42 protein-coding genes and 1 tRNA gene are annotated in these 43,197 nt (G+C 43.6%); 28 read left to right on the top strand and 15 right to left on the bottom strand.

Going from position 1 to position 43,197, the window contains the following annotated elements; genetic code table 11:
- The 3 genes from HRT75_RS05740 to rodA form a co-directional block, all read left to right on the top strand.
- The coding region (locus HRT75_RS05740; protein ID WP_291183702.1) for a rod shape-determining protein MreD at positions 1-455 on the top strand (455 nt) is incomplete at its 5' end.
- Complete coding sequence (mrdA, locus tag HRT75_RS05735; RefSeq protein ID WP_291183699.1) at positions 452-2,320, top strand: penicillin-binding protein 2; 1,869 nt, start codon at positions 452-454, stop codon at positions 2,318-2,320. The genes HRT75_RS05740 and mrdA, both read left to right, overlap by 4 nt.
- Positions 2,320-3,576 (top strand): rod shape-determining protein RodA, encoded by a 1,257-nt coding sequence (rodA, locus tag HRT75_RS05730; protein ID WP_291183696.1) that lies wholly within the window; start codon positions 2,320-2,322, stop codon positions 3,574-3,576. Before mrdA ends, rodA begins: the two co-directional genes overlap by 1 nt.
- Here the strand turns inward: rodA and HRT75_RS05725 are convergent.
- Genes HRT75_RS05725 through HRT75_RS05715 form a run of 3 tightly spaced genes read right to left on the bottom strand, consistent with a single transcriptional unit; the run spans position 3,573 to position 7,626 of the window.
- Positions 3,573-4,376, bottom strand: coding sequence for a DNA/RNA non-specific endonuclease (locus HRT75_RS05725; RefSeq protein ID WP_291183693.1), 804 nt, complete (start codon positions 4,374-4,376; stop codon positions 3,573-3,575). The two genes, rodA and HRT75_RS05725, sit on opposite strands and share 4 nt — an antisense overlap.
- Before the next feature lie 2 nt (positions 4,377-4,378).
- Positions 4,379-5,485: an ABC transporter permease gene (locus HRT75_RS05720; RefSeq protein WP_291183689.1), complete on the bottom strand. Its 1,107-nt coding sequence runs from the start codon at positions 5,483-5,485 to the stop codon at positions 4,379-4,381.
- Positions 5,486-5,493: 8 nt separating this feature from the next.
- A complete protein-coding gene (locus tag HRT75_RS05715) occupies positions 5,494-7,626 on the bottom strand; it encodes a carboxy terminal-processing peptidase (RefSeq protein ID WP_291183686.1) in 2,133 nt (710 codons plus the stop codon).
- 171 nt (positions 7,627-7,797) lie between these two features.
- On the opposite strand from HRT75_RS05715, the gene HRT75_RS05710 reads away from it, so the two are divergent.
- The 4 genes from HRT75_RS05710 to HRT75_RS05695 are packed head-to-tail and all read left to right on the top strand — an operon-like array spanning position 7,798 to position 11,815.
- Positions 7,798-8,088, top strand: a complete 291-nt coding sequence (locus HRT75_RS05710) for a hypothetical protein (protein WP_291183683.1) — start codon at positions 7,798-7,800, stop codon at positions 8,086-8,088.
- A gap of 3 nt (positions 8,089-8,091) precedes the next feature.
- A complete protein-coding gene (gene lpxB, locus HRT75_RS05705) occupies positions 8,092-9,204 on the top strand; it encodes a lipid-A-disaccharide synthase (protein ID WP_291183680.1) in 1,113 nt (370 codons plus the stop codon).
- A gap of 39 nt (positions 9,205-9,243) precedes the next feature.
- A complete protein-coding gene (locus tag HRT75_RS05700) occupies positions 9,244-9,753 on the top strand; it encodes a C40 family peptidase (RefSeq protein ID WP_291183677.1) in 510 nt (169 codons plus the stop codon).
- 49 nt (positions 9,754-9,802) lie between these two features.
- Positions 9,803-11,815, top strand: coding sequence for a ComEC/Rec2 family competence protein (locus tag HRT75_RS05695; RefSeq protein WP_291183674.1), 2,013 nt, complete (start codon positions 9,803-9,805; stop codon positions 11,813-11,815).
- A gap of 22 nt (positions 11,816-11,837) precedes the next feature.
- On the opposite strand, the gene HRT75_RS05690 is transcribed toward HRT75_RS05695, so the two are convergent.
- The 3 genes from HRT75_RS05690 to HRT75_RS05680 form a co-directional block, all read right to left on the bottom strand.
- Positions 11,838-12,377: a thioredoxin fold domain-containing protein gene (locus HRT75_RS05690; protein ID WP_291183672.1), complete on the bottom strand. Its 540-nt coding sequence runs from the start codon at positions 12,375-12,377 to the stop codon at positions 11,838-11,840.
- A 111-nt stretch (positions 12,378-12,488) separates the two neighbouring features.
- Entirely contained in the window at positions 12,489-14,081 is a 1,593-nt protein-coding gene (locus HRT75_RS05685) for a peptide MFS transporter (RefSeq protein ID WP_291183669.1), read from the bottom strand.
- A gap of 27 nt (positions 14,082-14,108) precedes the next feature.
- Positions 14,109-16,280 carry a S9 family peptidase gene (locus tag HRT75_RS05680; RefSeq protein WP_291183667.1) on the bottom strand — a complete coding sequence of 724 codons (2,172 nt, stop codon included), beginning with the start codon at positions 16,278-16,280 and terminating at the stop codon, positions 14,109-14,111.
- Between the two features lie 153 nt (positions 16,281-16,433).
- Here HRT75_RS05680 and HRT75_RS05675 point away from each other — a divergent pair, with 153 nt between their 5' ends.
- Positions 16,434-17,744: a hydroxymethylglutaryl-CoA reductase, degradative gene (locus tag HRT75_RS05675; protein ID WP_291183665.1), complete on the top strand. Its 1,311-nt coding sequence runs from the start codon at positions 16,434-16,436 to the stop codon at positions 17,742-17,744.
- Positions 17,745-17,746: 2 nt separating this feature from the next.
- The gene (locus tag HRT75_RS05670) at positions 17,747-18,670 is read left to right on the top strand and encodes a GYDIA family GHMP kinase (RefSeq protein WP_291183662.1); all 924 of its coding nucleotides are present in this window, start codon (positions 17,747-17,749) and stop codon (positions 18,668-18,670) included.
- 34 nt (positions 18,671-18,704) lie between these two features.
- Here HRT75_RS05670 and HRT75_RS05665 read toward each other — a convergent pair whose 3' ends face one another.
- The 7 genes from HRT75_RS05665 to HRT75_RS05635 all read right to left on the bottom strand — a co-directional run bounded on the left by HRT75_RS05665 (position 18,705) and on the right by HRT75_RS05635 (position 26,261).
- Positions 18,705-20,786 carry a peptidylprolyl isomerase gene (locus HRT75_RS05665; RefSeq protein ID WP_291183659.1) on the bottom strand — a complete coding sequence of 694 codons (2,082 nt, stop codon included), beginning with the start codon at positions 20,784-20,786 and terminating at the stop codon, positions 18,705-18,707.
- Between the two features lie 92 nt (positions 20,787-20,878).
- Positions 20,879-22,132, bottom strand: coding sequence for a hemolysin family protein (locus HRT75_RS05660; RefSeq protein WP_291183656.1), 1,254 nt, complete (start codon positions 22,130-22,132; stop codon positions 20,879-20,881).
- Positions 22,132-22,332 carry a hypothetical protein gene (locus tag HRT75_RS05655; RefSeq protein ID WP_291183653.1) on the bottom strand — a complete coding sequence of 67 codons (201 nt, stop codon included), beginning with the start codon at positions 22,330-22,332 and terminating at the stop codon, positions 22,132-22,134. Before HRT75_RS05655 ends, HRT75_RS05660 begins: the two co-directional genes overlap by 1 nt.
- The gene (gene lptC / locus HRT75_RS05650) at positions 22,322-22,870 is read right to left on the bottom strand and encodes an LPS export ABC transporter periplasmic protein LptC (RefSeq protein ID WP_291183650.1); all 549 of its coding nucleotides are present in this window, start codon (positions 22,868-22,870) and stop codon (positions 22,322-22,324) included. The genes HRT75_RS05655 and lptC overlap by 11 nt, the downstream gene beginning before the upstream one ends.
- 32 nt (positions 22,871-22,902) lie before the next feature.
- Positions 22,903-24,273 (bottom strand): hypothetical protein, encoded by a 1,371-nt coding sequence (locus HRT75_RS05645; protein WP_291183648.1) that lies wholly within the window; start codon positions 24,271-24,273, stop codon positions 22,903-22,905.
- Positions 24,274-24,292: 19 nt separating this feature from the next.
- Entirely contained in the window at positions 24,293-25,534 is a 1,242-nt protein-coding gene (locus HRT75_RS05640) for a hypothetical protein (RefSeq protein ID WP_291183645.1), read from the bottom strand.
- The gene (locus tag HRT75_RS05635; protein ID WP_291183643.1) at positions 25,527-26,261 is read right to left on the bottom strand and encodes a type III pantothenate kinase; all 735 of its coding nucleotides are present in this window, start codon (positions 26,259-26,261) and stop codon (positions 25,527-25,529) included. The genes HRT75_RS05640 and HRT75_RS05635 overlap by 8 nt, the downstream gene beginning before the upstream one ends.
- Positions 26,262-26,411: 150 nt before the next feature.
- Here HRT75_RS05635 and HRT75_RS05630 point away from each other — a divergent pair.
- Positions 26,412-26,484: transfer RNA gene (locus tag HRT75_RS05630), tRNA-Phe, on the top strand.
- A gap of 894 nt (positions 26,485-27,378) precedes the next feature.
- Here HRT75_RS05630 and HRT75_RS05625 read toward each other — a convergent pair.
- Complete coding sequence (locus HRT75_RS05625) at positions 27,379-28,056, bottom strand: hypothetical protein (RefSeq protein ID WP_291183641.1); 678 nt, start codon at positions 28,054-28,056, stop codon at positions 27,379-27,381.
- A gap of 135 nt (positions 28,057-28,191) precedes the next feature.
- On the opposite strand from HRT75_RS05625, the gene HRT75_RS05620 reads away from it, so the two are divergent.
- The 18 genes from HRT75_RS05620 (at position 28,192) to HRT75_RS05535 (ending at position 42,045) form a co-directional block, all read left to right on the top strand.
- Positions 28,192-28,830, top strand: coding sequence for a Crp/Fnr family transcriptional regulator (locus HRT75_RS05620; RefSeq protein ID WP_291183638.1), 639 nt, complete (start codon positions 28,192-28,194; stop codon positions 28,828-28,830).
- Positions 28,831-28,885: 55 nt separating this feature from the next.
- A complete protein-coding gene (locus HRT75_RS05615) occupies positions 28,886-29,686 on the top strand; it encodes a sulfite exporter TauE/SafE family protein (protein ID WP_291183635.1) in 801 nt (266 codons plus the stop codon).
- A 127-nt stretch (positions 29,687-29,813) separates the two neighbouring features.
- Positions 29,814-31,229: an MBL fold metallo-hydrolase gene (locus HRT75_RS05610; protein ID WP_291183632.1), complete on the top strand. Its 1,416-nt coding sequence runs from the start codon at positions 29,814-29,816 to the stop codon at positions 31,227-31,229.
- A 175-nt stretch (positions 31,230-31,404) separates the two neighbouring features.
- Complete coding sequence (locus HRT75_RS05605; RefSeq protein WP_291183629.1) at positions 31,405-31,902, top strand: YeeE/YedE thiosulfate transporter family protein; 498 nt, start codon at positions 31,405-31,407, stop codon at positions 31,900-31,902.
- Between the two features lies 1 nt (position 31,903).
- Positions 31,904-32,317 (top strand): DUF6691 family protein, encoded by a 414-nt coding sequence (locus tag HRT75_RS05600; RefSeq protein ID WP_291183627.1) that lies wholly within the window; start codon positions 31,904-31,906, stop codon positions 32,315-32,317.
- A gap of 42 nt (positions 32,318-32,359) precedes the next feature.
- The gene (locus HRT75_RS05595) at positions 32,360-33,109 is read left to right on the top strand and encodes a DUF481 domain-containing protein (protein WP_291183624.1); all 750 of its coding nucleotides are present in this window, start codon (positions 32,360-32,362) and stop codon (positions 33,107-33,109) included.
- A 140-nt stretch (positions 33,110-33,249) separates the two neighbouring features.
- On the top strand, positions 33,250-33,585 hold the full coding sequence (locus HRT75_RS05590) for an arsenosugar biosynthesis-associated peroxidase-like protein (RefSeq protein ID WP_291183621.1): 336 nt from the start codon (positions 33,250-33,252) through the stop codon (positions 33,583-33,585).
- 11 nt (positions 33,586-33,596) lie between these two features.
- A complete protein-coding gene (arsS, locus tag HRT75_RS05585; protein WP_291183619.1) occupies positions 33,597-34,652 on the top strand; it encodes an arsenosugar biosynthesis radical SAM (seleno)protein ArsS in 1,056 nt (351 codons plus the stop codon).
- Positions 34,652-35,152 (top strand): rhodanese-like domain-containing protein, encoded by a 501-nt coding sequence (locus HRT75_RS05580; RefSeq protein ID WP_291183617.1) that lies wholly within the window; start codon positions 34,652-34,654, stop codon positions 35,150-35,152. Before arsS ends, HRT75_RS05580 begins: the two co-directional genes overlap by 1 nt.
- A complete protein-coding gene (locus HRT75_RS05575; protein WP_291183614.1) occupies positions 35,145-35,759 on the top strand; it encodes a TIGR04282 family arsenosugar biosynthesis glycosyltransferase in 615 nt (204 codons plus the stop codon). The genes HRT75_RS05580 and HRT75_RS05575 overlap by 8 nt, the downstream gene beginning before the upstream one ends.
- Positions 35,756-36,568 carry a purine-nucleoside phosphorylase gene (locus HRT75_RS05570; protein ID WP_291183612.1) on the top strand — a complete coding sequence of 271 codons (813 nt, stop codon included), beginning with the start codon at positions 35,756-35,758 and terminating at the stop codon, positions 36,566-36,568. Before HRT75_RS05575 ends, HRT75_RS05570 begins: the two co-directional genes overlap by 4 nt.
- A gap of 223 nt (positions 36,569-36,791) precedes the next feature.
- Entirely contained in the window at positions 36,792-37,760 is a 969-nt protein-coding gene (gene arsM, locus HRT75_RS05565; RefSeq protein WP_291183609.1) for an arsenosugar biosynthesis arsenite methyltransferase ArsM, read from the top strand.
- 10 nt (positions 37,761-37,770) lie between these two features.
- Positions 37,771-38,580, top strand: a complete 810-nt coding sequence (locus HRT75_RS05560; RefSeq protein WP_291183606.1) for a DUF547 domain-containing protein — start codon at positions 37,771-37,773, stop codon at positions 38,578-38,580.
- Complete coding sequence (locus HRT75_RS05555) at positions 38,570-39,298, top strand: TIGR04283 family arsenosugar biosynthesis glycosyltransferase (RefSeq protein WP_291183603.1); 729 nt, start codon at positions 38,570-38,572, stop codon at positions 39,296-39,298. Before HRT75_RS05560 ends, HRT75_RS05555 begins: the two co-directional genes overlap by 11 nt.
- Positions 39,299-39,322: 24 nt before the next feature.
- Positions 39,323-40,429, top strand: a complete 1,107-nt coding sequence (locus HRT75_RS05550; protein ID WP_291183600.1) for an AraC family transcriptional regulator — start codon at positions 39,323-39,325, stop codon at positions 40,427-40,429.
- A gap of 154 nt (positions 40,430-40,583) precedes the next feature.
- Positions 40,584-40,976: a hypothetical protein gene (locus HRT75_RS05545; RefSeq protein ID WP_291183597.1), complete on the top strand. Its 393-nt coding sequence runs from the start codon at positions 40,584-40,586 to the stop codon at positions 40,974-40,976.
- Positions 40,976-41,464 carry a hypothetical protein gene (locus HRT75_RS05540; RefSeq protein WP_291183594.1) on the top strand — a complete coding sequence of 163 codons (489 nt, stop codon included), beginning with the start codon at positions 40,976-40,978 and terminating at the stop codon, positions 41,462-41,464. The genes HRT75_RS05545 and HRT75_RS05540 overlap by 1 nt, the downstream gene beginning before the upstream one ends.
- Positions 41,465-41,475: 11 nt before the next feature.
- Entirely contained in the window at positions 41,476-42,045 is a 570-nt protein-coding gene (locus HRT75_RS05535) for a YceI family protein (RefSeq protein WP_291183591.1), read from the top strand.
- On the opposite strand, the gene HRT75_RS05530 is transcribed toward HRT75_RS05535, so the two are convergent.
- A partial coding sequence (locus HRT75_RS05530) for an outer membrane protein assembly factor (protein WP_291183588.1) occupies positions 42,042-43,197 on the bottom strand: 1,156 nt, incomplete at its 5' end. The two genes, HRT75_RS05535 and HRT75_RS05530, sit on opposite strands and share 4 nt — an antisense overlap.

Here is a 43,197-nt window from a genome sequence, read left to right as displayed (position 1 = left end):
TGCAGGTGTTGGTTTTGAACAATGTGGCCTTATTTGGCTATATCGTTCCATTCCTCTATGTGATCTATATTTTGAGGTTCCCGGTTACTGGAAATCGATCCGTTTTGCTCATTAGTAGTTTTCTTTTAGGATTATTTGTGGACATCTTTAGCAATACCGGAGGGGTTCATGCCGTTGCTAGTGTAACGATGGCTTATAGCCGCCCACTGTTCTTAAAGACCTCTTTTGGAATAAGCTATGAATACAATGTGGTAAAGATCATTGAAATGCCTTTGGGCGGGATCATCACTTATGTTTTGGGCGCTGTTTTTGTGCATCATTTTATACTGTTTAGCTTGGAAGTCTTTAGCCTGAGTCAATGGGCACTGGTTTTAAAATCGACCTTGTTTTCGGCACTGTTTAGTAGTTTGTTGATCTTAATAAGTTTCATCCTTTTTGGCTCCAAAAAACGATGAGAAAACTTTTGCTTTTAGGACTTACTCTGTGTAGCGGATTGGTATTCGCCGCCCGCCTCTTCTATTTGCAGATCTATGATTCCAGCTTTCAAAAGCTCTCGGAGAACAACGCCATTAAAATGGTTTATGACTTCCCCGAGCGCGGTTTCATCTTTGATAGAAACGGGGAACTCCTAGTTGCTAATCAACCGGCTTATGACATCATGGTCATTCCACGAAACGTAAAAGACTTGGATACCCTTTCCTTTATTGAGGATTTGGGAATCAGCCGGGAAGAGTTTGACAAAAAGCTCAGCAAGGCCTGGACCTATTCACCACGAATTCCATCGCCTTTTATGCCACAACTCACCAAGGAAGAGTTTGCCGCCTTGCAAGAGAAAATGTATCAATACAAAGGCTTCTTTATTCAGAAACGCTCTTTGCGAGACTATCAGGTAGCCCATTCTGCTAATGTTTTAGGATTCATTGGAGAGGTTAATGACGGCATCATGAAGCGCAACCCGTATTACCGCTTGGGAGATTATATCGGTATGACGGGTATAGAAAAGCAATATGAAGAAGTCCTTCGCGGAGTTAAAGGTGTTAAGTACATTCAAAAGGATCGCTTCAACAAAGATATTGGTCCGTATAAAGAAGGAATCTTTGACACCATTCCGGTTTCTGGACGCGATATCGTGTTGACCTTAGATTCTGAACTTCAAGCGTATGGTCAATTGTTGATGCAAAACAAACGCGGCGGCATTGTTGCCATTGAGCCCAAGACCGGAGAAATCTTATCCTTGATCACAGCGCCTTCATATGACCCAGATTACCTAGTAGGCCGAAAACGCTCTAAAAATTACACTGCCCTTTACAACGATTCCATCGCCAAACCTTTATTTGACCGAGTTTTAGAAGGACAATACGCGCCAGGTTCTCCATTTAAAGCCTTGACTTCTTTGATTGCTTTAGAGGAAGGTGTAATCACTGCAGAGGAACGTATACATTGCAGCGGAGCTTATTATTACGGAGGGCGCAAACCACTTAGTTGCCACGCCCACCGAGGGCCCTTAGACGTTGTAGGCGGCATTGCACACAGTTGTAATACCTATTTCTGTACGGCTTACCGGCGAACCATTGAAAAGTATGATACCCCTCAAGAAGGAATAGATGCGTGGCACAATCACTTGGAAAGTTTTGGGCTTGGAAATTATATGGGCTATGACTTGCCCAGTGGCCGCAAGGGCTATATCCCAGACTCTGATTTTTACAACCGCAGTTATAACTATCCGAAGTACCGCTGGTACGCTACAGCCACTATCTCCAATGCTATTGGGCAAGGAGAGGTCACTATGACGCCCATGCAGATGGCTCATACCGCATCTGTGATTGCTAACAAAGGCTGGTTCTACCGTCCGCATATCATTAAACAGATCAAAGGCGTAGATACCTTACCACAGAAATACACGGAAAAACACTACAGCTCCATCTCTCCAGAGCACTTTGATCCTGTTATTGAAGGCATGTTTGACGTATACAATGAAGGTACTGCGGAGTATATTCAGATTCCTGGTATTGAGATCTGCGGAAAGACCGGTACAGCGGAAAACTTTACCCGAATTGATGGAGAAGTTGTTCAATTAACGGACCACTCCATTTTTGTGGCCTTTGCTCCAAAGGACGACCCAAAGATTGCTATTGCAGTGTTTGTAGAGAATGGTTATTGGGGATCTCGTTGGGCAGGACGAATCGCCGGACTGATGATTGAAAAATATTTACGCGGTGAGATCTCGCGCCAAGACATGGAGGATTTTGTGATTAACGGTAGTTTGGAAGACGAATACGCCAAGCCGTTCTTGGGAGAGCCCTTTTTAATCAATCAATAATGCAACGCAACAGCACGCTTCAAAATATCGACTGGATCACCGTGATCCTCTACTTGCTTTTGGTTGCTGCAGGCTGGATGAATATTTACTCAGCCTCACTTTCAGATACCGCAGTTTCCTTTACGAACCTCGACAACATTTACGCCAAGCAACTGTTCTTTATTGGTCTGAGCTTGGTGCTCATTGTGTTTATCTTGGCTGTAGATGCTAAGTTCTATGAACGCTTCTCCAGCGTCATCTACTTGATCGCTTTAGCCAGTTTACTTGGGCTATTTATCTTTGGAAAAGACATCAATGGGGCGCGGAGCTGGTATTCTTTTGGCTCTTTTGGATTACAACCTTCGGAATTCGCTAAAGCAGCTGCAGCACTTGCCTTGAGCAAATACCTCAGCGATATTCAAACCAATGTAAAGCTGTTCAATCATCAACTAAAGGCCTTTTTGATCATCCTTTTGCCCGCCTTGTTGATCGTACCACAGCCCGACCCTGGAAGTGCCTTGATCTTTACGGCTTTGATCTTTCCGCTCTACAGAGAAGGTCTACATTTCATTTACCTACTCTTGGGCTTTATTGCTGCCTTTTTGTTCATTTCCACCTTGCTGATTGGCGCCTATTGGGTAGCTGCAGCAGTTGCTGTAATTGCCCTTTTGCTTTGGTTCAAGAACAGGAAGAAGAAACGCAACCTGGGTAAGTATGTGATCATTACCGGAGCCTGCGTGGCCTTTGCATTTTCTGTGAGTTATATCTTCAACAACGTGTTTGAACAGCGCCACCGGGACCGTTTCAATATAGTGTTGGGGAAAGAAGTAGATACCCGAGGCATTGGATACAACACCAACCAAAGTGAGATCGCTATTGGTAGCGGCGGATTTTTGGGTAAAGGCTGGACCAAAGGAACTCAGACCAAAGGAAACTTTGTTCCGGAACAGCACACTGATTATATTTTCAGTACAGTAGGTGAAGAATGGGGCTTTTTGGGAAGCATCTTTGTGGTGATTCTTTTTTTATGGCTAATCATTCGACTGCTGATCTTAGCCGAAAGACAAAAGCAACAGTTTGCCCGCGTATACGGATATAGCGTCGCAGCCATTCTCTTCTTTCACTTCTTTGTAAACATTGGAATGGTTACGGGCTTGTTTCCAACAGTAGGAATACCACTGCCTTTCTTTTCTTATGGTGGATCAGCCCTCTGGGGCTTTACGATCTTGCTGTTCATCTTTGTTAAGCTAGATTCCAGCAACTTTATCAATCGCTAATCTATATTGTAGTACAGTCGATCTATTCTGGATTGTAGTTCTTCCTGCTGAGCTGCGGGAAGATTTGCAAAAAAGTCGATCCCTGTAGCCTGCTCGATCTCATCCACAGAAACGATATAATCAGAATAGCGGCTAATGTCCTCTCGATGCGGAATCAAAAAGGCAATAACGCGATACTCCCCGCGATAGGTATCCACAACAATTTTATAAAAAGCATTGGGAACACTCACCTGCTCTGAACCAATTGCATCCATTGGATTTTTTAATACGCCACCAGTAATGACAAAGACATCGTCATTTTCCTTGGCCCAGCGACGCACGCGCTGTTCTAAATAATTCCAAACACCGCTATTAAAGTCGTGCAATTGGGGGCTGATGTTACTGGTAAAGAAAGTGTCCTTAAAAGCATTGTAACTAAATTCCATATCGGCTGCAGCTACTAAATGTCCACGGTCGTAACCCGAATTCTTATAGTTGCGCCAATCTGCAGACTTGGATTTCACCTTCGGATCTTGTTCAAAATACGGGCGGTCAAAATCATTATTGACCACCTGCTCCTCTCGTAAAGTATAGGCTACCCAATTGGCCTGTTCATGAGTTTCATTATAGGATAAGGTGTAATAATCATGAGTCACCAAAGCATCTCCAGCGGGCAAGAGCGTTGTTCCAAAAGCGTCAGAGCTGTTATCGACATTCACTTCTGTTGCTCCCATTGGATTGTTATCTATATAACCCTCCAAATAATACAAGGCAATGGTTACTACAACGATCAGTATGGGGTAGATATACTTCCGATTCATTCTTACATCTTCACATCAAGCGCATCTCTAAGCGCATTACCAATAAGCATAAAGGCCATTACTAAGGTCATAATGGCTAATCCAGGAACTATGGCCAAATAGGGTTTGCCCAAAACGATATAGTTGTAATGATCTTTGATCATGCCTCCCCAGCTGGGCATGGGCGGTTGCGCACCTATGCCTAAAAAGCTCAAGCCGCTTTCAATGAGAATGGCCGCCGCAAAGTTTGCTGCAGAAATAACGATCACGGGAGCCAAAATATTCGGGATGATGTGCTTGGTGATCACACGCCAATTGCCGTACCCTAAAGCTTTGGCTGCGGTAACGTATTGCATGTTCTTTACGCTCATTACTTGCCCGCGCACTACACGAGCCACTTCTACCCACATGGTGAGTCCAACAGCGATGAACACTTGCCAAAAGCCTTTACCTAAAGCCAAGGTTATGGCAATGACCAAAAGCAAGGTAGGAATGGACCAGGTCACATTGATGATCCACATGATGGCCGTATCTACTCGGCCCCCAAAATAACCCGCAATGGCTCCTAGAGACATCCCGATCAATAAAGAGATCAACACAGACACAAAGCCGATAGCCAGAGAAATCCGAATGCCCACAAGCATTCTGCTCAACAGATCTCGCCCGTATTTATCCGTGCCTAAACTGAACTTCTGATTGCGAACATAGTAAGTGACAATTTCTTCCGGTGTGTTCGCTTTGGGAAACTTCTTTAAATGATATTCCTTTTGCAATCCTTCCAGGCCGTCTTGGGCGTATTCGGTGATCTCTATGCCGGAATCCGTTAGGGAATAACTGGAAATTGGAATTTCTGAATCACTGGTCTTGCGACCTGTAAAAAAGGCACTGATGGCAGATTGCTCTTGGACAAAATCAGACGGAAGTGTTAAGAGATCCACGGTAAAGCCAGGAGACTGTGAGTGGATAGACACGTGCATTTGATTGGCATTCTGGGAGTTATCTGGCGCCAAGGCGTAGGCAAAAATAGCCACCAGCACAGCAAGCACCAATATGGCTATACTAAAAACGCCCCAAAAATTCTTTTTGAATTTTCGGAGCGCTTGTGCTGTTAAGGAATCAGATTTCCCCATAAATGTCTTTAGTCTTTGATCTTGGCAAAGCTACCTTGTCTAATGTTGTTTAACTTCAGGTCTTCCAGTACGCTAACAGCCTCTTCTACATAAATGTCGCTTCTGAGGTTTTTATGCCAGCGCTGTCTGTTCTGCCCTAAGGTAGTATCTTTCTCAATCAATGCCAACTCTGCTGGCAAAGAGGTGTAATCCAATCCAGACTCATAATCCTCTAATACGTCAAAGCGCTTTGCGTACTCTTCACGGTCTTTTATAGCTTGCGTATAGGCATTCAAGTTTAGAGAAACCACGTTCTCATCTTGACGTTGCTTGATCCATTTGGCATTCTCATCAATTAGCTTGAGCTCCGCGCTTTTCGCCATACGCTCATTACTGCGCTTAATGGTAGCCTCATAGTCGATATACCCGTCATAAGGTGTATAATCAGCAGGTGTGATCTTGTCATAAGGAAGCGGATTGTCGTATTCCTTCTCCCCGATATCCAAATAAGCATAGCGCCCAGGCATAACCACATCACTCTTTACTCCCTCTAATTGAGTAGAACCTCCGTTAACGCGGTAGTATTTCTGTGTGGTCAATTTTAAGGCGCCCATATCGCCCATATCGTTATTGCGTAACCATTGGTTTAGATCCAATAGATTCTGAACCGTTCCTTTACCATAGGTCTGCTTACTACCAATGATCACGGCACGTTTGTAATCTTGCATGGCAGCTGCCAAGATCTCTGAAGCTGATGCGGAAGCATCGTTCACCAAGATCACTAAAGGTCCATCCCACACTACCTCGCTATCGCGATCTGAAAGGACTTCTTTACGCTTTCCATTAGAAGCTACTTGTACCACTGGCCCATCTTTAATGAACAATCCAGCAATATCCACAGCAGTTCTCAAAGAACCTCCACCGTTATTTCTCAAGTCTAAAACAAGACCTTCCATACCTTGTTGTTTCAAGGCGATGATTTGCTTTTTAACATCGGCAGCAGCATTGCGCTCTTCATAATCTTCCATGGTGAAGTAGAAGGCTGGCAGATTGATCAAACCAAACTTGCGATCCTCTTTTTGGATCAAGGCCGACTTGGCATAGGTCTCTCCAATCTCAACAACATCACGAGTGATGGTTTCTTCTTCAATAGTACCGTCAACACGTTTGATGGTCAAAGTCACCTTAGTTCCCTTTGGGCCTTTGATGAGTTTCACTGCGTCATCTACACGCATTCCAACAATACTCACCGGATCGTCCTCATCTTCTTGTTTTACTTTCATGATGATGTCACCCGCTTTGATGTGCTCCCCTCTCCAGGCAGGACCTCCGTTGATGATCTCGACCACTTTAATGTAGTCGTTTTGCTTTTGAAGACGTGCCCCGATTCCTTCTAATCGTCCTGACATTTGTAGATCAAAACGATCGCGATCTGGCGGAGCAAAATAGTTAGTGTGCGGGTCAAACTGCATCACCACAGAATTCAAGAAAACAGCAAAGTAATCCTTGCGTTCCAAGTCATTTACAAAGCTGTAGTTGTCGTTAAAGCTATTCAAAGTAGTCTCACGCGCGTCAGCCTCAAGCTGTGCTTTAGACTTTGGCGTATAGTCTTCTTCATTCTCAACTTTGAAAAGGTTGTCTTCAATATTGTCGTAGTAGGTAGAAAGTGTGGTGTACTTCAACTGCTTTCTCCAACGATCCTTCAAAGCCTTCTTGCTATCCGCATAAGGCATATTGTCGTAATCTACGTTGATCTCTTCGTCCTTTCCAAAATCAAAAGGTTCCTTCAAGATCTCAGGATAGTAGGTTTGTGCTTCTTGAATTCGTTGATCCAAACGGCTGTAAACCAAATTGAAGAAATCCAACTCTTTGGCTAAGAGTTGATCGTCAATAGAAGTTTTGTACTGCTCAAACTCTTCAATATCAGAAGCTAGGAAATATCTTTTGATCGGATCCACATTGTCGATAAAGTCTTCATAAACCGCAATGGAGAAATCGTCATCCAAGGATTTAGCGTCGTAGTGACCTCTTTCCAACACATAAGTGATCAGGTCAACGAGGAGTTTATCTTTATCAGGATCTTCAAAACTTTTAGTAGTAAAACTGCAAGATGCAGCGGCCACAAAGACGGCCAACATCAACAGTTTAAAATTCTTTTTCATTAATCGCATTACATCATCTTTTATAAGCTCTCTAAATTATAGAAAAAACCGTGCCATTCCGCAGTGTTGGTACTAATTTTTTGTTAAACCAAAATGGGCATAAATCGCGCTTAAAATGCTTACTTTAGCAGGGATAAACTAAGTTCGGATTTAATTCGATACGCCTGATTTATGAAACAACGAATCCTCAAAGGGCTGCTCGCCGGATTGGCGACAAACATCATTGGAATCAGCCTTTGTATTTTCATTATTGCACAGGTAAAAGGTCGTGGTTTTGCCTCCACTTTTAAGGTATTTTGGAATTCTGATGCCTTTTGGATGATCCTCGCTCTGGGAGCGCTTCCCAACCTGCTGCTGTTTTTCGGACTTTTAAAACGCAACAAAGAATACGAGGCTCGCGGGGTAGTTATGGCGACTTTTGTTGCTGCAATCACCACCTATATTCTCTATTTTATAGCCTAACCGATGAAGTATTATATCATTGCTGGAGAAGCTTCTGGAGACCTGCACGGCTCCAACCTGATCAAAGCCTTGCGCAAGGAAGATCCTCAGGCGGAGATCCGTTGTTGGGGTGGCGATCTGATGGCCGCAGAGGGAGCTACAGTGGTGAAACACATTAAGGAATTGGCCTTTATGGGTTTTATCGAGGTTGTTGCCAATTTGGGAACCATTTTAAAGAACATCAAGTTTTGCAAGGCGGACATTACGGAATTTGCGCCCGATGTTTTGATCTTTATTGATTACCCAGGATTCAATTTTCGCATTGCCGAATGGGCCAAGAAAGAAGGTTACCCAACCCATTATTACATCTCTCCGCAGCTTTGGGCTTGGAAAGAGGGACGCATCAAAAAGGTCAAAAGAGATGTGGATTTCATGTATGTGATCCTTCCGTTTGAAAAGGATTTTTATGAGCAAAAACATCACTTCCCTGTTGAATTTGTGGGCCATCCGCTTTTGGATGCTATAGCAGACAGACCCACGGTAGACCCTGAAAAATTTAGAGAAGAGCACGGTTTGGACAGCCGTCCAATAATTGCCTTGCTGCCTGGAAGTCGCAAGCAGGAAATTACCACCATGCTTGACGTTATGTTGGATCTTGTGCCCAAATACCCAGACCATCAATTCGTAATTGCCGGAGCTCCAAGTCAGGATGCTAGCTTTTACGAGCAGATCGTCAAAGGTAGAAAGGCGGCTTTTATCCAAAACAAGACCTACGACCTTTTGAGTGTAGCAGAGGCAGCATTGGTGACCTCAGGAACGGCAACTTTAGAAACGGCTCTTTTTAAAATCCCACAAGTGGTTTGCTATAAAGGGAGTTGGATCTCCTATCAGATCGCCAAACGACTGATCAAACTAGATTATATCTCACTGGTCAATCTCATTTTAGATAAACCCGCCGTAACCGAACTCATCCAAGGAGAATTCAATACCAAAAAATTGGCGCAAGAACTCGACAAAATTTTGGATGAAGACCACAGAAAAGAACTGTTCTTAGACTACTACAACTTGGAGCAAAAGCTCGGCGGAACGGGTGCTAGCGCCAAAACAGCGGGCTTAATTTATAAATCCATTGAATAATTTTACGTAAGTTTAAGCAGCCCAAAATCTTAACCTTACATGAAAAAATACTACTTGCTACCCTTGTTGTTGCTCATGATCGCTTGCGGATCGAAGCAAAACACAAGAACTTCTCGCACTACAAAAACCACTACGCGCACTACTAGCAGTGCGACAAATTCTAACGCAAAAGCGGAGCAGATCATCAGTTATGCCAAGAGTTTTGAAGGGGTGAAATACCGTTATGGAGGTACCTCAAGATCTGGAATGGACTGTTCTGGACTGATATTTACCGCATTTAAGCAAGCAGGTTTTCAGCTGCCCCGTGTATCCCGTGATATGGCCACACGTGGAAAGGCAATTTCACTTTCACAGATCAACCCAGGTGATTTGTTGTTCTTTCAAACTAATAAGAGTAGAAACGTGATTAATCATGTGGGGCTCATAGTGTCCAATAGCGGCGGAGAGATATCCTTTATTCATGCCACCACTTCCCGTGGTGTGATTGTTTCTAAATTGACAGAGAATTATTGGCGCAGTGCCTTTGTAGGCGCCAGACGCGTGCTTTAATTCATTAACTTAATACAGCTCGTAGCACTTCCCAAAATGGCGAATTGCTATGGAATTTTTAAGCTTTCCTCTAGTCCGACTCGGAATTTTATTTCTGTGCGGAATCCTGCTGGGTGATTGGATCCAACTGCCCTTAGAATCGATTGCATTTGTTACTGGTTTACTGTTTGTACTCCTATGGGTTTCAAGATCAATCAGCTCCACACCTAATCTAAAAAAATGGAGCTTCACCATACTGGCTTATAGCTTGACTTTTTTCTGCGGAGTCCTTTTGATCTCCCACGCAAACAAACGATTTGAAAACACTCAGGAACACCACACCAAAACTTATAGGCCTGGAAGCCTAGTTGAGCTGCAAATAGAACAGCTGCTTTCTGAATCCCCTTATTACCTCAAGTATAAGGCGCAACTCAATTATCCTGGTTCCCATAAAGATCTCCCCATTCTCATCCGTGTTAAAAAAGACGAGAGCTGTTTTTACTTTTTTGAAGGTTCTGTATGGCAAACCACCGCTTTGGTTAAACTCATTGAAGGGCCCAAAAACCCAGCAGACTTCAATTATGCCAACTACCTAAAATACCAGCATATAGCATTTGACATAAAAGCTACAGCAGATCAATTCCTTCAGCTTAGCGAATTCAAACCTGCTCTAAGTCATTATCCCAAACTCTGGCAGCGTTATTGGGTTGCTCTACTAGAAACTAAACTAACTCAATCTGCCAATTTTGAACTGTTAGCAGCGCTGCTTTTAGGCTACAAATCACAACTCCGTCCAGAGACAAAAGCACAGTTTGCTCATGCAGGAATTGCACATCTGTTAGCAGTTTCTGGTTTGCATCTTGGAATTGTTGTCCTCTTTGCAAGTTGGGTTCTAGCATTCTTAAAAAGATTGCCTCAAGGAAAGATCATCTACGCGCTTTTCCTATTACTATGCCTTTGGGGTTTTGCTTTTATGAGTGGCGCCAGTATTTCTGTGCTACGAGCAGCAACTATGTTCACTTGTTTGATCGTGGGCAAGATCTTGGGCCGTTATCACGGAATAAACAGCTTATTCACCTCGCTTTGGATCTTGCTTTTGATCGATCCCTTCTATGCCCTTCAAGTTGGATTTCAGCTGAGCTATGCAGCCGTATTCTTTATCCTATGGCTCTTGCCCAAATGGAATCTGTATTGTCCAACAAAACACTCAATTGGCTTTCGTATTTGGCAATGGATAGGCCTTTCTCTCATTGCGCAATTGGGGACTGCGCCACTCAGCTTGTACTATTTCCACGAATTCCCAACTTACTTTTTAGTGACCAATCTAGTGGTTGTGCCTGCGATTGGCATTGTACTTATTGGTGGACTTTTAAGTCTCGGAATATTGGCCGTTTGGCCCGATTTTACCTTTCCCCTCATAGCATTGGAATGGACAATAAACGCTCTGAGATCCTTCACGGCCTGGATCGCAGACTTACCGGCATCGACCATAGATACACCTCTTTTTGGGAACTACTCTTTGATTGGCCTTTTACTTTCTACACTCGTTTTGGGCCACCTCTTTGTTCGGCGAAGCAAACGCGCTTTACCAGCATTAGTTTTTATTGTGGTTGCAATTGCTGGAATCTGGCAATTGGAACTCCCGCAGGAAAGAACTGATTTGATCCTGAGTGAACAATTCGGGCAGACTACACTCTGGCAAATCAACGGAAGATCATTAGCGGTATTCAGTACTTCGTCTCAAAAGGAAACCTACAGCCTGCAAGCCTTTAGACGAAAGAACAGAATTGAAGAAATCACTGAACAACAATTGCCATCTATTTTTTATTACCGCGGATGCAGCGTTTTAGTGGTTGATGGAAGCTATCCTGTAGATGCCTCCATAGAATCGATAGATATATTACTGCTGAGTCAAAACGCAAGAATACACTTGGATCGCTGGATTAGACACTATCAGCCTCAAATGATCCTAGCCGATGGTAGTTCTTATGCTAGTTACAAAGCGCGTTGGGCAGCATCAGCCAAAAAAGAAAGGCTCCCGTTTTACGATACATCGCAACAAGGAGCCTTTGTATTTGAGTAATGGAAAATTTTGCTAATAAATACTACTCAAATGTGCCTTTAAAATTTTTCTGATAGTCCGCCCAGGCTTCTGCCGTGGTGAGCTCTTTATAATCGTCATTAGCGATCATTTTCAAAAAGATCTCTATCTGAGCAGGTGATCTAAAGCCTGGCAAGGCTTGTATCAAGGTTCCATCCTCTTCAAAGAAAACAATGCTCGGATATCCTTGTAAACGCAAAGCATCGGCAAAAAAGTGTGTGGCATTGCGCCCACGACGTCCTTCTTTATAATTCGGATTGGTATACACAAAGCCTTGATAGTCCACAGGCTCTTTACCTTCAGCATTGAATTTTACAGGATAGTAATTCTCATTGATGAACTGAGCCACTTGAGCATTGCCAAAGGTGTCACGATCCATCAATTTACAAGGTCCACACCAGTTGGTATAGACATCCATAATGATCTTTTTGGGTTCTTCTTTTTGTGCTGCAAGGGCTTCATTCATGGTCATCCATTGAATTTTGTCCTGAGCAAATGTTGCTGTAGCAAGCAATAAAAGCAATAGGCTAAGGTAATTTTTCATCACACAGTCATTTCTCTTTCAGTCGTAAAACTTGGGGTTCTTTACAAACATAACAAAAAGCGTTCCGTTTTAATGGAACGCTTTTTTTATTTATGTATTGTTTAACAGAACCTAGCGAATGCCGTGCATCATTCTGATCAAGGTCTTGTTTAGGATCAGCATTACGATACCTGCTCCAACAGGGATCAGGGTAAAGATCAAGAAGAAGGTACTCATTCCGTACTCTTCTACAATCGGATCGATATAACTACCGGTCCAACCTGCAGTTAGGTTTGCGATAAAGTTGGCCACAAACCAAACTCCAAACATCAATCCAACCAACTTTAGAGGAGCTAGCTTACTCACATAGGACAGTCCTACTGGAGAAATACACAATTCTCCGAGGGTGTGGAACAAATATGCTAGTACTAAGAAGATCATGCTCACAGAGGCAGTCTTAGCTCCTAATGGGATTCCCATAGATCCGAAGGCCAAAATGCCGAATCCTAAACCGAGAAGCATTAAGCCAATGGCGAATTTCACTGGGCCCGACGGATTGTATTTACTAGTCCAAATCTTAGAGAACAACGGAGCAAAAGCAATAATGAAGAAGGAATTCAGTATTCCGAACCAAGAAGCTTTAACTTCAGCGATATCTGCGCTGAACTCGTTCTTTAGCATCCAGATCACAATTCCCCATATGATGACAAAACTGGAGCCCAATAGAATATTAGAAAGGGCATATTTGGCAAAAGTCTGTTTGAATAATAAATACAGTACATAGGTAATGATCATCAACGGCACTACCGTCAATACAGCATTTACTACCTTAAAGGTCATAGCGCCACTTCCCTCCAACAAACGGTCGGTATAATCTGCTGCGAAGATGGTCATAGAACCACCGGCCTGTTCAAAGGCCCACCAGAAGAATACGGTAAAGAAGGCGAAAACTCCAATAACTTTCAATCGATCTGAAACTACTTTAGACTTGGTAGCCTCATCCATGACGTCTTCTACATCGTCTTTGATGTCTTCTACAGCATCTTCAACTACATCGTCAAGATCATCTGTTTGATTTGGCTTTAGGCCAATATTTCCGAAGATCTTTTGCGCAAAGTAGAACTGAAGCATTCCGAAGAACATAAAGATACCAGCCAAACCAAATCCATAGTGCCAGCCTACGGTCTCTCCAATATATCCGCATAAACCAATACCGAGGAAAGCTCCCGCGTTGATTCCCATATAGAAAATGGTGTATCCCGCGTCTTTCTCCTTGCCTTGGGTTTTGTACAATTGTCCAACGATAGACGAGATATTCGGCTTAAAGAGTCCGTTACCAATAATCAAAAGACCCAATCCAGCGTAAAAGAACAAGTCTGCTGTTACCTCTAAGGCCATGGAGGCATGCCCCAAGGTCATTAAAAAGGCTCCCAGCACTACCGCGTTGCGATAGCCCATGATCTTATCCGCAATGAAACCACCTATGATGGGGGTAATGTATACCAAACCAGTATACCATCCATAAAGCAGCAAGGCTTCCGAGCGTTCCCAACCCCAGCCGCCTTCGCCTATGATTGCCGCTGTTAAGAACAGAACAAGCAAAGCGCGCATGCCGTAATAAGAGAATCGTTCCCACATCTCTGTAAAGAACAAAACAAACAGTCCAGAAGGATGTCCTAGAACCGTTCTTTGGTTGGTTTCCGAGCCTCCGTATTTAAATTCCATAAATCTCGTTTTAGTTAGTTTTTCGTTTTATAGGTTGTCCAAAATAAAGTTGGTCATTTTGGTATATAGATGCAAACGGGTATTCCCGCCGTATATGCCGTGATTTTTGTCAGGGTACATGGCCCATTCAAATTGCTTGTTGGCCTGCACCAATGCCTCCACCAAACGGGTAGAGTTTTGCACATGTACGTTATCATCCGCAGTACCGTGAACCAAAAGGAAATCACCTTTTAGTTTGTCCACATGAGAAATTGGCGAGTTGTTATCATAACCTCCCGGATTCTCTTGAGGCGTGCTCATATAACGCTCTGTGTAAATGGTGTCGTAAAAACGCCAGCTTCCCACAGGAGCTACAGCAATGGCCATGCTAAAGGTATCAGCCCCTTGGAACAAGCAGTTGGCAGACATGAATCCGCCATAACTCCAACCCCAGATTCCAATACGATCTCCGTCAATATAGGGCAACTGCGCCAATTGCTGGGCAGCTCCTATTTGATCCTGAACCTCGTATTTACCGAGCTCCAATTGCGTAACTTTTTTAAAGCCACGTCCTTTCAAGCCCGTTCCGCGTCCGTCAACACAAACCACAATAATGCCCTGTTGCGCTAGCATATTGTGCCAATAATCATTGGATCCACCCCAGCGGTCTGCAACATTTTGAGACCCTGGACCTGAGTATTGATACATGAATAGTGGATATTTTTTCTCCGGATCAAAATCAGAAGGTTTGATCATATACATATTGAGTTCATTCCCATTGACCTCAATGGTAGAGAACTCTTTTGGAGACATATCGTAAGCGAGGAGTTTGGTTCTGAGTTCCGTATTGTTCAAGATCTCGCGAACCTTTTCACCGTCTAAAGCGTTGTGCAAGGTGTACACCGGAGGTACCATAGCGCTAGAGAAGGTATTGATAAAGTAACTAAAATCCGCAGAGAATGAAGCCGAGTTCGTCCCAGGACGCGTAGTCAATTGAACCTTGTTCTTTCCGCTTGGAAGAATTGAATACACATCACGATACATACTTCCGCGCTCAGAACTTTGATAGTAGATACGGCCCGTTTTAGTATCAAAACCGTAATAACGCGTTACTTCCCAATCACCATCGGTGACCTGATTGAGCAACTTTCCGTTCTTGTCGTAGTGGTAGATATGATTCCAACCGTCTTTCTCGCTGGTCCAAATAAAACTGTTGTTGGCCAAAAAGGTTAGATTGTCTGTGATGTCTACATAGGCAGCGTCTGTGTCTTGAAGCACCATTTTACTGCTGTTGTCTTTAGCATTGACCATGACAAGATCTACAGTGTTTTGTTTTCTGTTGGTCAATTGCACAGATAACACCTCTGGATCTTTAGTCCATTTAATACGAGGGATATAATACGAGTTGTAAGCAGAAAGGTCAATTTTAGAGGTGCTACCACTGCTGAGCTCATACATATGCAAACTCACCTTGGCGTTGGCCTCTCCTGCTTTTGGGTACTTAAATACTTGTTGGGTCTGATACAGATCTTTTCCGTAAACGTCCATAGAGAATTCAGGGACGTCAGTCTCGTCAAAACGAATGAAGGCAATGTGAGTTCCGGCAGCGTTCCAATCAAAGGCTCTTACAAATCCGAATTCCTCCTCATATACCCAATCGGTGATCCCGTTTATAATTTTGTTCTTTTTACCGTCCTTAGTGACTTCGGTTGTTTCACCACTAACCAAATCTTTTACGTAAATATTGTTGTTGAATCCATAAGCTACTTTAGATCCATCCGGGCTAAACGTTGGCTCCTGAATAGGCATGTCTGCAACCAATTCTAGAGATTCTGAATCCAGATCGTAGACATAATAAGTTCCCAAGGTCGATCTGCGGTAGATGGACTGAAGTTGCGTAGCGATGAGCATTTTAGTTTCATCCTCACTCAATTCATAACTGATGATATAATCCACACCCTTTAGAGACTGCGTGTTGACCAGCGTGCGTACCTTTTGAGAAGTGGCGTAATCATAGACATCAACAGTAGAAGCTCTGGCCTTGCGATCGTAATTGAGCACCACGTACTCTTTCCCATTATTGAGGGATTGCAGGCGATCCATGTACTCGGTTCTGAACGAGCCTTTCCAAATGTCTTCTAAGGTTATTTGTTTTTTTTGTGCAATTCCGAGGGAGGCGCAAAGTAGAAAAACGCCCAAGATCCATTTTGAACCCTGCATAGTCTAAGGAGTTAAAAAATTGTAAGGCCAAGTTTACTAAAAATTCATCAAAAAAGGGGCTGTTTTGGTGTTAAATACGCAGAAAACCCGCTAATTTTCTAAGAGTCCTCCATTTTCAAAATAGTATATTTGCAATGGAATTATTACGCACTTATGAGTACTCCAATTTCTGGCTTTTCCAAGCTGAGCAAAAGCCAAAAAATCAGCTGGTTGGCTGAAAACTATTTTAACGATCCTCAAGCAGGAGTGGCGGTTTTAGAGCAGTATTGGAATGCCGATACTAAGCTTCAGCAGCTCCACGACGAGTTCATCGAAAATACCCTGACCAACTATTACCTGCCTTTAGGCATTGCGCCTAACTTCTCCATCAACGAGAAACTCTATGCCATCCCAATGGCCATTGAAGAAAGCTCGGTGGTTGCAGCAGCGAGTAATGCGGCCAAGTTTTGGCTGGATAAAGGCGGATTTAAAGCAAGCATCATCTCCACCGTAAAAAATGGTCAAGTTCATTTAAACTACTACGGAGACCCGCAGCGCTTACAGCAGTTTTTTGACCGAGTCAAACCGATACTGCTTTCAGACTGTGATGAGATCACTACCAATATGCGCAAACGTGGTGGAGGTATTGTAAACTTGGAACTCCGTAACAAAACTGCGGAGCTCAAGGGTTATTATCAATTGCATGCCACTTTTGAGACCCTAGATGCAATGGGCGCCAACTTCATCAATAGCTGCTTAGAACAGTTTGCAGCCTCACTGCTTCGAGAAGCGACTGAATCTGACCTAATCCTTGAAGATGATGGTCTGGAAGTAGTTATGAGCATACTGTCTAACTACGTACCCGAGTGCTTAGTAAAAGCCGAAGTCAGCTGCCCAGTAGACCAATTGGCACAAGCCGGAATGAGTGGCCATGAATTTGCGACCAAATTTGTTCGTGCCGTTCAGATCGCACAAACAGAAGTGCGCAGAGCAGTAACTCACAATAAAGGAATAATGAACGGTATTGATGCCGTTGTATTAGCCACCGGAAACGACTTTAGAGCTGTTGAAGCTGGGATTCATGCTTACGCGAGTAAAAATGGTCATTACGGAAGTTTGACTCATGCCAAAATTGAAGGAGATCACTTTCACTTTTGGATTGAAATTCCTTTGGCGATTGGAACCGTAGGCGGCCTTACTAAGTTGCATCCTTTGGTGCGCTTGTGCTTTGAAATACTCGGTAATCCTGGAGCTAGAGAACTCATGCAGATCATGGCAGTCGCTGGATTAGCTCAGAACTTTGCAGCTTTGCGATCCCTCACCACTACAGGAATTCAAAAAGGGCATATGAAAATGCACTTGATGAATATCCTCAATCAACTCAATGCCACTCCACAAGAGAAAGAAGCAGCCGTGGAACACTTTAAGGCGAATACCGTCAGTCATGCAGCTGCATTGGCCTTTTTAGAAAGTCTAAGAGCTTAAACATGCAAGCGTCTTTTCACAGTAACGGCAAATTACTTTTAACCGGGGAATATATGGTGCTGGATGGCGCTATGGCTCTAGCAGTTCCGAGTCGTTATGGACAGACACTAAATATAAAAACACACCATGACAAACCTCTTAAATGGCAAAGCTTTGCTGAGAACGGAAGTCTTTGGTTTGCTGCAGAATTTGACTTGGATTGCTTGGACCAAGCCTTGGAAGATGCTATCCAAGAGCAGCTGAGAAAACTACTGAGCAGTTGTGTGGATCTAAATCCTGATTTTAAGAAAGCTCTAGTTGGTAAAGAGGTATCTACGCAATTAGAATTTCCGAGAGATTGGGGCTTGGGCAGTTCTTCTACTCTGATCAATAATCTGGCTCAATGGGCAGAAGTTGATCCTTTTGAACTCTTGGATCGCGGTTTTGGTGGCAGCGGTTATGATATTGCCTGCGCGTTTAGCGACGGCCCTATCTACTACAGAAAAAACGCTGACAACAGCAGGACAATTCAGCCTGTTGAACTGGATTGGCCGTTTGCGGATCAGCTCTTTTTTGTTCATCTCAATCAAAAGATGGACAGCAAGTTGGGCATCCAACGCTACAGAAGCCAAAATAAGCCTGATTCCTCCGTTTTTAAGATGCTTGACGAGCTGAGTCAATCATTGGTAAAAACAAGCACTAAGAGCGAATTTGACAGCCTTATGGATGAGCATGAATCCATTATTGCCCAAGTGATCGATCAGCCGCGGATACAGACTGCGCTCTTCCCAGATTATCAGGACGGGGTCATTAAAAGTTTAGGCGCTTGGGGTGGAGATTTTGTTTTGGTCAGCGGCTCTGAGAACAGTCCGGAGTACTTCAAATCCAAAGGATTTAAAACCGTAATCCCCTTTTGGGATATGCTCATAAAAAAACCCCGAAGCTAAAGCCTCAGGGTCTTCCATCTTAAAAGTATTCGACTTAATAAAGAGTCGCGCGGTTATCTTCAATGTCAGCGGCTTTCTTAAGCGCGTTGTACGCGTTCAAAGCAGCTTGAGTACCTTGTGTCTGACGAGCACGAGCTACAAATGCACTGTAATCTTCTAAGTCTGGAGCAACGTTCTTGGCTGTTAAACGCACCACGAATACTCCTGTTTTTCCGTCAATAGGTCCTGAAACTTCTCCTGGCTTCAATCCAAAAGCAGCACCTACAACTTTAGGCTCTGTTCCTCCACCAGCAATGGTTGGAGATTTTCTGTTGATCGCCTGAGCAGACTGGACCGTCTGAGACTGGCTCTGTGCGATCTCCTCTAGGGTAGATCCACTCAACTGCTCGCGAATAAGCTTCGCTTTTTTCTGAGCGCGAAGGATAGGGGTTACAATTGCAGATCCTTCTGCATTACTCATCAAGGCTTCCTCTAGGTTTCTGCGAACCAACTGTACAACAGCGAATCCATCACCAACGTCAAAACGCTTGATGTCTCCTACTGCAGTCTCTTCATTAAAGGCCCAGTTCACCAAAGTACGCTGAGGACCAAGACCTGTAATATTCTCATCCAACTGTCCCACAGCATTCACTGGACGAACTCCATAAACGCTTTCTTGAGCAACAGCTGCAAAGTCACCCTTGCGCGCAGCCAATTCAAAATTAGTTGCGTCAGAGAATAGGTTGTTAATAGTTTCTTGTGAAGCACGTAGTGGCTTAGCAATAGTTGCAAGCTTTACTACTTCTTGTGGGTTTTTCTGATCCAACACCTCAATGATGTGGAATCCAAAGTCAGACTTAACAACACCTAGTGCCCCTACTTCTTCTTCAAAAGTAAAATCACGGAAAGCAGGAACCATACGGTTGTATGGATACCAGTCGTACAATCCACCGCGCTCGATAGATCCTTGGTCTGAACTGTATGCTGTCACGAACTCCTCAAAACGAGAAAGGTCGCTTTTCAAAATGGTCATTAAGCTGTCTGCAGTGGTTTTAGCCTGAGCCTCATCACGTACAATATTGTCTGTAGGGTTACTTCCGATTGGAATCAAGATGTGACGAGCCTTTACAGAATCTGGAAGTGTACGTCTTTCTACAATACGAGTTGCCATTACATTTCCACGCTCCTTGTAAGGTCCGTAAACAGACCCAGCTTCTCTTGCGAAGATAGAATCAACAATAGTAGATGGAACCTGGTTCTTAAATAAGAAGCGGTCTTGGTAAGGCACTTCAGAGTTTGCATTTACCAAAGCTTCAACATCTTCGGTAATGGCCAAACCGTTGATGGTATCGTTAACCAATTGGTTTACTTCTTCTGTCGTAGCCAATTCATCAGCAGCCGATGCATTTCCTGCAAATAATACATATTGAATGTCTACACGAGGATCTACAGTAAAGCGATCTTGATGATCACGCATGTACGCTTCGATCTCCGCATCAGTGATCACAGCTTGATCGTCTGGAATGCTGCTGTAAGGCACCTGTACGAATTGAATGTCTACTTTGTCATTTTCGAGGTGATATTCCCACTTACCATCAATGGTAGAAGGAGAAGCAGATCCTTGAATCATGTTCAAATAAGCTTGCTCCATGGCTTGAGAAACAATTTGATTCTCTTGAGCCAACCAGTTTGCGTAAGTCACGTCATTTTCTTGCTGGAATCTGATGTATTCTTCCAATTTGGCATAATCAAAAACTCCAGCTTCGTTGAAGAATTCTTGCTGATTTTGGAAAGCATTGGTAAGGGCATTTCTAGTGAAGTTAGATTCTGCAGAGAATCCTAGGTCTTCTAATTTCCCTTCAATGATCGCTTTGCGAACTTGTTGTTCCCAAACAATGTTGCGAACCTGTGACTGACTAGCGGCTCCACCGTATTGTCTAGATTGAGCTTCAACCAAGTTATTGAATGCCACACGGTCAATGTCTGTGCCGTTCACAGTGGCTACACTATTGCTAACTGTTCCGCCTTTAAGGCCACCGTTATCAATGATACCAGAGATCACAAATGCAAACAAGGCCATAGCGATTATGATGATCAAAAAGATACCTCGTTTACGAATACTATTTAAAATTGCCATTTTACTCGAAAATTTATAGGGTGCGAAAGTACTGTTTTTGATGGATTAATAAAAGCCTGAATACCTAAAATTCATGGCTTTTTAACCAAAAATCAGTCTTCCTCAAGGAGTTTTATTTCGACCAATTCAATTTTGGTGTTAGACACCTCCAAGATGTCTACTTGAAATTGCTCGATGCGCAGGCTGTCTCCTTGCTGCGGAATCCCTTCTGTGTAGTAAACGATCATTCCGCCAAGGGTTTCATAATCGTCGTGTTCTGGCAGGCCGATCTTATGCGTTTCGTTGATATAATCGACCTCTAAACGTGCCGAAAACTTGTAGTGATCTTCTGCCAAGATTTCCTCGTGAAGATCGTCGCTATCGTGCTCGTCTTGGATCTCACCAAAGAGCTCTTCTACAATGTCCTCCACAGTCATCATTCCAGAAGTACCTCCGTATTCATCTAAAACCACAGCGATACTCTTGCGTTTCTTAGTCAAGATGTTCAAAACGTCTTTGACCAACATAGTCTCCGGGACAAAGACAACAGGCATCAACACTTTTTTGATGTTCTGCGGCTTTTTAAAGAGATCAAAAGAGTGCACATAACCCACAATATTGTCAATATTTTCTTTGTAGATAAGGAGCTTAGAATAGCCCGTATTGACAAAGGTTTCTGTGAGATCTTCTGTGGAAGTCGAGATGTCTACCGCTTCAATTTCTGTACGGGGTACCATGACTTCTCTGGATTTTACTTCGGAGAATTCCAGGGCATTTTGAAAGATCTGTATCTCTGTGTCGATGTCGTCATCTTCATTGACGATCTCCATCTGCTCGGAAATATAATTGCCCAGTTCCGTTTTGGAAAAACTCATCTGTACCGCATCGCCCTCTGTTCTAAAAACGTACTTCAGCACTAAATCTGAGATCCAGATCACAAATTCAGAGATCACTGAGAAGAGCAAATAGAAAATATAGGAAGGCAGCGCGAAGAGTTTCACAAAGGTATTTGCATACACTTGGAAGAACACTTTGGGCAAAAACTCCGCAGTGATCAAAATGACAATGGTTGAGATCAGCGTGTGTAAAAGCAGTTTCCCCGGCCCTTCAATTGGCACCAGTTCTACCAACAGATCACCCATATAAAATCCGTAGACCACCAAGGCAATATTATTGCCCACCAGCATGGTCGCGATGAATTTAGAAGGTCTTTTGGTGATGCGTTTGAGCAGTCCGGCCATAAAGTCGTTCTGCTTCTTTTCTATCTCAATGTGAATTTTGTTCGATGAAATATAGGCGATCTCCATTCCTGAGAAGAATGCAGATAGCAAGATCGAAACAAGAATAATGAGCAGTGTTATCTCCATTATTGGTTGCGCTTGTGGTCTTCCATCTTACGCCTGAACTTGCGTCTGAAGAAGAACATAAACACCGCGACAACAGCAAACATTCCGAACATATACGCGCGGCCTCTATCTACCTCCCAGTTGATAATTACCAGGTAAATTGAAAAGGCAGCCATAGCCAAATACACGTATTCAAAAAGTTGAAAGATTTTAGATCCCATCGTCTTCTGGAGGATTTTCGTTTTCTATGAGTTGTACGCCAGTGTTCTTACGTGACAGAAAGGTCGTGAAATCTTTATTAGAATCAAAACTGCTTCCATCATTGTAGGAACCGTCGTTGAATTTAATGCGGTAAGGCTGATCGGAAAAGATCCAGTTGTCATTCTGGTCCCAATAAACCTGATCTGCCAATAGTTGTGTGCTGTCTGAGGTGAGTAGCACTACATTGCCCCGCATATCCACCAAACCGGTCTGGTCATAACGGATGGCATAGTCTGCGGTAATGGTACTCTTTTTATCGTCTTCATAAAAGTAGACGGTCACTCCATCTGGAAATTCTGAGTAGGAGAATTTTCGGTTGCTGTAGTCCAGCAATTTAGGCGCCAACAAATTGGCCACCACTTTTCCAGAATCGGTATGGATGGCATTGGCGTTCTCACCAATACCTACAGGATCTTCACTGGCCAGATTGATGTTTCTGACCTTATCGAAGTCTTCCTGACATGAAAAAAGCGCGATCACAGCTAACACTGCGATCACGCCTCTTAAATTTTTATTTGTCAATGACATCCTTATAGACTAGGAACTTTCACTGATCCTCCCATCCAACATCCAAAAGAGATGGTCTCTCCCGCACGTCCGCTGGTGAAAATATCTTGCTTGCTCGGTGCACGTCCTTGATAAGAAGATGCAGTAGCATTTGCTGTTCCGGCTAATGATCCGTCTACACGACCAGCCTTACGAGCCATATCAGCAGCTTTCCAGTATACAGCACGCTTAGAGAATACGTCAGTACCACAGTTGTTAGCACTATCTGCGTACATCTTTGCGATACGCAGGTAACAGATTCCCATAGAAGGCTTCACCTCAAGGGCTTTGTTATAGTAAGATCTAGCTTTTCCAAAGCTTCCTTTCTTACGGAAGTTCTCAGCGATCTGGTAGTATACTTTAGCCTGATCGCTTGGGTTGGTTTCCAACTCAGCAGACTGGTTGTAGTAGTCTAATGCCTGAGCACTGTTTCCATCCTTCTCTGCCAATTTACCTAAGTAGAATGCAGACTTAGCAGAAGGCTCCAAGTTGTGCAGTTGTTGTACCAATCGGAAGAAGATATCTCCATCGTTACAATCTTTAGCACTCAAACGACCCGCAGCAACGCGTACCCATTTGATGTCTCCTTTGCGCTCTTCAAATTGCTTTTCATATAATGGAACTAGGTTCTCACAATCTGCACGCTGACCCAACAAAGTGTTGATAGATCCTTTGATCTTTCCGTAGCTCTCTGAGTTCTTGCTAGCAGCTTTAAGTTTCTTAGCTTCTTTAGAAGTAATGGTACCGGCTTCTTCCTTCTCTCCTAAAGTAGAGATGATCTTCGCCATATCACTTTCCTTTCCTTCAATCTTAGAGATCAATAGATCGTAAAGCTCAAAGTAGTCTTCCAAAGGCATTTCATTCTTATCAACTAGCTCCGTAGCTAGGTTGAAGTAAATGTACAATTGCTTCGGACTGGTGAAGTTCTTAGAGTCAGTCTTCTCTGCCATATCAAAGGCCTTGAACTGCTCCATAGTAGTTCCCATTTTATTGTCGTACTTCAATTGAGCGATATCTCCCATTACGTCACCTTTCTTGGTTTTAGATGGAAAATGCGTCATACGCTCTTCATACAACTTCATAAGGTCAGCAACGTCCGCCGCCTTATTAACTCCTTTTTTAATTCTATCTTTCAATAGCTTCTCACCCAATTGGTAAAGGGCCAAACTCCATTTTGGACAGTCCTTACGCAATTGCATAAAAGGCTCGTAAGCGGCATCGTAGTTCCCTACTTTTGCGCTTTCATAAAATACAGATCCAGTAGTGGCGCAATCCTCTGCACTTAGCTGTGCATTTACGCTCAAGCTACTCATAGTAAGTAACGCTACCAACGCTACTGTTAGTCTAGTTTTCATCGCTCTTTTATTTCTCTGGTTAATCATATTTTCTCTTAATGAACCACTTATCGTTCAAAGATAAGCTAATAAACACATTTACGAAATTTTCCTGAACCAATTGGAAGTCGGTAGTACCGCGTCTTCCAAGCTCTACTCCGAGGTTAATATTCGAAATGCGTCGTCCAACTGGGAATCCTAATCCAAAAGACATGCCAAACTCATTAATACCTTCTCCAGCCACTACAATACCTGTGTCCTCAAAACGAACACCAGCGCGGTAGGTCACTCGGCTCCAATAGCTTGTCAATGAATTGTATTTAGGAACGTAAAAACCTCCCAGACGAATCTTAGTTGCATCTTGGTAGGTGATGTTTGGTAGGTCAAAGCTTCTGTTATTGAGTACTCCAGTCCCTTGACTGATGTATTCACCACCTACAAACCATTTGTTCTTTTCTCCAACACCTGCACCAAAACTTATAAGGCTTGGGAATTGAATTTCTGAATCTTGAACGCTCACCTCAGTGATCTCTGCACCTCCAATTCCTCCAGACTCAGTTACGAGTACTGTTGCGATCTCTCTAAAGTTAGAAACGGTTAGGTCACTGCTTGGCGTGTAGGTCAAACTGGCTTGTAATTCCAGCTTCTCATTAATTGCCTTTATGTAATGTGCACCGAGCACAAAGTTTAAACCAGAGATATCGGAACGGTTCACCTCTTGGGTTCCAAACTGAATACTGGTATCGTTGAACAGACCTTGGTTTCTAATGTTTCCAAAATTATACTGAGCCTCTACACCCACGTTCAAACCTTCAAAGACATTGTAACCGATACCGAGGTAAACCTTAGTCAATCCACCGGTTCCGGTAAATCTATTGAGTTGGGTGTCTGTCGTATTTTCTAGATCGTATCCCACAGCGCTGTACGGATACAAGCCAAAACTCGCTCCAAACTTACCCATAGGAATGCCAATGATCACATAGTCTAAGGAGGTGATCTGTGTTTGTTCTTTATTTCCGTCCTCTTCCAGGTTGGTGCTGTTGAACTGCCCACCCACAGAATAGTTAGTGTAGCGCAGGTTAGCATAAGTCGCTGGATTCATTACGTTGGTGTGAATGCTATCAGAAAACACACTCATGCCCCCCATAGATTCCAGATCAACAGTTCCACGGAACTTGATTAAACCAATTCCACCAAATGAATAAGGAGAGGCAGTGTTGTTTTGAGAAACAGCACTAAAGCTAAGCAGCAAACAAACTGCTATAAGGAAGCATCTATTCATGTAAAGCATTCAATTCGAGAAGGAAGTCTAGGCCTTCCAACAAAAAATTTGAGTTGGCAAATATGCCATTTTTTAAGTGATCTCGCAAGATTTGAGCATCTCCTCCTGTTAAAATCACTGTTAAATCGTCAAAGCGGGCTTTAGTCTCGTCTATCGCCCCGTTCAATTCATGAACAAGACCCCGAAATGCACCCGCGTGCATCGCATCAGCTGTTGAGCTACCTTGGTAAGTTTCTAAGGCCTTGGGCTCCAAAAGCGGAAGCTTGGCCGTAAAGTGATGCATAGCCTCATAGCGCATGCGCAGTCCTGGAGCTATGGCCCCGCCGTGGTAGCTACCATCGGCTTCAAGAATATCAAAGGTCATACAAGTACCTGTATCAATAACCAGCACATTTTGCCCAGGAAAATGCTTCACGGCAGCAGCCATAAGCGCAATACGATCCAAGCCCAGTGTCTCTGGGGTAGCGTATTTGTTTTGAAAAGGCAAAAGTAAATGATGGCTCAGCGGAATTAGCGCCAAGGATTGATTGAGTTTATTGTAAAGCGGATCCGGAATATGTCCCGTGGCAGAAAGTATGGCTTTTTCTAGCTGCGGATAGTTTTCCAACAGCTCATCCAGAACCTTGCTCTCTGCTCCTTGGTCTGCAAACTTCAACTCTTGCAGGGCTCCATCGTGGAACACGGCAAATTTAGTTCGCGTATTTCCTATGTCTACAATAAGATTCATTGTGAGGACTAAAGCGGTAAATGTACAATTCTGATACAGAACCAACTGTTAATCCATTGCTAAAAACCTCAGCCCAAAAACGTCAAATTTTTTAACTTTATGTTTTGTACAATCCAAATAAGGATTATATTTGCCTCCGCTTTTAGCGATGGTACCTTAGCTCAGTTGGTAGAGCAACGGACTGAAAATCCGTGTGTCCCTGGTTCGATTCCTGGAGGTACCACAACAAGCGTAAAACCCACTCCAATTGGAGTGGGTTTTTTTATGCTCGCACGCGTCGCAAGCTCGCTTGCGTAAGCGGAAGAGCGTAAAAAAACTCAACGCCGAAGGCGGTGGAGTTTTACATTTGCAAAAGTGCGTAGCAAAGGAACATTTGCGATAGCAAATGAATCCTGGACTGCCGCTACCGCGGGTACCTCACTCAAACATCCAAAGGATGTTTGGTTTTTTCAAAACATCGTTCGGTAAGGTTTTGCATTTGCAATAGAGGCAACGAAGGAACTTTGGCCGAAGGTCAAAGAATCCTGGGATACCAAATGCCTCTTTCAGAAATAGGACCCATGTTTGGCACAACATGATTATGATCCAGTTCATCGAAACTAATGTCCTCTGTGACCTCAAAGGTTAAATCATTATCAAAGTTAACTGACAGTTGATCTTTAAGAATATTGAAGGCGTCGTCTAAAGAAAAGGCCGTTACACCAATCTTTTTAAAAGATGAATTATTTCTATCGACCTCAATCCAGTATGTTAGTAGATTTCTATTCACGCTTAAATATAGTTTATTTGGTTTCACTAGACCATACCTGACTCTGAAGACCTCGCCCCGCGCTAGGGATAGCAGCGAAAACCCCGCAGCGAGCCTGCGAGCGAGGAGTTGTAGCGAATAGCGCGGTCGTGTAGTGAACTGGTTCTACTACACGAGGCGCCCCAAAATATAAAACAATCTGGCTTGCCGCTTACGCGGGTGCTTCGGCCCAATGTCCACAGGACATTGGGTTTTGCAAAAGCAAAACTACTCCTCACCAACACCTCGATACAATTTTCATTTCATGAAAATCACTCGATGACCGTAAGCTATACCGAACAAAGTGAAGGGAGTGCCCAAAAAACAAATTTACTCCCTCAACGCCCTAGCCACGCTACGCGCATAACCGTTAGCTACATCAGCAGCGCTGTCTGGGTCTTGTAAACTTGAGGTCACTTGCCCAATTAATTGTTGCTTGGCCGGCTTTTCCAGATCAAAAACGAGAGTTTCCACTACATAGGTTACGGAACGCTCTTCATTGATACTAGGTTCCACATAGTTTCCAGAATAACGAACTGTTGGCGCAGAATTCGGGTGGTTGTAGTAATTGTAGAACGTATATAGGTAAGGATCTATGGAACTGGAATAAGTCGCTCCAGCATAATATCCACCTTCTTTTTTGATATTCACCGTTTGCTTCTTATCCTTCAATACTGTGATCACCACAGCCTCAAAACCTTTATCGCGGATCATCTGCTTGGCCGCTTCAATCTCAGCTTCACTGAGTTGCTTGTTGGGCTTGAGGTCTTCCATAAAGTCATAACTCACCATACCTTTCATTTTGTTGTTGCGCAACTCTCTCAGCATGGCATCTTCAAATGCTTTGCGGACGGTTGGATTATCAGTACGAGCGATCACTAAAAAATTCTTCGATTTGACATCTCCAGCGTCTGTAGCCTTCCAGCTTTCCAATACCTTAGTAGAAGAACATCCAGAAATAAGCAGGGCCAAAATGGGCAGCACAATTAGGTTTTTCAATTTGGTCATGGTGTAAATTGTTTTGTTTGAATGGTTAAGCTACAAAAATACTCCTAATAATCCTCAGGCGCAATGATTGCGTATTAACCCACCACCCCGATAGGATTTAAATCCGCATAAGAATGTACCTTAGTGCTAGCAAAAATGGAAGAATTACTCATTGATTTATACGGCGGGCAGTTTGAGCGCGAACTCCTCGCAGAGATCGCAGCAGTTGGAATCTATAAAGACATTCCTGCCGATACGATCTTGATGGATTTTGGTCAATACGTCAAATCCATGCCGCTCCTGCTGCAAGGGGCTATTAAGATCATGCGCGAAGATCAGCAAGGCGATGAGCTCCTGCTGTACTTTTTGGAAAAAGGCGACACTTGCGCCATGACCTTGAGCTGTTGCATGGGTGCCACGAAGAGTGAGATCAGAGCGGTTACAGAAACAGACACCCAATTGATATTAATCCCCGTCCAACACATGGAAAGTTGGTTAGGAAAATACAAAAGTTGGCGGGGATTTGTCATGGACAGTTATCATGACAGAATGATGGAAATGCTGGATGCCATAGACTCCATTGCCTTTATGAATCTGGAAGACCGGGTGATGAAGCTTTTGCAAGAGAAAGCCCAAATCGTTCAGAACAATGAGGTGTATAACACGCACAAAGAATTAGCGCAAGAACTGCACACCTCGCGTGTGGTGATCTCTAGAATTCTCAAAAAGCTCGAAAACGAAGGCCGTATCAGCCTGCACAGAAGTCACATCACTTTAATTGGAACTGATGTGTGACTTTAGTTACCAAATCTCGGCTACAGCCGATCTAATTTTGCCCTGTTAATCAATAATGGAACTCGTGGAGATTTTAGGGTATATGGCAGCCTTAGTGGTTGGTTTGGTTTTAGGTCTGGTAGGCGGTGGCGGATCCATCCTCACGGTGCCCGTTATGGTATATTTATTGGGCTACAATCCAATTCTAGCGACTGCATACTCCCTATTTGTAGTTGGGGTCTCTGCCTTGGTGGGAGCTTTTAGAAATATGCAAAAAGGCTTGGTAGATTTTAGGACCGCTATTGTTTTTGCGGTTCCTGCCTTTATCGCGGTTTACGCAACGCGCAAGTACATCATCCCTGCAATTCCCGATACCTTGACCACTGTAGGGGAATTTGTAGTCACCAAGGACATTGCCATAATGATCTTCTTTGCTGTGATCATGCTTTTGGCTTCGTTTTCAATGATTCGTTCTAAGAAAGGCGACCCTGATGAAAATGAGCAGGTGCAATACAACTATCCGCTCATTGTGATTGAAGGTTTGGCTGTGGGTGTTTTAACCGGATTGGTTGGAGCTGGTGGTGGATTTTTGATCATTCCCGCACTCGTTCTGCTTGCAAAGCTGCCTATGAAAAAAGCGGTGGCCACTTCCCTATTGATCATCGCGATTAAATCTTTAATAGGTTTTATTGGCGATGTTGAGAATTTACAGATCGATTGGGGCTTTCTGCTCTCCTTTACTGCGGTATCTGTGATCGGGATCTTTTTGGGGATCTGGCTTGGAGGGTTCATTGACGGCAAAAAGCTCAAAAAAGCCTTCGGTTGGTTTGTACTGGGAATGGCTTTTTACATCATTTTTATGGAAATTTCTGCTTAAGACAACTCGTTTTTCTCCAATTTCACCACTTTTTCTAAAAAAAATAGGCTAAGGTAACATTGGTCACTTTTTAGCTCGATTCGCCGTCTTAATTTTGAACTATCAAACTCTTAAAACGTTCAAAACGATGCGAATAGAACAGATATATACCGGATGCTTAGCCCATGCAGCCTATTACCTAGAAGACCAAGGCGAGGCCGCTATCTTTGATCCTTTACGAGAAGTTGGTCCTTATATAAATCGGGCTAAGAAGGACAATGCACAGATCAAATACGTTTTTGAAACACATTTCCATGCAGACTTTGTGAGCGGGCATTTAGACCTTCAAAAGCAAACAGGTGCTGAGATAGTATTTGGTCCGTTAGCACTTCCGGGATATGAAGCAATACTAGCAAAAGACGGCCAAGAATTTAAGGTAGGACGCTATACCGTTCGCGTAATTCACACCCCGGGTCACACTTTAGAGAGTACTACTTACCTCTTGATAGATCAAAATGGGGAGATGCACGGCATCATCACCGGAGACACTTTGTTTATCGGAGATGTAGGCCGACCTGATCTGGCCCAGCATGTAGTTGCAGACCTTACAGAAGAAAAACTAGCAGCCTTGCTGTTTGATTCCCTCCGCAATAAAATCATGACACTGCCCGATCATTTGATCGTGTATCCGAATCACGGAGCCGGATCTGCTTGTGGTAAGATGATGAGCAAAGAGACTACGGATACTTTGGGGAATCAGAAAAAAGTAAACTACGCCCTAAGAGCAGACATGACCAAAGAGGAATTTATTGATGAATTGCTTACTGGTCTTACTACGCCTCCGGGATACTTTCCGCAGAATGTACTCATGAATCTCAAAGGATATGATTCCTTGGAAAACGTTATGCAACGTGCCGATAGACCCCTAGGGCCTGAAGCTTTTGAAGCTGCCGTCAATGAGACGGGTGCCTTGATGTTGGATGTTCGAAATCCAGAGGAATTTGCCAAAGGCTTTATTCCCAACAGCATCAACATTGGTCTCAACGGAAACTTTGCGCAATGGGTGGGAGAACTGATCCCAAGTGTAAAACAAGAGATTCTTTTGATTACAGAACCAGGCAAAGAAAGAGAAGCTATTACGCGACTGTCTCGTGTTGGTTATGATGGGGTTATTGGATATCTACTCGGTGGATTCCAGTATTGGAACAACTCAGAAAGAGAAGTTGACACCATTGGCCGAATCAATGCCAAGACCTTTGAAAACATGATGATCACTAACGGCATTGAACTCTTTGATGTGCGTAAAAGAAGTGAATTCAACTCCCAACACGTTTTGGAAGCCACCAACATTCCACTCAATGAATTGAACCAGCATTTGTCGAGCTTCCCCAAAGACAAACCGCTGGTTTTGCATTGCGCCGGAGGTTACAGAAGCATGATTGCGGCTTCCATACTCAAACAAAGAGGCTGGGAAAATATAACCGATGTACAAGGTGGTTTTGCAGCTATTAAGGAGACCACTGTGCCCTGCACAGATTATGTCTGCCCAACCACGCTCTTGTAGTTTTTTTAGTTGTTGCACGCCCGGGGTTTAGACTCCGGGCTTTTTTTCTTAAGTGTAACTCAAGTTACCGTAGTTCCCATATTGGCCTGCTAATTTTGGCAGAAATCCTACAGGTATGAACATATTGATGGAACCATAGCCCTGGTATATTTCGGGTATTTTGATCACCGGGGTCATGGCCCTGCTGTTATGGGGAAACAAGAGTTTTGGGGTTTCGGGAAACTTCAGAACGCTGTGTACCCTATGCGGCGCGAATCAAAAAGCTTCTTTTTTCAAATTTGACTGGAAGGCACAACGCTGGAACCTCTGGGTGATGGTTGGAACTATTTTGGGCGAATTCATTGGAGCCAACTTTTTGAGTGATGATACCGCAGTTTCGATTAGCGAATCTTCCGCAGCACAACTCCGACAAATTGGAGCCGTAGATGCAGGCAAGGCCTACTTACCAGAATTTCTTTTTGGAACCGAGGCACTAACAGAACCAAAATCTCTAACCTTATTGATCATTGGCGGATTCCTCGTTGGATTTGGAGCGCGTTATGCCGGCGGATGCACCTCCGGACATGCCATCTCTGGTCTGAGCAATTTACAATTGCCTTCACTGCTCGCTGTTATGGGCTTCTTTATTGGCGGTCTTGTCATGGTACATTTAATCTTTCCAATCCTTTTTTAAAATGCGCACGATCTATTTTTTAGCCGTCGGAATTCTATTGGGCATTACTTTGTTCAAGTCGGAAGCTGCTTCTTGGTTTAGGATCTACGAGATGTTCCAATTTGACTCCTTCCATATGTACGGGATCATCGGTACGGCAGTCGGACTTGGAGTACTTGTAGCGCAACTCATCAAACGCAAAAAGCTCAAAGGTTTCAACGGGGCTCAAATTCAAATCAACCCAAAAGAAAACAGACGCTACAGCTATCTTTTAGGAGGAATACTCTTTGGATTGGGTTGGGCCTTGGCCGGAGCTTGCCCAAGCCCTATGTTTACCCTTTTGGGCAGTGGTTATGCAAGCATGCTCGTGGTCATTGCAAGTGGTTTGTTGGGCACTTTTGTTTACGACTTAATCAGGGATAATCTCCCGCATTAAAAAAGTAGAATTTAGTACATTGGCAGCACCAACCAAACAATCATGAAAAAGCTGCTGATGCTTTTGTTGCTGTTCTCTTCCGCAGCACAAGCTCAAATTCTAAACGCTGAATCTTTAAGAAAAGTAACCGATACCTCAGGCTGGTCTGGTTCTGCGACCGTGAACTTTGCCTTGGTGAGAAACGTGAATGATATCATCAGTTTGGGGTCTGATGTACACGTGCAATACAAGACCGAGAAACACCTTTTCCTACTCAAAAACCAGATCGCATTTAGAAAACTCAATGATGACGATTTCTCCAATTTTGGAATTACCCACCTGCGCTATAATTATGTACTTTCTGACCGTTGGCGTTGGGAAGCCTTTGCTCAAGGGCAGTACAACCGCGTGGCTTTAATTGACTTTAGAGGACTTTTGGGAACTGGACCGCGCTACAAGATCTCCAGCTCAGAGGATTACAAATTCTATTTGGGAAATCTGGTGATGTTTGAATACGAGGAGGTAGCCGATGGCATCACGCCAAATCAGCGTGATGTGCGTTTGAGTTCTTATTTATCGTTCAGCCTCTTCCCCAATGACAATCTCAGTTTGGTCAGCACCACTTATTACCAACCGCAGTTGGATCAATGGTCAGATTTTAGGATCTCATCAGAATCCACCTTGCTGGTCAAAATGTTTAAAAATCTCAACTTAAATGTTACCTATGTGTTCATTTATGACGCCTTCCCAGCCATAGGAATTCCCAATTCGCAATACCGCTTCAGCACTGGGGTAACCTATACATTCGACTAGTAATGAGCGCCTTTCACCGAAAGGGCTAAAAAAGTCATAATTCTGCGTAAGCTATTCCCCCATAGCGAGACTACCTTTGTATCTTTACGAATTACAAAACCAGAACGAGCAAAATCTCGTATATAAAACAAAGAGAACTTATGGCAAATGCTTATTACGACCCTGCCGATCTGCGCAAATTTGGAAAGATCACCGAATGGAGTGAAGAACTCGGCACCAAATTCTTCGATTACTATGGAAAAGTCTTTGAAGAAGGCGCCTTGTCTGCCCGTGAGAAATCATTGATCGCGTTAGCCGTATCCCATGTGGTTAAATGTCCGTATTGCATTGACGCTTACACCAAAGACGGTTTGCAGCGCGGAATCACTAAGGAAGAAATGATGGAAGCGGTTCATGCTGGTGCTGCTATTGAGAGCGGAGCCACACTCGTTCACGGTGTTCAAATGATGAACAAATACAATAAATTGAGCATGTAGCTCATTGCTTTATGGCGACAAAATCCTTAAAGAAACGCGAAAGCGAATTGGCCAATGCCCAAAGGCAATTGGAACTTTTGTCCAACGGTATCTTTGCCGATGGAGAATTGCCCACTTTTGCCGATAAGATCAAAGGCGTCGGACATTTTCCTTTGCGTCCAAACAAATTGGAGATCCTGCAGATCAATGTTGGGTATATGTGTAATCAAGTGTGTGAGCACTGTCACGTAGATGCTGGCCCGGATCGGAAAGAGATCATGACCCGTGAGACCATGCAACAGTGTTTGGAGGTGATCCGCAATACAGGCGCCCACACTTTGGATCTGACTGGAGGTGCTCCTGAGATGAACCCAGACTTTAGATGGTTTGTAGAAGAAGCAGCTAAAGCAGGTATTAAGGATTTTATTGTTCGATCCAACCTAACGATCATCCGAGCCAATAAAAAGTACTACGACCTTCCGGATTTCTTTAAGAAACACAACATTCACGTGGTGTCATCCATGCCGCACTGGACGCGTGGCAAAACTGATAAGCAACGCGGAGACGGTGTTTTTGACAAATCCATTAAGGCTTTGCAGGAACTCAATGACCGCGGTTACGGAATGCCGGACAGTTCGTTGCGCTTAGATTTGGTATACAATCCTTCTGGAGCCTTCTTGCCCGGAGATCAGGCCAGTATGGAAAAAGATTTTAAAAAGGCTTTGATGGAAGATTTCGGAATTCAATTCCACAATCTGTTTGCCATTACCAATTTGCCGATCTCTCGCTTTTTGGATTATTTAATCGCTTCAGATAACTACGAGGACTATATGTATCAATTGGTAGAAGCTTTTAATCCAGCAGCTGTTGCTAATGTGATGTGTACCAACACGCTTTCCATAAGCTGGGACGGCTACCTTTATGATTGTGACTTCAATCAAATGTTAGGTTTGCCTGTAAATTCCAAGGTAAAGCACATCTCAGAGTACAATGAAGACCTTCTTCAAAACAGAAATATTGTGATCTCTCAACATTGCTACGGTTGTACTGCTGGTGCAGGAAGCAGTTGCCAGGGAACCGTTGCCTAATGAAAAGATTGCTGTTTTTATTACTGCTGATCAGTTCTTTGGCCTACAGCCAACAAAATTGGGATGCACTACTCCAAAAGTATAACGAGGATTCTGTGCCTTATATCACGGCCACCCAAACCGCGACTGCCTTAGCGTCGGGAAAAAAAGTGGTAGTGTTGGATGCGCGTGAAGCCGATGAGTACCGCACCAGTCATTTACCCAATGCCATTTTTGTGGGTTATGACGATTTTGAACTGAGCAAAGAGGCTAAAAAGTCATTGAAAGAAGCCGATCAAATCATCGTGTACTGTACTGTAGGTGTGCGATCCGAAGACATAGGCGCACTGCTGCTTCAAAAAGGATACACTCACGTTCAGAACCTCAAAGGCGGAATTCTCTCTTGGAAGAACAATGAATTCGAAGTCTACAATATGGATCGGCAACCCACGGAAGAAGTCCATGTCTACGGCCCGAGCTGGGGCAAATATTTAATTAAAGGAACCGCTGTACATGACTGATGCAGCTTTAATCATATTTACGCGCAATCCAGAATTGGGTAAATGCAAAACGCGTTTAGCGGCCACCATAGGTGATCAAAACGCTTTGGAGGTTTATCAATTTTTGTTGGATCATACGGTTTCTATTACCCAAGACTTGCCTTTTGACAAGTATGTTTTTTATTCTGAAAAAGTCCATCACAACGACCGTTGGGATGAGAACATCTACCAAAAAGAGATTCAAAGTGAAGGAGATCTAGGCCTAAAGATGCGCGCTGCCTTTGAGCAATTGTTTGCAAAAGGGTATAAGAAACTGGCCATTATAGGGAGCGATCTGTTTGACCTGCAGAGTCAAGATCTAATTGACGGCTTGGAGCTTTTAGACCAGTACGAAGCGGTAATTGGCCCTGCGCAGGACGGGGGTTATTACTTTTTAGGCATGACCCAACTCATCCCAGAAGTTTTTGAAAACAAAGAGGGGGGCACCGATACCGTATTGATGGACACCCTCACCGATTTATTGAATAAAAACTTCGGTAGTCTTCCAGTTCGCAATGATATTGACTATTTTGAGGACATTAAAGACAAAGCGGAATTCCAACGATTTATACCTGAACACTTGCAATGATAAACCTGATAGAACAAACCACTGATTATTTAAAAGGCAAAGGATTTGACAATCCGGAGATCGGAATCATTTTAGGAACTGGCTTAGAACGCTTGCCAGAACACGTCGAGATTAAAAAAGAGATCTCTTATAATTTGATCCCGAATTTCCCTACGGCTACCGTGGCTTTTCACAAAGGCAAACTTCTGTATGGAACCTTAGCAGGTAAACGCGTGATAATCATGCAAGGACGTTTTCACGTTTATGAGGGATATACGCTGCAGGATGTGACCTATGGTGTGCGTATCATGCATGCTTTGGGCATTAAGAAACTCTTGGTTTCTAACGCAGCCGGAGCCATCAACCTCAACTTTAAAAAGGGAGAATTGATGCTTATTGACGATCATATTAATCTGCAAGGAGGTTCGCCACTTGCTTTTAACGGCGTAGATCAATTAGGAGATCGGTTTGTAGATATGGCAGCACCTTACGACACTGCGATGAACGCAACTCTTGAAACTTTAGCCAAAGAGTCTGGGATTCAATTGCACAAAGGAGTTTACGCCAGCGTTGTTGGTCCGCAATTGGAGACGCGCGCAGAATATCGTTACCTCAAGATTATTGGAGCTGATGCTGTAGGTATGAGTACCGTTCCGGAGGTGATTGTGGCCAATCACTTGCGTTTGCCGGTAGTTGCAGTATCTGTATTGACGGACGAATGCGACCCAGACAATTTGCAGCCCGTTGATATCCCGGAGATCATCGCAATGGCAGAAAAAGCAGAACCGGATATGATCGCCTTATTCAAAGGCCTGATAGAATCACTTTAAAAAGAAATTTATCCTGAAGTAAGGAGAACAAAATTTAATCGACTTAAAAATGAACCGAATGAAACTTGAGAGATTCTAGCGAAAATGAGCAGTTTTTAGAATTGTAGAAAGCTTTTTTGACAATCATAGCAGCGCTACGTGAGGAAAAAAAGGTAAAGACAATCCTAAAAAACGCCATTTTTTAGCGAATTGAAAAAGTATCAGTCGGTTCAAAAACACCACTATGAGCTATTTAGAAACGACCCATGATGTATATAAAGAAGCAGCACTAACACCAGATGTAGGGCTGTGTTGTACCACCAATCCGATTTGGGAATTGCCTGGACTGAAGATCCCAAAGATCATGCAAGAGATGAACTACGGCTGCGGAAGCACGGTTCACGCTCGTGATCTGGTTAACGACCCTAAGATCCTTTACGTAGGCGTTGGTGGAGGTATGGAGCTGTTGCAGTTCAGCTATTTCTCGCGCCAAAAAGGCGGAGTGATCGGTGTGGATGTGGTGGACGAAATGTTGGAAGCCTCTAAGAAGAACTTTATTGAAGCAGAAGCTCAAAATCCTTGGTTTAAAAGTGAGTTTGTTGAGTTGCGTAAAGGTGACGCGATGAACCTCCCACTAGAAGACAACAGCGTGGACGTAGCGGCTCAGAATTGTCTGTTCAATATCTTTAAAGAAGACGATCTAAAACAAGCCATTGCAGAGATGTATCGCGTGCTAAAGCCACACGGACGTTTGGTCATGAGTGACCCGACTTGCGAGCAACCTATGAACGATACGCTGCGTAATGACGAGCGTTTACGTGCCCTTTGCTTGAGTGGAAGTCTACCGATATCAGAATATGTAAAAGCCTTGACTGATGCTGGTTTTGGAACTATAGAGATCAGAGCGCGTAAGCCTTATCGCATCTTGGATCCGAAGAACTATCCGACGGACGAGCTCATTTATATTGAAAGTATAGAAGTAGCTGCCATCAAAGACCCAATGCCAGAAGACGGCCCATGTGTCTTTACCGGAAAAGCCGCGATCTACTTTGGAGAAGAAGAATATTTGGATGACAAAAAAGGACACATCCTATTAAAGAATCAACCCATTGCCGTTTGTGATAAAACCGCTGGTAATTTGGCAGATCTAGGCCGTGATGATATTTACATCAGCGAGTCTACCTGGCATTACGACGGCGGCGGTTGTTGCTAATACAAATTCCATGAAAACCCTAAACCTACTTATTCGCTTTGCCTTAGTTGGCTTTGTGGCTTTGAGTCTGCATTCCTGTGGTCTGTTAGGAGCCGCTGGACTGAGCAAACAAGGGCTCTCCGCTAAGAAAGCTCCGGCAAATCTTACCGCTGCGAGCAATACCCCTTCTGAAATGTTGGACCACAGCAGTTGGACGACTTTGCTGCAGCGTCACGTGAATGAAGCCGGATTTGTAGATTATAAGAGTTTTCAAGAGGACAAAAAGGATTTAGATACTTACTGCGGTTATCTCTCCAGTTTTCAACCTGACGAGACCTGGTCTGTACAAGAGCAATTGGCTTACTATATCAACCTGTACAATGCTTATACCATCAAGTTGATCTTAGAAAATTACCCGACGGCAAGCATCAAAGACTTAGACGGGCCTTGGACCAAAGCTTTTGTACCCGTAGGTAACAAAAATCTTAGCCTTGGTGGCATAGAGAACAGTCTGCTGCGAAAGATGAACGAACCACGGATCCACTTTGCGATCAACTGTGCGTCATTTTCATGCCCAAAATTGCTCAATGAAGCTTTTACCGCTAATGAGATTGACGCCCAATTGAACCTGGTCACTCGTGATTTTATCAATTCTGAGCGCAACGAGATCTCGGAAAATCAGGCCAAAGTATCTCAGCTTTTCAATTGGTATGCAAAGGATTATTTAGCCAATGGAACCCCAAGTGTAAAAGAATTTATCAATCGATACAGCGATGTACAAATTACTCCAGAGACCACTTTGGAATTTTTGGAGTACAATTGGTCCCTGAATGAACAGTAAAACGCCCAAACTCAGTATAATTGTTCCCGTACTCAATGAGGCCGACCAACTCTATACCCTTTTACATCATCTGTATCAGCAAATGAACTTCCCCGAGCAGGCGGAGGTTCTTCTTATTGATGGCGGAAGTACTGACGGATCGGCTGAGGAATTTCATCGCTACCACAATCAGCACAAGGAGTTTAATATCCAATGGATAAATTCCTCCGAAAAAGGAAGAGCCGTTCAAATGAATTTAGGAGCTCAGAAGGCTGCTGGTGCAATATTCTACTTCTTACACGCAGACAGTTTGCCTCCTGTAGGATTTGATGCCCTAATTTATAAAGAGGTGGAACGAGACAACCAAGCGGGTTGTTTTAGAATGCGCTTTGATTCTTCCCATTGGTGGTTGCACTTGGCCGGATGGCTCACAAGACTCAATTGGAAGATCTGCCGCGGGGGAGATCAAAGCCAGTTCATTACCCGAGAGCTTTTTGAAAGCATAGGTGGTTTTGATGAATCCTACCGCATCTTTGAAGACAATATGCTTATTGAAGCCCTTTACAAACGTGGGCAATTCACGGTGATTCCCAAAACGCTGGTCACTTCTTGCCGTCGTTATGAAAAAACTGGAATTTGGAAACTGCAATACCATTTCTGGATGATCCAATTCAAACACCGCCGCGGCGCTGGACCAGAACACCTTTACGCCTACTATCAAAAACACCTTGCGAAATAGCCCAACTTCACTATCTTTAAAGAAGTGGAAGTTTGGGAAGTATTATTGGTCGTATTGCTCTGTGCAGGAGCTATTCAAGGCATAACCTTTTGGATCATTCTCTGGCGCAGTCAAGGACCACATGCCTTGGCCAATCGATTTTTGGCCGCAATCCTTTTCTTTTTCTCCTACCGACTCATTGTTGAGACCATGAAGATCTTTGAACTGGGACGCTATGACTTCTGGTATCATGTGCTCTTGGAATACAATTGGATCTACGGCCCACTGCTCTATTTGTTTGTGTTGAGTTATGTACGTCCAAAGTTCAAATTGGAACGCATTCACCTACTGCACTTCCTGCCTGTTATCATTGAAGTAATCTGGAGTTTCTTTATCAAAAGTCAAAACTTTTATTGGGATGGTACCCGAGAAAGTCTGAGCTGGCTAGGCTATTGGGGTTATGTAGTTTGGATGCACTATCCGACCATGTTCGTGATCTCTGCAACCTTGATCATTATTTATGCGCGCAAGTCCGTTAAGGTGCTCAATGAAGCTTTGAATGATCCTCAAATTCGAATAATCCCGGAACGCGTGGTTTGGATCAAGCGCGTGATTCAAGTGTTGCTCGTTTTTACCGCGCTCTATTTGATCGGTATTGGGATCGATTACTTCTTTTTCAGTTACAACAGCAATCTGTTTTATGGGCATCCAGTTTTTGTCGGGATGGCAGCCATTACTTATTGGATGGGGCTGGAAGGATTCTCCCGCCGCAATGAAGACGCCTTTAGAAGCAATGCCACGGTTTCTGACAAGAACTTGGATCAGCTGCAACAAGTAGCTGATAAAATCACCAAAGCCATGGAAGAGCAGCAGCTCTATAAAGATCCGGAGTTGAGTGTAAAAAAGCTGGCTGATCTTTTAGACACCAAATCCTATTTGATCACAAAAGCACTCAATGTAGTACTTAAAACCAAGTTCAGTGATTTTGTCAACGGCTATCGTATTGAAGCTGTAAAAACGCTTTTGTCCGACCCAAAAAACGAGCAATTCACGCTCTTGAGTTTGGCTTTTGATGCCGGATTTAACTCTAAAGCTTCATTTAATCGCGCGGTTAAAAAAATCACCGGAAAATCTCCTAGCGCCCTGAAATAGGGCTTTTTGAGGTCTCATTTTTCAAAATGACACTTTCAAATATCTGCTAATCAGGTCTCATTTCTCCAAACGAGACGATTGGCATCATTTCTTGCCGCATCTTTGGCTTGTCATTGCGAATCACCCATTGGCGATCGCTTAAAAACTTACTCTGATGAAAAACACATTCAAGACCCTCTTACTAATCTGCTTTTTAATTCCCTTAAGTGCCTGCGCACAGAACAACGTACAAACTCAAGAACTGATAGGTACTTGGAAACTCGATATGAGTCCGCAAGACACCACCGATGACAATTTTGCCATGATGCGTATTGAAAAGATCAAGGGCAACAGCTTTGAAGGCACCTTTTACAGAGAAGGGGTTAAATTGACTAACGGCCAACTGAACACCCAACTCGGGATTGTATACGGTGCACTGGTCTCTGGAGACAATAGCGGCTCGTACAATACAACTTTCTATCTCAAAGAAGGAAAACTTTACGGCACTACCCATGCAATTGACAGAAACTTTTTAGCCGTTTGGATCGCCACTAAAACCGAGAACTAATGAGAATCTTGCTGCACCTGATTCTATTGTTAACTACAGTGAGCTTTGCTCAAGTCAATTACGGCACCCCGCCCGAGGGGCTCATCCCAGAAGCCTTGAAAGGGATTCCACAAACTTTGGAAGTCATGCACTTTCCCAAAGAGAACCACCCGGTCAAGATTGATAATCGCTACTATTGGAAACACGCTACCGGAGTGATGAGCAATCAGGCTCCAGTAAAGATCATTGAATATGGAGCTTATCTGTATTACAACGACCAATGGAACCTCAGAAAGAAATACCCACTTAAAGAACTCAAAAAGAGCTTTGGGATCAAAGATCAAGAGTTGTTGCAAGGTCATCCTTATGTCTGGACAGACAACTGGCGCACCGATGACAGACTCTTTGGCGGATGGGCCATGTGGTATTTTATTGCAGAGACTGAGGATGGGCAGCGCGTTTGCGGTTACGCAACTATTCACACCACCGATCAATTATTAAACCCTTAAAAAAACTTGTTATGAAAGCTATTGTTTTACTATTCACTTTAATGTTGTTTCCTTTCTTCGGACTGGGACAAGAAACGCTCGAACTCAAAAACACCAAACCGCTAACCTGGCAGGGTAAAGCCGCCATGGGCAGCTATTCACCAGAAGGAACCTTGGATGTTGACAAGGCCATAATCACTATAGAAAACGATCAAATTACTGCCTTGACCGTGGCCGTTGACATGAAGAGTCTATCTCAAGAGAATAAAAAACTGCAAAGGCATTTGCGCGATGAAGATTTCTTTGATGTGAAGGTCTTTCCTCAAGCTGTTTTCACCCTTACGGCTCCGGTTGACCTCAACAATGGAAATTGTCAACTACAAGGCGTAATGTCTATTAAGAATAAAGCGGTTACTGAGGCGATTCCAGCTTGGATCAATATTACCGATAAACTAATCACCATAACTTTTGATGCCGAACTGGATCGTACGGCCTACGGTATTACCTATAACTCGCCGAGCATATTCACAAAGCTGAAAGATCAGGCCATCGCAGATGCCTTTAATTTGAAAGGGGTGTTGAGCTTTCCGAATCGATTCTAGAAGTACTGCCCAATTCCAAAGACAAATCCGCGGGTTGCCTTATCGGAGATCCCATAGCCGTAATCAATCCTGAAAATTGCGTTGAAGATTCTTTTGTGAATAAATCGCAAGCCCACACCCGGATAGATCCTAACATTCTGACTGTCGCCAAAATCACTGAGGTCTCCCCCAGGATTGCGCCAGCTTCCACTGTCGACAAAGACATTGCCTTGCAGCACAAACCAATCTTTGTCGACCAGGGTGTGACGATATTCGGTATTGAGCACAATCACTCCAGTACCGCGATCAATGATGTTCCCCACCCCGCGAATGTTCAAGTTGTTATCTACCGCAAAAGGCGCAAATGGTGATTCGTCATTACTGGCCAATCCCACACGCAAGCGGGAAGCCCAGTTTCCGCGTTTACCCACGCGTTTGTAATAGATAAAATCGTTCCAACCGATTACAAAATCTGGTAGGACAGGATCTGAACTCAATACGTACTGAAGATTAAGCATGCTGCGGAATCCTTCCAAATACTGAAAGTAGAAGTCTACGTTGCGGTATTCATAAATAGCCTTGAACAACAATTTATCTACGTCAAAATCTAAGGGAACTCCAGCCTGGGTTGCTCCTTCCACATAATCGTAATCTTCATTAAAGAAATTGATTCCGAATTGAGCGCTGTGGAAAAAATTGAATTGGTACAGCGCCAAGGCCTCAATAGAGGTATTGTTGTAGCGATAATCTGCATCGCCCTCGTCTAAAAATACCGGCTCTAAAGTGGTTATATCCCCAAAATTTACCGCCAAACCAAACTTACGCGAAAAGAGGTTGGGCGCCCTAAAATTCAATCCGAAGGAAGAAAAAATATCGTCTTGATAAAAACCACCTATGGTAATATTACGGCCTAAAAAATTATACTCATAAAGACCTACGCGATAAGCAAATTCATCATCATTGGTCGTGTAAACATTGAGCTGTGGAATGAGCGTAAAATTGTCTTGAACCCCGAAAACCACTTTAACTGTGCCGTCCTCTTTGGGATACACTTGGTAATAGGCGTGAGAAACTCCCGCTAGGCGAATCATAAAATTCACCACGCGTTCCAATTGGGCCGAGTCCAATTTCATCCCAGGACGTAGATCACCCAAGTTCTTTAAAAAAGCGGTC

The sequence above is a fragment of the Gilvibacter sp. genome (genome assembly GCF_013214815.1).
Taxonomy (GTDB): Bacteria; Bacteroidota; Bacteroidia; order Flavobacteriales; family Flavobacteriaceae; genus Gilvibacter.
This window is presented reverse-complemented; position numbering and strand designations above follow the sequence as displayed.

Bases quoted from the DNA above. Each gene is read 5' to 3' on its own strand.
- mrdA (WP_291183699.1), top strand. From the start codon at position 452: ATGAGAAAACTTTTGCTTTTAGGACTTACTCTGTGTAGCGGATTGGTA.
- rodA (WP_291183696.1), top strand. From the start codon at position 2,320: ATGCAACGCAACAGCACGCTTCAAAATATCGACTGGATCACCGTGATC.
- HRT75_RS05725 (WP_291183693.1), bottom strand. From the start codon at position 4,376: ATGAATCGGAAGTATATCTACCCCATACTGATCGTTGTAGTAACCATT.
- HRT75_RS05720 (WP_291183689.1), bottom strand. From the start codon at position 5,485: ATGGGGAAATCTGATTCCTTAACAGCACAAGCGCTCCGAAAATTCAAA.
- HRT75_RS05715 (WP_291183686.1), bottom strand. From the start codon at position 7,626: ATGAAAAAGAATTTTAAACTGTTGATGTTGGCCGTCTTTGTGGCCGCT.
- HRT75_RS05710 (WP_291183683.1), top strand. From the start codon at position 7,798: ATGAAACAACGAATCCTCAAAGGGCTGCTCGCCGGATTGGCGACAAAC.
- lpxB (WP_291183680.1), top strand. From the start codon at position 8,092: ATGAAGTATTATATCATTGCTGGAGAAGCTTCTGGAGACCTGCACGGC.
- HRT75_RS05700 (WP_291183677.1), top strand. From the start codon at position 9,244: ATGAAAAAATACTACTTGCTACCCTTGTTGTTGCTCATGATCGCTTGC.
- HRT75_RS05695 (WP_291183674.1), top strand. From the start codon at position 9,803: ATGGAATTTTTAAGCTTTCCTCTAGTCCGACTCGGAATTTTATTTCTG.
- HRT75_RS05690 (WP_291183672.1), bottom strand. From the start codon at position 12,377: ATGAAAAATTACCTTAGCCTATTGCTTTTATTGCTTGCTACAGCAACA.
- HRT75_RS05685 (WP_291183669.1), bottom strand. From the start codon at position 14,081: ATGGAATTTAAATACGGAGGCTCGGAAACCAACCAAAGAACGGTTCTA.
- HRT75_RS05680 (WP_291183667.1), bottom strand. From the start codon at position 16,280: ATGCAGGGTTCAAAATGGATCTTGGGCGTTTTTCTACTTTGCGCCTCC.
- HRT75_RS05675 (WP_291183665.1), top strand. From the start codon at position 16,434: ATGAGTACTCCAATTTCTGGCTTTTCCAAGCTGAGCAAAAGCCAAAAA.
- HRT75_RS05670 (WP_291183662.1), top strand. From the start codon at position 17,747: ATGCAAGCGTCTTTTCACAGTAACGGCAAATTACTTTTAACCGGGGAA.
- HRT75_RS05665 (WP_291183659.1), bottom strand. From the start codon at position 20,786: ATGGCAATTTTAAATAGTATTCGTAAACGAGGTATCTTTTTGATCATC.
- HRT75_RS05660 (WP_291183656.1), bottom strand. From the start codon at position 22,132: ATGGAGATAACACTGCTCATTATTCTTGTTTCGATCTTGCTATCTGCA.
- HRT75_RS05655 (WP_291183653.1), bottom strand. From the start codon at position 22,332: ATGGGATCTAAAATCTTTCAACTTTTTGAATACGTGTATTTGGCTATG.
- HRT75_RS05645 (WP_291183648.1), bottom strand. From the start codon at position 24,273: ATGAAAACTAGACTAACAGTAGCGTTGGTAGCGTTACTTACTATGAGT.
- HRT75_RS05640 (WP_291183645.1), bottom strand. From the start codon at position 25,534: ATGAATAGATGCTTCCTTATAGCAGTTTGTTTGCTGCTTAGCTTTAGT.
- HRT75_RS05635 (WP_291183643.1), bottom strand. From the start codon at position 26,261: ATGAATCTTATTGTAGACATAGGAAATACGCGAACTAAATTTGCCGTG.
- HRT75_RS05625 (WP_291183641.1), bottom strand. From the start codon at position 28,056: ATGACCAAATTGAAAAACCTAATTGTGCTGCCCATTTTGGCCCTGCTT.
- HRT75_RS05620 (WP_291183638.1), top strand. From the start codon at position 28,192: ATGGAAGAATTACTCATTGATTTATACGGCGGGCAGTTTGAGCGCGAA.
- HRT75_RS05615 (WP_291183635.1), top strand. From the start codon at position 28,886: ATGGAACTCGTGGAGATTTTAGGGTATATGGCAGCCTTAGTGGTTGGT.
- HRT75_RS05610 (WP_291183632.1), top strand. From the start codon at position 29,814: ATGCGAATAGAACAGATATATACCGGATGCTTAGCCCATGCAGCCTAT.
- HRT75_RS05605 (WP_291183629.1), top strand. From the start codon at position 31,405: ATGGCCCTGCTGTTATGGGGAAACAAGAGTTTTGGGGTTTCGGGAAAC.
- HRT75_RS05600 (WP_291183627.1), top strand. From the start codon at position 31,904: ATGCGCACGATCTATTTTTTAGCCGTCGGAATTCTATTGGGCATTACT.
- HRT75_RS05595 (WP_291183624.1), top strand. From the start codon at position 32,360: ATGAAAAAGCTGCTGATGCTTTTGTTGCTGTTCTCTTCCGCAGCACAA.
- HRT75_RS05590 (WP_291183621.1), top strand. From the start codon at position 33,250: ATGGCAAATGCTTATTACGACCCTGCCGATCTGCGCAAATTTGGAAAG.
- arsS (WP_291183619.1), top strand. From the start codon at position 33,597: ATGGCGACAAAATCCTTAAAGAAACGCGAAAGCGAATTGGCCAATGCC.
- HRT75_RS05580 (WP_291183617.1), top strand. From the start codon at position 34,652: ATGAAAAGATTGCTGTTTTTATTACTGCTGATCAGTTCTTTGGCCTAC.
- HRT75_RS05575 (WP_291183614.1), top strand. From the start codon at position 35,145: ATGACTGATGCAGCTTTAATCATATTTACGCGCAATCCAGAATTGGGT.
- HRT75_RS05570 (WP_291183612.1), top strand. From the start codon at position 35,756: ATGATAAACCTGATAGAACAAACCACTGATTATTTAAAAGGCAAAGGA.
- arsM (WP_291183609.1), top strand. From the start codon at position 36,792: ATGAGCTATTTAGAAACGACCCATGATGTATATAAAGAAGCAGCACTA.
- HRT75_RS05560 (WP_291183606.1), top strand. From the start codon at position 37,771: ATGAAAACCCTAAACCTACTTATTCGCTTTGCCTTAGTTGGCTTTGTG.
- HRT75_RS05555 (WP_291183603.1), top strand. From the start codon at position 38,570: ATGAACAGTAAAACGCCCAAACTCAGTATAATTGTTCCCGTACTCAAT.
- HRT75_RS05545 (WP_291183597.1), top strand. From the start codon at position 40,584: ATGAAAAACACATTCAAGACCCTCTTACTAATCTGCTTTTTAATTCCC.
- HRT75_RS05540 (WP_291183594.1), top strand. From the start codon at position 40,976: ATGAGAATCTTGCTGCACCTGATTCTATTGTTAACTACAGTGAGCTTT.
- HRT75_RS05535 (WP_291183591.1), top strand. From the start codon at position 41,476: ATGAAAGCTATTGTTTTACTATTCACTTTAATGTTGTTTCCTTTCTTC.